This is a genomic window from Paraburkholderia phenazinium (assembly GCF_900100735.1).
GTDB lineage: Bacteria > Pseudomonadota > Gammaproteobacteria > Burkholderiales > Burkholderiaceae > Paraburkholderia > Paraburkholderia phenazinia.
In genome coordinates this window covers 112,928-170,598 of record NZ_FNCJ01000017.1, presented here as the reverse complement: position 1 = coordinate 170,598, position 57,671 = coordinate 112,928, and the positions used below count along the sequence as shown (strand labels likewise).

Here is a 57,671-nt window from a genome sequence, read left to right as displayed (position 1 = left end):
AGGTTTGCCGCATTGTGAATCCACATACTCGGCGCTAAGGGCATCGTTAGTAGATTGGGAAAATCCTTCTGATAGTCGAACTCTTCGCGTTTGCTTCTCGGCGCGCGGCGGACGAACTCATGAATCACGGAGCGCGCGACCCGCGCCAAACCCTCAAACGTCAGATGCGGACTGCCGTCGACGTGCATGACTTCTGCGAGCGAGTGGGGAGATGCGAGCAATCTAGGTATGGCTTTCAGGGTATGAATGTAGCCGGAGCGGATGTCGTACGCGTTCTTCAGCGCGATTGTCAGGTCGCTCTTTCCCGGTGGGAGCATTGATTTCGCTGCGCCATTACGAAAAAACTGGTTGTTCACGTGGTCCAAAGAGAATTCTCGAAACCTTCGTCCGAGCGCCACGTGTTCGCCGCTGAGAATCGCAGCTCGTACAGCGTTCGCCACATCGGATTCCGCGTCTTCCAGCGCTTTGTCGATTGGCTTGCGCTTTCGCTGGTCAAGGTCTCCCCACACGGGTGCGGTACCGTGGAACTTCTGCACAAGCGACTCTATCGCAGCGACGAAGAGCGTGTAGGCGAGGTCCAAATCGTCGGATAGCCGGTGAAGAGCAGTGACGTATCGTCGAATTGCGCTCATTGCTGCGGAGAACGATTTGCGCTCTAGGCTAAGTAGGTCCGTGAAGAGGTTTGCCACACGAGCTTCTGCTTCCCGGTCGTAGGGGGCGTCCATGTCGAACGTCTTCGAAACATAATTTCGAGGAAGCCTAGGGATGCCGAGCGGAGGGCGCTCCGAGGTTAGCAGTCGCACTGCCAAGTCGTGGTCTGGTGTGAACAGCCGTTCGAGGGCGAAGGAGGCGACCGCCGCGAAGTCGTTGATGAAGGTATCTGGGCCTACCGACGTAATCATGCCGCCCATCCAAACATTGGGCTGGCGTTCGATGACCTCGCAAACCAAAGTCTGGACGTCCCTCCACCGCGCTGCGGCGGACAATGTGCCCGCTTGCGTGGCTATGCACCCATCAGGGCGAATCTGGAAGTTCGAATACAACACTCCGCGGTGAATTGTCTCCCGCATGTCTTCGGTGTTGAAAAATTTCCCCGTGCTGACTTGGAGCATTGTGCTGTTCCTTATCTTCGTTGCACTTCCGATAGCGGTCTTTTAACCGCTTCATTCCTGTTCGATATCGGGCGCGCTCTTGCGCCGTGCAGAGACGATGCATAAAGTCTGAGTGCCATCCGATTTTTTCCGGACACGCCTTTGGCCGACTCTCAACTCGCGCTTGCGGTAGTAGTCGGGTGTGCGCCTCGAAGGATATGCTCAGTTCCGCTGTCGGCAAGCCTTCGTAATTTGGAGCTCACGTATTAAGCGAAAGAGTTCAGCCTGATACGCTGCATCGTGCAATGCGTTATGGTCGCCCTTTAAACTAGGGCTGACAACCTTTGTTATTGCGCTTGACCGGGTGTCATCCCAGGAACAACCCGTCACGCCCATGAAGTACGCCTTGATGTCGAGCGCAGTAAAACCGAAGGGATTCTGACCGACGAAACGGTGGAAGTAGTAGTTGATGAATGACCAGTCAAAGGGGGCGTTTAAACCAACAAACACAGGGGTTCCGCCATCCGAGCATGTCTCCTTAATCCACGATGCGAACTCGTGCATCGCCTGCTCGGGCGACCGCCCCGTTGCATCTAGGTCATCCAGAGAAAGGCCGGTCACTTTTAATGCGTCGGGCACGAAATTCCGATTCAGTGGCTTCAGCATGCACTCGAAACTGTAGTCTGGCGAATCAACGTGAGATGCACCGATGGAGAGCATGCTGTATTCCCCGGGTATCGGCCCCGCCGTCTCAACGTCGACAGAAATAAAGACCTCTTTATGCTCTGCCATTTGGAAATCCTCCGTTGCCTGCGCAACACCGCCATGTCATACAGTACGCCCTTATGCTAGGACAGGCGAGGGCTTCATTGTCGACAGCACGCTGCTAATGTGCTCGTACTTCAGTTTGTGGTCGGGAAAGGCCAACGCCAATGCCGCCGGATATAGGCGTGTGCGAATATCAGAGTACGTCCATCCAGGCGCATTTTTCTGCGGCGCCGTAGCCGACACCAGTGTCGCAATTTCCGACGACTTCAGACCAAGCGCGTCAAGGTCACCCTCGAAAAGCGCTTTTCGCTGAGCATCATCCGGTCGCGAGAATTCCTCTACAAGCGCCGCGCGGCGAAGGATGGCCGGGTCGAGCGCATCAATGCGGTTCGTGCAAAAAAAGACTACCACTCGGCCGCCATACTTGCGCAACTCATCGATTGACTGGATTAGCGTATTCACAGCCACTTTGTCTTCATGGTGACTATGCTGCTGCGAGCGAGATGCGCCAAGGGAGTCGGCTTCGTCAACAATCAGAACAGCTCGTCGGGTTTTGCCACAGGACTTCCCAATTTCTGCGAATGCGTCAGAAATGAGGCCCCCCATTTCCCCAACCGCACCGGTTCCGCGCACACGGCTGCTGAGCTTGAAAAGCTCCGAGTCTTCCACTTTGGACTCAGCTACAAGGCGGTTGCTGATTGCTTCCGCCATCGCCGTCTTTCCCGTGCCCACGTCTCCATGAAATATCACGAGCGGATACTGGTCCTTGACCAGGTCCACCAGAGGAATCTTGGTTCCGTAGTGCTTCTTGCTCCATGCTTCAAGTTCGTTAGCGCTCAGAAGCAGCCTTAGTTGATTCCGAACCTTGGTGTATCTTTCCTCGAAGCCTAGCAATGTTTTTGCTCGTGCGGTGATGCTGGAGTCAGGAAGGGCGACCCTGACGTCGAATACGGATGCCTCTGCCATTATTGATAATCCTCTCGCGTCAATCCATACCCGTTGCTGGAATACCCGCGTCCACCTCCTGCGGTCAGCGTCGAATGGTTGATGTCAGCCGAAGAGTCACTCCAGGTCAGTTCTAGTTTCGACTCGAACACCGACCTATCGGCATTGAAATATTCGGATGTCGGCTGAATGAATACGCGCACATGTGCGTTCTCGATTTTCGGCCAGAGGACACCGCCAGGCTTGTCCGCTGCAAGGTCGCCCGAACTCGTCACGACGTTATAACGAACCGCCTTGATTTCGGTTGACCCATCGAACAATGTGACATCAACCCACTTCAAGAATCCTCTTTGTGCCCAAACTTCGATATCGTGACCGTAGGCTTTGGCATGTTCTCGGGTGATTGCTTTTGTGCTATCCGCAATCATCATGATATCCGTCGTGAACCGTCGAATTACAGTCTCGATATCGACAGTTGTATATGTGTGTGTCGTAGTTTTTGTCGATGTGCTGCTCATTGTTCTTTATCCTTCACTCGGAAGCGAGGGCCGAATATTTCTTTCCACTGGTCGACGTCATCTTCCATTGAAGCCGTATAGGCCGTTTCCCAGGAATTTTGAGCGATGTTTGCTATCTCGAGTCGCTCGGTGTCCGTTATCCGGGCGGTAGTATTGTTACCGTTGCTCACGGGGTCAACCACAACGACAGGGTCGTTGAACGCGACCTGAGGGTAGCCTCGATTCTCTTGGAAATCGATTCGAGGCTTGAGCTTGTCTTGGGCAAGAAACAGCAAAAAATCCAAGAAGCGCTGTTCAATACTGCCGACGTTTCCGTTCACCTCGAGCAGGTGCGCGATAACTAACTCGATGTGAAATGACTTCAGGCCAGGTACTTCGGTGTGTCGACGCCAGCGTTTCCCGAGCCGTACCAACGTACGAAAGTTGCCATCTGCGTTCTTTCTGTCCCGCACAAACTTTATCTGTCCGGGGGCAGACGTGAGATTCCTGCTCCCGTCTGCAAGGTCATACTGCCATCCATAGTCCGGATTCGACGGCATCTGGATGACCGGCACGATATCGACGGCCAGACCGGACCCGATGAACTCCACGGTTGCGGCTCGACGTTGAATCTGAAAATCCGATACGCTTTTGTTCGGATACTGTTTAATAAGAAGGTCGTAGATGGTGTCGCCGAGACTCTTAAGAGTCTCCGTGCCGATATCTTTTCCGTCAATGTAGAAGACAACATCGACATCGACGGGGTCGTCGTTCGTTTTTCTTAGAATAGTGTGTTTCGCAAACGAGCCCGCCTTTACCACTCGGGTTACCTTAATTTCCGCCTTGTCTTTCAGAGACTGGCTCAGTTCACCGACGAGTCTGTCAACCTGTTCGTGGTACTCCTTCCGCTTGTCCGCCGGAAGCCGGAGTACCTCATGGTCGTAGTACAGCAGTTCTTTATTGGCTAGCGGCATCTGAAGTTTTTCGCTGTTGGTTGTGACCCGCGCGCGCGCCTGGCGACTCAAGCACCTAGACCGCTCTTGATGAGGTCGATTGCTACGAGCGCAGCTGCGTTTGATGCCAGTGCGTGAAAACGGCCGTCCTTCGTGGAATCTCCGAAGTCGCTGATACCACGAATTACGAGCGCCGGTACGCTGTTATGGTGACACGCGGCATGAACACCGACCGCCTCCATTTCGACAACTTCGATTTTCCCGTGTAGCTCTCTTAGCTGAGCGAACCGCGCAGTGTCTCTGAGCAGCTGTTCACCGCTCGCGATGGTGGATAGTTCGGGCAGACTCGTGTCAGTGACAGGTCCAGCTTCTACGTCTTCTGGCATGGTGAGCTCATGAAGTTTCCATGCGTTGTCAAGTCGCTCTTTCACTTGCATCGGCGCCGAAAGGTAGGCGGTGATGTCTTGGCGGACTCTAGGATTCAACGGATACTGTTCCGGTCGAGCCTCCTCCTTACCGCCTTGTACTACCGCCATTCCTTCATAGCCGACTACGCGTTCTGCGATGACCACCTGGCCGAGTTTGCATTTGTCCCGCATGCCGGCGGCAATTCCAACCATCAGCACCAGCGTAGGTCCGAGTTCGGAAATCAGGGTGGATGTCATTGAAGCAGCATTGACATTACCTGCATTGCCGAAGCTCGCGACGTCACACGTCACTATTGTTCCGTCTGCGCGCCGCTGCTGACTGCGCCAATAGTTGATGCCGCTTTCGGTACGACGCGGAGATGCCTCCGGCGCGATGCTGAAAGCCGTCTTTGCGGCCGTGAGTTCGACTGCCAATGCGGTCAGCACCAAAACATCGGTTCGTGCCGCGTCCTGCTTCGCCACAAGTTCAGCCCCAATCAAAGCCACCGAAGCGGCCGCGATGTCTTTAGCCGATTGCACCGGCTCCTGAAGTGACAGTGCCAGCACCCTTTTTACAGCTGCCGGGCCGGTGAACATCATCAGCGATGTCGGGTCATTCATGAACTGACGGTGCAACCCAATGGCACCCTCGCCATCGTTGCTATAACCGCCTACCTCGATGTCAGACGCCAATGTTGGGATGTTGAGTTTTGCGAGCTTACGCGCCCGGTCCAAAACCCCCTTACCACCGCCGACAGCAAACATGGCATCGGCGACGTCGACTTGCGCGTCGCCAATATTGCCGCCGGTAACCGTCGCGTCGTGAAGAGGGACGATGTCACAAACGTTGCGCATCGTAAGTTGGGCGATTAATTTGCGATGCTCTTCTGTCATCTTTTCGCGCCGATTGCGCTCCGACGTCACGACAATCAGGCGGGGCGCAATTTGCTCACCCGGACATAGCGCGTCCACCTCTCGCGCAATCAGCCAGTCGAACGTAAGTCCATCGCCATTGCTGTCCACTGGCTCGCCTCCGAGATAGACGACCAGCCTGCCGCCATGATGAATCACCTCTGCGGCCAAGGCTTTGACGAAGTCGCGAGCCCGCCTCGCGAGAGCGCCATCGGTTGATTCCAAGATACTGCCAGCAATCAAGATATTTTTACCGACGAGGCTCGGTGCATTTGGTGATGTCATAGAAATGATTACTAGAAACCGGTATATTTGTAAGACATATGCTAGCAGGTTCGGAATATTCGAGCGATATCTGCATACGTCAACTTCGTGTAATGTATAAATTACCGAATAACTGTTTGAATCGCCTACCACCGGGGGGCCACTCCTCCCAGCCGTTCAAATGCGGGTGCGGATGAGGCCGGGGCGATAGTGTGAATATGCGGTATGCATATTTAGTCATTTGTTGGGACTCAGCGTCGTGAACGCACTCGGACCATCGTTTTGTGGAAACTCGTAATGCCTACTGCTTTGGTAGCGGGTGCAAACAAAGGCATCGGATAGAGCACAGCCAGCGGGCTGGCCCAGCTAGGGTTCAGGGTTTGGCTGGGAGCGAGAAACGAAATTCGAGGGGAGGCGGCTGCCTCTCAATTACGTACGTTAGGCCTCGATGTTCGACTTGTCGAACTCGACGTGGCAGACGGAGAACCGGTCGACCGTGCGGTAGACATTGTCGAGCAGACTACGCCGACGCTTGATGCACTGGTCGACTAACAACACCAATGCCAACCGAGCACGAAAAAGGGCCATTCGCTCTTTCAATGGCTGTTCGGAAAAACCCGAACTCTGCATTCACTGCACGATAATTCCTGACCGGCTGCACGAACCCAAGCCGCGGCCCTGCGTCATTGGGATGGGCGGCAGGCCAGCAGAGCGCCGCACGCCTGAAAATCGCTTACGCTTCCTTTCCTTTGAAAACAACACGGGGTTCAGCAATGAGTACAGCCACAGGCAGAAAAAAATCTAGCGCCTCCCTGAGCGACCTGGGGCAAATCGATGCTGCGGCAAGCCATACCGCGTTTCAGTATCCGACTTTTGGAGCAATTATCAGCGGACTCGCATTGACCGGCGCAATCTTCGTCTGGTTACTCCTCAACGCGGGCCATGCCTACAGAATTGGGTACCTAGTTAAGTTCGGCTTCCAGCCGGATGCACTACCCTGGAGCACGGACCAGCTTGTATATCTTGGATACTTCGCGCAGGAAGATTACCTGCTCCCACTCCTCGGGATTTTCGTATGTTTCGCTTCGGTGTTTGCAGCTATTTTCCTATTTGGAAACATCGCCAGACACCGTGCGAAAGGGAAGTCTGGAAATTTGTCATCAAGAAACAAAGCACCGTCGGTCAGCCTCGTGACGTTTGAAGTTTGGGCTTTCTGGGTCGCGGCCATCGTTCTCTTCGCGCTAATGATATTTAGCGTGGTACCGATGGTATTGCTGGAGCCAGTTCGAAGCAGGGGCGCGGCAGACGCCTTAAGGGAGATGAGCGCCATCCGGCACTGGGACATAAAGACGATGCAGGACCATCAGGTGCAATTCGTCGAATTTACCCTTAACAAAGGAGGCACTATCGCCGGCGTGCCTGTTTCGTGCAACGACAAGTTATGCGCCATATATACCCCAAGTGGCCCTATACATGCTCACACCGTACCCCTTGCGAACGTGGAGACTTGGTCAACAATCGACCTAAATGAGGTTCCAGCAGCTCTAAGGGCAATGACGGTACCGTAACTGAGGAGCGCTTGTTATTTAGCGCAGCCGCTCAAAGTCCCTCGCTGTTAGTCGCCAATCCAGGTGTGCGGTTCTTGGTTCGTCGGACGAGAACTTTAAAAATCGAAGAGCTTTGCGATACCGATTGAATACCAGTATTCGAAACGGACGTTCTCAATCTCGAAGACGAGCACTCGCCGCGCGCGTGGGTGCTCCGGTGTAATGCCCGCCGGCAGAGCCGGAACAGGGAGTTCACCGAGAACCGACACGCGGCAAGAACCGAGCGCTGCGTGCTCGGTTATACGGGTGTTTGAGAAGATTCCGCTTCTGGTGCCTCCGCGACACTCGGCTTCGTAACAACCTTTTTTGCGACAATCGATTTTTTGGCCGCAGACTTTTTCGCTACCGCCGTCTTTGTCGCGAGCTTCTTCGCGACAGTTTTCGGCTTAATCGCAACACCAGATTCCGCAACCTCGCTGACGCCAGCAATCAGAAACCGTGTCCGGTCCTTGGCACCAGCCAGCCACTCCGGCGCTCGGCCACGGCCGCTCCAGGTCGCACCGGACTTCGGGTCGCGGTATTTGACCGGGTGTGGTCCCCGCACGTAATTGCCCGCAACCTTCGCCTTCGTCGCGGCAGCAGGCGCGGCAGCAGGCGCGGCGCTCGTAGCGCTGCTGTCGAGTAAAAACTTGCTGCGGTCTTTCACGTTCGCAATCCACCCCGGCGCACGTCCGTGGCCGGACCAGGTTGCACCGCTTTTCGGGTCTCGATATTTCGCCACTGACTTCGCTGTCTTCACTGCGGCCTTGGAACCAGCCTTTGGTCCGCGCTTCTTGCGTCCAACATGCGCGTCGATGTCTGCCGTCGTTAAGCCGTGTTTTTCCATCAAGCCGCGAATTTTTTCGAGCACGACTGACGATTGCTTTGCAACGATAGCCTCGGCTTGTGCTTGCAGCCTCTTGAGTCTTGCCTGGATTTGTTCGAGTGTTGCCACTGCGCTTGCTCCTGCTGTTTTCAATGACGGCACTATGCCATGAGCCGGTCGAACGAGAAAGAGCTGTGTGTCGTCTGTTCCTTCTGTTGATTTCTGAGAAGCAGCCGTCTTCGATGTCATCGGCTAGGTGTTCGACGTCCAGAAAGTCGGCGCGACACGTTTCCATAAATCGCACGACGCAACGGTCGTCAGCCCGCTAGGTTTTCGCCCAATCTCGCAACGCACCGAAGCATCCAGGACCTTTGCAACGGTCGCTTGCTGACGAATAACGCCGCCCCGCAAGGCTGGAGACTATCGGTATGTCGGGTCCTTGCAGTTATTCGCACCGGAGAACTCGCAGGCGGTTCGCTCCAAACCCCATATCGCTTTTCCGGCCCGCTTCGGATGCGTCTCGAAGTGCAGATTACGCTCAAGAAAGTACCGGTCAATTGCGCCCTTCACGGCATCGACCGACTCATAGTCGCTGTTATGTATGATGGCTCTTGCCATGCCACTGAAAACGGATTCGATAACATTCAGAAACTGCGCGCTCGCGGGCAACGGCGCCAACTCCAGCAACGGGCGATGGTTTGCCTCTGCGGTAGCATTGTGTTCATTGATGAAGGCCGTCAACTTTTTCGACAGATGCCATGATGCTGCGTCCCAGGAAAGATAAAGCGTTCTAGCATCGGCATATCGCTCAAGCAGCCTGTTCGCCATGCGAATCATCTCGTCAGTGTTCTTGGCCGTCGAGTAAAAGTGCGTCACCTGATTAGCCGAAAGTTCGAGCGCGGCCGTCAGAATCAGACATCCCTTTGACTTCTGCCATTGAGGCACGCTGGGCTGTACACCAGGCGCCGTCAGCAGCCGCCCCGGCTTCGCCTTTACCGCAAACGGGCCGAACTCATCGATTGAAAAGAAGTGTTCGTCGGGCTGCAGACGTCCCAGAACGTCCCTGATGCGCGCAAGCTTTTCCTCGTAGCGAGAATCCGTGCTGGTCAACACCACCTTCGCAGACTTCCAGGCGTAACCGGCGCTTCTGATGATTGACCGGATAGTGTCAGCACCCGCTTGATGACCTCTGGCCGCGAGAACGTGTTGCAGGTCCGCCATTTTCCACGTGGTCCGGTTGATACCCGACGCCGACGGTGGCTCATGCAGCAGCGTAAACACCGCACCTCGTAGGACCGCATTATCTGTCATCCGTGCAGGCTGCTTTCTGTTGAACAGCGCGTCTACGCCGCCGGCTTCAAAATCACGCAGGTAACTGCGCACTCCGTTCCGACTGGCGCCGAGGTGGCGAGCAATCTCCCGAGCCGAAATTCCGGATGCGTGAGCAAGTATCGACAGCGCCTTGTGACGCTGGTTGGCGGACTCCGGCAACAATCTGCGCATCAACCTCTCGCACTGCTCCGGGTCCAGACCGGCTGCCACAGGGACGCAACCTCGCTCGATGTCGTACATGAAACGCATCCATCGCAATCGGCTCTGTTCGGCATGGTCAACCGGCTTTGCCCCGAATCCCCATGTGCGAAGACGCTGTTCCGCGGCTTCGCAGGAGCCGGCGGAATGTAATGTCCGAAACAGTGATGACAGAAATCCGGCCGCCTCCCGTGAAGGAAGTGAGCGCAAAACGCCCGCCACGTCCTTCCATGGCCCCGAAGACCGTGACCGCGCGCCCGACTTCAGGCTGTTAGCTGCCGTTCGCCGATATCCCGGTGGCTGCTCGAACCTGAGCATCTTGCGTACGGTGTTGCGACTGATGCCTTCAGTTGCCGCGACCGAACGAGTCGACTCACCGCGTTTCATGACACGTGCGCGGACACGGTTCCAGTGTGTCATGTCGGTGTACATTCGTCGCACCTCCCGGTCGACCGCCGAGACCTTGCCTGCGTCGGTAACCTGCGTTGGAACGCGGTCGTCAACGTCAATCAATGATGCGTTTAGTGTAGTACCTCGAGTAGCTTGATGAAGTTGCGTTTGGCGCGGTACATCGCGCGAATCTCATTGAGCTCAGATGCGAACATTACCTGTTCCCCAAGCTTTGCTCGCAATCGGCCGATGGCCTGTACAACGCCGAATGCTTCCTGATACCGCGCGTTTCGTGTCCCGTTCTCCGCCGCAATGGGTAACAGCCGGTGATACAGCGCGATGGCGTCATGCGGATGCGTCTTCGCGCGAGCAACCGCCATTTGTGGCCAGATGTGCGTCGCGACCGGGCCGCTGCTGAAGGCATCCCATGCGGCATCACTGTCGGCCTCAGAGAGGAATATCCTGACCAGTTCGGTGCGGGTGAATGCCTGCCACATGGTCCGCTTCGATTGCGCGGTTGACTCCTCCCGCTTTACGGCTGCCCAGAGATGACTGAGCGCGCGCTCACGGATGGCATCATGTCTGGCCGTAGCGTCTGCGACCTTCATCAATTCTGCAAACCCTTCGGCGACAGGTCGCAAACCGAATCGCTGCCATGCGGCTGCATCGGCCTTCTCAAACTCTTCGCGGCGCAAGTATTCCTGAATGCAGAAATCGAGCAGTCGCTGGTCGATGGTCTTGCCCGATTCGGCAAGACCGCGTTCGGCCCATGCCAGAGCGTCGTCGTGACGTCCGTGTTCTGCACAAAGCTGCGCGACCAGCAAAAAGCGGTAGGGACTCGACAGGTCCTTCGAACGGATGCGAATCAGCGCGTCGATATCGCCGTCGCGTTCGGCCAGGGAGCTCATCGCTCTTTCGAGCCGCATCCGCAGCGGTTCGAAAGACCGGCGAGATTCATTGCTGGGCGCGAGCGACGGCAGGGCATCCCAGCCCTTCTCGACAAGTTCGCGGTATCGGCGCAGCCCGGCATCGCCCAGCGGTTCCGCGTACGCCGGCAGCACATCGTAGAACGTATCCCACGCACCTTCCGTCTGGAATCTGAACAGACGCCCGGCGAGCGCCACCGCATCAGGCCCGGTCCGGCGGCACGCTTCAAGGTGCACGGTCGCCAGTTCCATGATGGCCGGCATCACGTCGCCACCCGAATCGTCAATCTGTTCAAGACTTTTTTCAGCGCCGGCAATCGCCAGTTCCGCGAGTTCGACGACCTGCGCGGCATATGGCCCTTCAAGACGTTGACGCAGCATGTCGGCCAGCGACATGAGTCCGTCCCCATACGCACCGGCTTCGCGCCAGTCCAAAGCCCGGGAAACACGCGTTGCCTCGCGTACAGCTGTCTTCATGCCTGGCAGGTCACTGGCATTCGCCGTGCGCGCGGCGAAAAGCAGTTTGTCGCGCAGGGCTATGTCACGCTCGGCCGTTTCGAGCAGCAGTTCCCGCAGGGCGTCTTCTTTCAGTGTCGCGACGTACTCGCGTATCAATTCCTCGTAGGTCTTGCGTTTTTTTTGAGGCTTTGTTGGTTTGGCCTCGTCGGCATGGAACACTTCTTCCCCCGAATTCTCCATCCACGAGAGTGCGAGGGCGACGGCATGCTTGCAGAAGATGCCATCGCCACCTACCGGACAATCACATTCGTATGTCAGTTCCCCGTCGCCGCCTACGCCCAGTTCAACGGTGTACCGGTGAGTGCCACGCACGTTCGCAGTGAGTGCGCCATCGCGTTCCTCCAGCCGCGAAACGAGGCCGTCGTGGAAATAGGCCTTGCCTCTGGCAAAGGTCTTCGGGTCAGCAAGCGACTGGACCTCGACGAGGGTGATAACGTCATGAAAAGATGACTGGCGGGAGGAGGCGCACATCGGTTCGTTTCTCTGCATGGGGCAATGCGCAATTTTACGTCGCCGGGCTCCCGGAGTCCCCGTGCGACCGGCTTCTCCTCGCGGATGTCGAGCGGCAAACGGGGCGACTCAAGGTGGTAACCAGCCGTCAGCCAAAATATCCGCAATTTCCCAAGGACATTTCGGTGTAAACCAATCTCGTCCGGTTTCTGTTGTCGCCTGAGCGAGCGCGTCTCCCCATATCAACTGGAACGTTCGAAGCTCACCAATCGTCCGCTTCGACGGTCGCATCGGTGAGCATCATCTTGCTTTCCGGGTTCGCCACCTGCGTGAGCGGTCGCGAGCGTGCTTGAATTTACCCGCGTTCACCCGCTGATTAGTCGGTCACCGGAATATACGGCTAGCCCACCTTCACGAACTTCAGGAAAGTGGACGTCGATTCTTGGCTCATGCGTTCTGTCCGAGTTCAATCGACAACGGTCCAAACGGTCGGAGATACCTCTCGCGATGAAATGGCGATAGCATCATGCTTTCCTCACACCAAACTTCTCCTGAGAAGTTGCGCAAATGCCCGCCGCTCAATCTGCCGCTTTCCAGCATGACCAACCACAAGTTTCAAATGACCTCTACAGTCGGAAGCCTTTTGCTGAGCAACTCGCTAGCTTATTGGTATTACCGCCAAAGAGCCCTGGGGTTGTCATAGGTATTGAAGGGCCATGGGGTTCAGGCAAGACAACCGTGGTGCGTTATATCGTCGAGTCGCTCAAGACGGCGGCTGATGGGGCACCAATCGTTGTCGAGTTCAACCCATGGATGCTCGCAGGGGCAGACGCTCTGGTTGAAGCCCTCTTGACCGAACTCGCTTCCGGCATCGGAATGGACGCGGGCAAAAAGCGTGCGAAGAAATCGTTGGAGGCAGCGGGAAAGATACTGGGATACGCTGGATTACTACGCCACCTGAAATATCTCAAGTATGTGCCCGGTGTAAGTCTCGTGGGAGTCGCAGCAGGTACGGTTGGTAACGCGCTTCACGATGCCAGCAAACTGGCTACCAAGGCCGGCGAGGGGGTAGATAACGCCAAGAAGGTGGTCGAAGAAGCAGAAAAACTCGTCTCCATCAAAGCTGGGCTAAGTGAACGAAAAAGAGAGGTTATCAAAGCGCTCGCCAAGCTTGACCGCAGCATTGTCGTCATCGTAGACGACCTTGACCGCTTGACGCCTGATGAAATCAAGGCAGTGTTCCGCACAATCAAGGCAGTCGCGGACTTCCCACGCGTCGCTTATTTACTCGCGTACGACCGAAACGTAGTTAGCGAAAGTCTTGGCGGTGGCCCGGTCGCAGGGGGCAACGCCTACATCGAAAAAATCGTGCAGGTTGCGTACCCCATCTCACCTGCATTTCCGTGGCAGTTGCAGTCTCACATTTCCGGCGAGCTTGCCAGCCTGCTGAAGCGTATCCATCGCGAACTCGAGCCCTTCGAATCCGAGCTGCTGGGGCGGGCGGGCCACCACGCTGACGTGCAGCCTCTGTCGGTATCCGCGGGATATCGTGAGGCTCATGAATCGCCTCACGCTTAGCCTGACCAGCACAACCCACGAAGTCAACGCGTCAGACGTCATCGTGGCCGAAGCGCTCTTCCAACGATTTCCAGGAATCCGCGACGCGGTAGTCCAGAACCCCGAGCAGTTCACGGGGTTCTTCTGGTCAGTGGAGGAAGAGGCCAGCTCCACTGATTGGTCAATGTATTTTTCGAACACGAAAGAAGAGAGGCGAACAGCGTGGCAGGCGCACTTGCCGCCAGACAATGCTGACAAGGCGGTTGCGACGGCTGCGCTCAAGTTCCTCTTCCCAATTACGAACGGCACCGGTTCGAATTCGCCGCTACGTCGCCATCTCCGGATATCTGAACTGTCTCGGCTCATCCGATTCTTCACTTTGACCTCAGTGACCGGCGTCCAGGAAGTCGCAGATATCCACGAAATGCTAGCTGAGCCTAGTCAGCTTGGAGACATGCTAAACGACCTGGATTATGCAAGAGCGACTGAGATGGTCAATCACATGACTGCCTATATCGACACTGCGAAATCCGTCGACTGCACAGGAGTCGTCCGAGAGCTCATTCGGTCGTGCACAGAGGAAGGACTTCACACATCATCTACGCGCGAATTTAGTCGCGCCGTCGCCACCCTGGCCGCGAATTGCATCCAACGGGGCGGGGCTCAGATATTCTCTATCGCCGTCGAATTCGTCAACAGCGTTCCTCTTACGTACGGATTGGATTTTCTCGTGACTGCCGGCACACGCCACGGGGAGATTCGGCTTGTTGAAGGGTACAGGATTGAAAATTCCCCCATGCACATCGATGACGCACAAATCTTGTCAACTTGCGTTGCTTCTTGGCGCAAGCGGGCAGAAGAATCGATTATGTCTGGTAGCGTTATTGAAAGTGACAACCTATTCCCTATTCTCTATGGCCTGTCTCACGTCGGACGCGACTCCCGTGATATCGATGCAATCAATGCATTCCGAGCGTTTTGTCTCCAAGTGGCAAGCGGGCTAGAGCATTTTTTAGATAGGGCACGTCCGTATAGAGAACTTCAGCTTCAAACGTTCTTCCTCTATGTCTGGGACGCGGATGAGATGGCGACACTTGTCGAACAATCGCCCTTCGCCGCTGAATTCGCTTGGTATGCCGACCAACTTCGGACAGACCCAGTGGCGCGCAAATTTGTCCAAGACAGGTGCAACGCTTGATATCGCGGCCCCGTGTTATCCGCGAAATGGTGATGGCCGCCCCCGCGGCTTCGATTCAAACCGCCGCAAACGAGGGCTCCCCCGGCAACCCCAAGGGCTCCCCCGGCAACCCCAAGGGCTCATGCTGCACTTTGGCCTGTCGCCTCGTGCGCCTGTTAATCACCTGATGGCGCCGGTGGTCGGTCATCTTATTCCACCCGCGAATTTCATCCAGCGTTTGAAAACACCCGACGCACAGTTGGGTCTTGCCATTGAAAGCACACACATCAATGCACGGGGACTTGACTGCGATGACGCAGGTCACAGCCCGTGAAGGTTGCACTTCGACGGTGACATGCGACAGCCCCCTCCCGCCTCGAACACGACGGTTGCAGCAGGGGGGATGCTCAGCGTTATGTGCCGTAGCACTTCTGTGGGCGATGCTGGCATGTGGTGCATTTCGATTGTAGGAGAACACAATCCCGCAGCTCGTCGTTCAAAAGGACCGCATCAGGCTACATCGTCGCGATGCAGTCCGCTTTTGAATCCAGGCGCGAGTAATCCCCGTATATGAGCTCAAGACCGCGCAATCACGCGTGGTAACTCAGGGGGAATACATGATGAATTACAAGACCATGTTCGTAGCTGCCACGTTGTCTGCAGCTGTATCCGGCGCCTTCGCCGCCAGCGACACAGTCATGGTCGGTGGCCAGGCCATGTATCCGGGCAAGGACATCGTAGACAACGCGGCCAACTCGGCTGACCACACAACGCTCGTCGCTGCGGTCAAAGCTGCTGGTCTCGTCGATACGTTGAAGAGCCCCGGGCCATTCACCGTGTTCGCACCAACAAACGAAGCGTTTGCTGCATTGCCGGCTGGCACGGTCGACACGCTCGTCAAGCCTGAAAACAAGGCGATGCTGACCAGCATCCTCACGTACCACGTCATCCCGGGCCGCTACGACTTCCGCAAGCTCGACGAGGCTATCAAGGCTGGTGGTGGCAAGGCGGAACTGAAAACGGTCAATGGGGAGCCACTGACGTTCACTGAGAATGGTCCGCACAACATCGTAGTTATGGATGCCGGCGGCCATACCGCAGACATATCAACTTACGACGTGACGCAGAGCAACGGCGTCATCATGGTGGTCGATAAGGTTCTGATGCCGAAGTAAAAGGCAGGCACGCATCGTCACGGGTTTAAACTCAGCGCAGCCCTGTCATTTTAGGTATCGAGCCACGACCTACTCACACACCTCGCATCTTGACGTAGGACATGTTTTCCCTGGTCAGATGGCAGTGGCTGCTTGCGCTTCGCCGCTACGCAAGCAGTCAGTGTTTTCGGTATTTGAGACTTCGGCACGGCTACGCGCGCAGAGGCGTGTTTCACGATTCCATAGCTCTGAGCAAACACATCCGATATCAAGGCAAGGGGCATTGGTCACGGCGCTGGCTCTTTCCGGTCCGAAATGATGATGTATCGCGCAACACTGAGAGCAGAATGATGCCCCTATATCGTCCCGTGCGAGGTCGCATGCATGGCGTCGGATACCTTGTTCTTCAGAATTTCCTTCGGAGAAGCCGCGGCGTCTGACCTCGCTCAAATGGGTGTGACGGACATCGATAGCTGTGAATTGAGTTATGAAGTCGTCGAGGAGGCCGTGCGGCATCTGTGCCACGAGTGGGTGCCCGTCCAGAAAGAGGCCGAGTATCTGGTTGAAGATGCGGCCAGGTAGCCAAGGCTGGGCGTAACAGAGTCGCGCACACGCTTGAATTTGCGCACTTTCATCTGATTGCTTCTCAGCCGGTCACCGGAATACACGGCTCCATAACGCGGTCACGACGGCCACGAAAGCCATTCTGAGCGAGACTTCATGGTAGGTATCTTGCGAATTCATGGGCGGAGACTCCCGGGCGGGTAGGCCCCGAAGGCCCCGCAGTTTGCGGTGCAACCACGCTGAACGTGCTGCGCGAGCGAATGCCCTCTCAGCCTCCTGCGGCAGGTCCGTGACAATGTCAAATTCCCGGCCGTCGATGTATCCCGACAACGAATAGCCTGAGGGCCGCTGCGTCATCCAAGCAACATAACCCCATGCAAAGACTTGGGTCACTTCGCCTCCTTCGTCGACATCGCAAGTTTCGCAATGAGTTGATATCCGATATTGAAGCGGATTGGTCCATCAGCGCTGACTGTCCCGGATACAAAAGATAGTACTTGCTGGACGACGCTTGACCAATCCTCGGGTGTGTTTCGGTGTTCGTGCGCGACGGACCTTCGCTTTGACCAAACGTCCGAGTGGCCCAGATGGCATGGTGAGAATCGTATCCACCACATCCGGCGCGAGCATGCAAATCGTCAGTGCCATACGCGAAACTATCGCCCCCGCTTTAGCTTTACGGCCTTGGGTAGGGCGCCCAAAATTAATTCGTTGGTAGCGGATGCGGGCACCACTTTTGCCGCTAACCCGTATATACGTAGCATCGATGTTGAGCGCCAAGGCCCTCAGGTCCACGTGGCGAAGCTTCGAGGCGTCGGCTGGCAACCAGCCCTCAGAAAGAACATCGTCGATTGCCCAAGGACATTCCGATGGAAACCAATCGTGTCCGCTTTCGGCTGTCGCCTGAGCGAGCGCGTCTGCCCATATCAACTGGAACGTTCGGGGTTCATCAACCTTGGCGCGCAGACTCGGTGAGTCGTCCAGAATATCGGCAACATCCAGCCGTCGCGCCTCAATCATTGCCGAACGACTGTCGGTGCGCTCGGCGGGCAGGTGGTTCCACTTGAGTAAAAGGGCGAACAGGACCGACATCTGTCTGGCTAGCTCAACCAGTTCCGCCTTCGCGATATCTTCAATCTCATCAGCAAGATGCTCGATGTCCAGCAGGTCGAAACGACGTTCCCGCAGAAATCGGGCTTGTTCAAATGCCCACGCGCAGACATCCTCGTCATAGGTTGTCATCTGAACTCCTTCATAAACATCACCCGCACCCTGCCGGAACGAAAGTCATCTCCGGATGATTGCAACGACAAAGATGAAGCCAACTATCAGTCCGAGCACCAGAGCTATCCGGCCGACCCACTCGACCACGAAATCGACATTCTTCTGCGAAGATGCAAACCGAAATAGCCATTTCATAGTTGCCTCGACCAGCTCGGACGTCGGATTCGCAGAGCGAGTTCGGCCTTATAGGCCGAGAGGGTCCTTGTCTTCGGTTTGCGAATCTAAATATTCTTTGGCGGCGCGCTTCCTATCGCTCTTGTATTTCTCGACAGATGCATCGTCAATGGCATAGTCTCCGTTCTCTGTGGGAATGCCGGTTATCTTGCCGCGTTCAAGCAATAGCCGTACGTGTGGGCGACTTACGAAGAGGTACTTGGCTGCTTCTGCGACGTTCATTTCCAGTCTCCGAGGCCACCCTGCCGCAAGCGAGGCCAACGTCAACAAACCGCGGACTCCAAAGCAGGCGGCTGCGGGCCGTCTTGTTTAGAAATCCCGATGTAAAAAGTGACGGTAGCGAACTCATGTCGTACACCTTGGAAGAGTCGCATCGCGACATAGTCCACTGTATGCTCGATGTCGAATGTGAGGCCTCTTCGAGCCGCGCCAACGCGTGTTTGCCGGATGCTGTTGGTCCCCTGGTAAGCTGTTGCGCTTGCGTCAAAGGATTGCCACGTTGGAAGTCTTGGGTACCGCGCCGGAGCAGAATCCCGGGCGCGGCGCCTTCTGGAAATCATAAGAAATCACCACGGTTCCGTTCATCTGAAAATCCTCGGGACCAATATGACGAGCACGAGGACCACGCCGAGCAACACTATCGCCCCGCCGAACCACTTCGCAACACAGTCGATGTTCTTCTGCGATGAAGCGAATCGGGTTAGCCACTTCATGTTGGAGCACTTGGTCAATGTCGCTGGCATTACCTGTCGCCAGCCAGGAAATCGAACCAGTCCCATGAATAAGCACAGTCCATAGGCATCGGGTCTTCTTCGATTAGCGGACGAGTCGAGTAGGCGATGCGTTTCTGAAACAGGCTTCGTGCCGGCTCCGGTATCTCCCGGAGGCGAATATATGGAATATTACCGGCTACATGTACAGGAACATCAAGTTTCCGGGGACGTGGAGGCAGTTCCTCTTTTCCCGTCAACGCCACCGCAATCGCACGAGCCACGAGGTCCCACACGGTCGTGGAGTAGCGTGGATAATCAAGCAAGCCTGCGCTTCCGATACCACCCTGCCCATCCTCGTGCAGTTCGACCCGGTAGTCCGCAAGCGCACCATTTATGACTCGCCCGATATCTGCGGCCGCGAGCGACCTGCGACCATTTTCGTGTCCGCCCGGCCAGATTTCGACAGTTACCTTCAGCATGTTGTGGTGCCTCCGCCCCGCAACTCGCGCTGGAAATTCCGGATGTGCGCGGCGGGTTTTGCAGATTTTCGCGCCGCGTTCAAATGACGGGGAAAGCTACGCAGTGTGGACCCGAGCTTCGCGATTCCACACCTATGCCGGAGGTGGATGGGCCCAAACGCTTGGCAGCGCCGAAGCAGATGCTTCGAGGTCAACGTCCAGCGGGTAGTGCCGCAAAAGGTCTACGGCGACTGTCTGGATAAGGCCGGGAATTGTGATTTGGTCGACGGAAGCGAGCGTTCGAAGAAACTCATTAGTATCCCGAACAGCTTTAGTCCGCTCATCTGGAGTCGTCATTTCCATGCTCCGAAGAAATTGACCGTGTGACATCGGCGCAGACGTCATAGTTTTTCACTCTTCGTACGCTGCCTGCGTCTGGCTGATGGCAGAGCGAGCGTGTCGATGGGTACCCGCGATGGGCCACTCAGTCGCGAACGTTCAAATCGTGGCCGTATCGGCCAGCGTTAAGCAAAGACCAAAGGCCGGCGCGCCACCTAATCGGTAGGCGGGGGCTTTTCGAAGTAAACGGACAGAAAAATCGCCAATTTTTATTCTAGTAAAGCTGGCCAGAATGGCAAGAATTATTGCTAAACGTGCTCATGCCAGCGGTCGCGCTGGCGCCGCTTGGGCTGCGGCGGCGAGGTCCTCGTAGTCCACGTAGTGCTCAAGGCTCGAACTGCCTAGTGCAACAAGGCACTGGAGAAATTCCGGCAGGGTGATGGTTCCTTGTGCAAGATGCGAAGCCAGAGTGTGTTCAGTCAACTCCGCTCCAAGCCGGGTCATCCTATGCGCCAGTTCTTCTAGGGTGAGCCTCGGTTGCCTCGACAGTTCCGAGGCCACAACCGCTTTGGCACGCTGTTCCCACGTGCCCGGCATCGACAGAGGGCCGGCCCACAAAGCTGGCATCTTTGCGCCAGTTACCGAGAAAATCTGCAGTAGCAGGCAGAGTTTAATGCGGCCGCGGGAGACGCGGGAGGCGAGGGAGCGCTCGCTTTCTCGGACGCCAACCGAGCTTAGAGCCTCTGATAATTGTGCATAACTGAAGTCTTTCCGCGCGAGCGCAACACGCACGACGCGGGAAGCGAGGTTGGGCCAAGGTGTTCCCGCTTCGCTCACAAGCCTCCTTGCATCAGCGAAAAAACGACATAGAATAGAAATGACAGTAAAAATCGCCGAATTTGACCGGATGAAAGCGCAAGTACCATCAATGAAAGAGCACGAAATGTCGCGCGCGAACCGAAATAGATTGTACTAGGCACATCGGCGTGGATGTTCTCGTCGGAGGCGACGAGACGGCCCAGTCTTGGCTCGAATGGATGGAGCGCAGTGGATGGAACTGGTGCACTCAACGATTTCCCCGGAACGGGAATGCTTCGAGAGGCTTTCTATGTGAAATGAAGGTCGACGGCGAGAGAGGGCAAGCTGCACTTGCAACGGGACAGTGCATCGAGTAATATCGTCCGCATTTATCGCACGTTGCGAAATATACTATCTGAGTAATGTGCATTTGTCAACAAAATTAACTTTGATTTTGTTGTTCGACTGCGCATTTTTACTTTCGTAAGGAGGCTGTTCCCGGCCCTACCGTCGACCCTAAAATCACCGCTCCGAAACAAAAACGGCGGGCAGGGCTGCAACCCTGTCCGCCGTCTGATGGCGTACCCAAAAATGAGGCATCCACCGCACTTGCGCGCGTAGGTTCTCACAAATGGGTTGCCGCGTCAACCCCTGCCCGCAAGATGTTTAAGGCAGATGGGGGGCGCTTTGCTCTTCCGTCCCTATTCACGCAGTGAGAAACCTATGGCAGTCATTCAATTCGGCATGGTCGCTTTTCGTCCGCGTCCCCTAGTCCGTTCCGCATCACCATCCGCCATTGGCGGATATGAGGATGGTGCCGCTCGCCTCTCCGTTGCCTCGACGCACGTAAGCCTCGACGAGCGCTCCGAACCGCCATTTCTATACGCTCTCGTCAGCAACGTGGGGGTGTTCGCATGATGGAACTTGTCGAGATGCCGACTTGGCCTGTGTTTCGTCGCGGACAGGTATCCAAGCCCGCCGGGAGCCTCGATGCGTACGTCGGTCAAACATCGGAGCTTCCCGAGTTCAGACATGCGCCGAGTAAGACAGCCGTCGTCAAGCGACTGCGCAATCGGCTCGTCCCGGACGACAAGGACTTGTGGAAGGCAGAGCCTGAAGCAAAGGTTCGAGCAATGACGCATTTTGACAGGGGATACCTCGCGACCGAGGACGTCGCGAGATATACGTACACGCTCGTCTCTGCCTATGTCGACTGCATGCGGGACAAGTGCCTTAACAATCCGAGGTACCGCCGGTATTTCTATTCGTTCCAAGAAGCCGTCCAAGGACGGGGCCCTATTCCGAGCCGCGAAAACCTCGATACGCTCACCGGCGTGAATTTCGTCATAACTGGATGCTCCCAGTCGGGCCGAACGGCTTACATACAGCGTCTGCGCAATATATTCGGAGCGCCGTTTCGTGTGGTGTCACCAGCGTTGCCGGATATCAAGCTCGTTTGGTACTTTCCAATTGTTGTTTTGCAGTGGCCCAGTTGTGGAACCCTGAAAGGACTGCTCGAGCAGATTCGGGATAAGTTCGTTTCCGAAATCAAAGACCCTGCGAGCCTCACCGCTGTATTCCGAAAAATGCGCGGAAAGAGTGCCGAGTCTGCAATCATTGCCGCATCGGTTCTATTGAACGTGGGCCTGTTTGTCATTGACGGTGCCAATGCTCAGAGCCTTAAAGGACACGTTCGCGACATCCTGAAGTATTTATGCCGGCTTCAGGGCCACACGAACATCCCGCTTCTGCTTTCATGCACCGACGTGTTCATGGCCGGCGCGAAGCAGTTGGATTCGGACGTCGACGCTGTTCTCCGCGGGCGGATTTTCGCATTTCCGGCGATGGCTGTTCCCCCCGACAACATCGAGGCCATTCTCTGCGGCCGTAGCCTACATGAAGTGACCGCGGATGACCTCGACAAGCTGGATTTCTGGTACCAGTTCAACCTGTGGTTCTGGAAAGCAGGGCTGCTTTCGCCACAACTCGAGATGCCACATCATTTGCCCCGCTGGACCTTCGACGTCTGTCACGGTCGTGTTGGTTGGCTAGCGGCAGGCTTCCGCGCCCTCCACGAACACCTTGCGTGGGAGCCCGAGTTGTTGAGGAACGCTGGCCCCAAGCAGGCATTAGTCGCAGGAATTTTTGAAACTCAATTGCGAACCTGCGAGCCAGCCCGTATTGCCATAAAGGCATACGGCGTCGACCCCTCATCGATATCCCGTTCCGCGGTCAAGCAATACCTCGACCACCTGCCTTTCGGCGCAGGTTCGATTTTGGCGGCACGTTCAACCGGGCCCCTATTGGGGGCAGGCCATGTCTGAGCAGCTTTCTTCACAGGTGCTGATAACGCCTTTCCCGGATGGCGAGACCGTGAACTCGCTGCTTCGTCGAAACGCGCGTCTCGCGGGCGATAGCACGCTTCGCAAAATTAGCCGACAGTTGCTTGCGAGGTGTCCCGCTCTCGATGGTATGCCGAGCCGCCTAGATGAATTCCACGCTCGCGTCGGATATCTGTTTGGAGACCGCGACGAGCTTGAGGCGAAGCACACGCTGCTCGCCTATGAGCTGCTTGGCGTGCCACCGGAACGGCACAACGCGCTCAAAGAACGACTGAGGACGTCTTGCAAGGGGCCGATTCGGTCGTCACGGCTTCCGGTTCTGCTTGCGCCTTCGGAAGCAGCTTTCCTTGTGTGTCCAGAATGCGAAGAGGCCGCTCTCGACCAATATGGATTCTCCTTCACGCATCGTCGCGATGTCGCCCCGTTCGTAGCTGCGTGTCCGGTCCACTTTTGCTGGCTCCGGCCCTCCGCCAAACGGGAACATCTGTTTGATGCTCAGTGCCATTGCACGCGTTCGATGTTGCACCTGCGTAATGCCATCCAGTTCGCAATGTACTCCGACGTCTGCGTCGCGGGTGTGCAGTCGGCGTGTGCGTACAGTAAGGCGGGAGTGATTGACGCCTTGCGAAAGGCGCACTGGCTGCTGGATAGCGGCCGGCTTCGGCTGGCGGAATTGGTCACAACGTTCATGTCGTTCTATAGTGAGCGCTTCGACGACTGTCGCCTTGATGCCCTTGTCTCGACACCCGAGTACATCGAGGCTGCGCTCCGCGCGCTGACGCGTGAAGGCCGTGCAATCCACGCAGTGTGGTGCATTTTGCTCACATGGTTTGCGCAGCATTGCGAATGCCAACGCCCTTGCAGTCCCTTGCGCGGCCGCCGAGAAGTAAGGTCTCTTTCTGCGGCACAGGTGAAGGCAGCACTGTCGCTGTACGGCTCGGTTGTCTCAGCGGCCCACGCGCTAGGCACCAGCGCGCACCGGCTGACCATCGTCTGCCGATGCTCAGGGATACCTGTCGATGCGCGCCCATCTAGGTTGGACGATGCGACGCTTACGACAATCCGACAGCGTCTCGCGTCTGGTATGCGTCCGCAGGAAGTCGCATGCGCCACGGAGATGTCGACGAATACCGTCTATCGCGTGCTTGCTGCGATGCCTTTTGTCGAGTCTCATTATCGGACCCTTGTGACGCATTCGACCAATGACGCGAAGCTTCTTTGGCTGAGGCTGCATCAAGACCACCCAAAAGCGACGCAAACTCAGCTCCGACATATCGCACCAGCGACATTTGCGGTACTACACAGAAATGCGCGTGAATGGCTTCAACACCACACTCGACACTCAGCGCCCATGCATGCGCCGGGACATGCACCGAGGCCCTCAAGTGCACTATCTGCCTTAGCTCGTGCAGTAAATGCCGCCGCGGCCCATCTTGATTTGCTTGACGACCCACCCGTGCGTCGTAGCGTTTATCGGCTTCGCGAACTCCTGGGTATCAACGAGTACGCATTGAAGTCGTCCGCGTCCGATTCCTTGCTTCGGGGATTTTCGCAAACCCGCGACGCTTATATTGCCGCTCGATTGGACTGGGCGATACGCCACGGGGCGTCTGCTCGGCTCTACGACTGGCGAACCGCACGTGCCGCGAATCTACGGCAAACAACACTTAAAAATTGGGGCGCTCGTCGGCAGGACGAAGCAGAAAAAACAATAGATGGGCACAGTAAATTCGTTTCACGAAACGGGAATCAGGGATGAAGAGGATTTCACGGGATTTCTCGTCCGTCAGGCTGAACTGAGTGATGCTAACAACCATAATGGAGTGATGGCGTTGCTGGACAAAGATGGGCATAGGCCCGCTTTCGTACATCCGTCCAATGTGGAAGGGATTGCGGAGTTGTTTCCTGGTAGTTTGCCGGACTGGGAAAACTTGGTTATGAATCACACTCGCTATCGGTTGAACAGCGCCTTCCTTCCGGAATCGAAGAAGAAAGGATTGCTGAAACAGTACAGACTTGGGGGCGAACCTGGGGCAGTCGGCTACGTGGGCAAGCACCAGATTGCTCTTCGCGGCCGCTTGGGAATCTGTCTGAGCTGCATCGCGTCCGACTATAGGGAGCACGGCTTTGCCATCTGGCATCGCGTTCACCTCATGCCATCAATACTTTACTGTCCGACGCACGAGGAGCCGCTCATGAATCTTTGCCGCCGTCGAGACGTAAGCCATCGCAGAGGGCGAAAAGCGTGGCATCCACGAGAACAATGCCCGCGCGGTGGCGCTCTTCAACCTATCGGCGTCGTAACGAATCACGACAGCCTTGAAGCGGCCGTCGTTATTGCAAAGATGGCGCAGGATATCCTTCAAGGCCGTATTGATACGTCGGCGTTTGCAGATAACACGGGGCCGGTTCTTCGGGCGAAAGTTCGGCGCATCGCTCAAGCGCTCGACCGCCGAGACTATCATCACGTGGCTCAAGAACAACTCGAATTTCGGCTGGGGACCGAACTGACTCCACTGCTCGGCTTCGCGGCGCATACATTCGTACGGGCCACAGGACATCCGACATCCGAGGGACCTCTGAGCAATCCGGTCCAGAATATCGCGGCTATTTGGAGTCTATTCGGAGGGTGGCACGACTTTCTCGATGAAGTGAACGCTCGCAAAGTCAACCCAAAACGGTATGACTTGGAAGTTCAAACCCGGCCGAAGCGTGTACGCTTGAACCCGGATAATAAATTCGAGCGATGGCGGCGCCAGTTCGAGCAGTTTGGGGCCATCGAAATGAAGCGCTATCGCCAACATTGTCGCTCTGCAATTCTGGCCGAACAGGCACGGTCACCGACCTTCACGCGCAGCAAAATACGCGACTTGCCGGATGGGCAGAAGCTGACCTTCTTCGCAACGCACTACGACCGACAATGGCTCAACAAAAACTTGCCACGGCAAACAGGAAAGCCTGCGTTGCCGAGCGTCGTCGCGCGAGAGCAGAGGCGAGAAGCGAGAAAGAGAGAGTTGGTACTACGGCGCTATGAGGACACCATTCGTCACGACCCAGGGCGCCGCATCACGCGTGCATTTCTCCTGAGCGAGACAGGCGGCGAGTCGGCATACAAGCGCGGTATGGGAACCGCTGAACTTGAGTCGTTGCTGGACCAATGTGCCGATGACTTCGAGACTTGGAGTAAACGGCAAATCGAGTTGGTCACGTCGCTGGCAAGAAAGGTCGACGAAAAGTCGAAATGGGCAGCCCGCGAAACGTACGAAGGATTTTCGGGAAATGCGTTTTCAGACCGCTTACGTCGAGGCAAAGCATGGATAGAAAAAAACAGAGATTGAATGGTGACTGCTCGCACCTATCATTCTCGCGGGCCAGGGGCAAAAAGCTGCGGGGCATCGTCATTGCGAGCGGGCTGCGGGAGACGGAATGGCATCCGTGGTCGATGGGCATCGTTCTTCCGAAGAACATTGAACTTGACCACGGCGACATCGAGGTCAAATCGCATGTCGGCCAGGAATTCCACCTCCGCCATCTCGCAGGATGGCCCGTGCTTCAATGGCCACTCACGTTGCCCGAGACTGACCCGCGCGGTGTGTTGAGCGCCCCTAAGTTCGAGTGCTGGAAAAAAGCCAGCGATAGCCGTGTCGGCATCGCTGGCTATCACTTTAGTTTTAAGGCTGGCGGCCAGGTTGCGTGTCACTCAAGTCTCGAGGCACGCCTTCTGGCGTTCTTTGAAATGTGTCCCTTTGTCGTTGAGATACGAACGCAATACCCCCAGTGGAATCGAGAAGCATTCCTCGCCTACTGCCGGGAAGGACGTCTTTTCCCGCGAAATGAACTCGCGACAATCGACTTCATGCTCACCCTGAGGATACCCGGCATCCCCTATCTCATTTATCACGGTGTCTCGGCGAAGCCGGAGGCCCACCGTCGGCGTCGCAGCGTTCGAGCAAGACATGAACGTGAGGAAAAGGGGTTGTCGGAATGGTGTGCGACGCACGAAGTCATGACCGAATTGAGCATCGCAGACGTTGAGTACAACAGCTATCGGCGCATGTTCGAACATATGAAGTATGTGGAGCTCACCGAGTTAGAGAACCTCGTTGATGACGCTGAACTGTTCGCCCATGACCTTTTGGCAACGAAGGCAACGGGCAACGCTCGTCGCGTCGTTGAAATGGTTGGAAAGCGGCGGAAGTGGGATGCGGAAAAATCCTTCCGGATGCTGGCAGTTGCCTTATTCCTAGGGCATCTCAAGTGGGATGTGCGCTGCCCTTACGCGCCCTCGGAGCCTCTAAATTTTATTCGTCCGTAGTTTTTAATCGAACGCCCCTAAATTTAATTGAGAGCTATGATGAATAATATGGAATCCGAAGTAAAGACCATAGCATTGTTCCCAAGATTTTCCAATCTTAATGTGGCGGTTCCAAAGCAGCCACACATGCTCCTCAGATATCTGGGGGAGGATAGTACGCGCGTTTACTTGGTACGGTTGGGCTCGGTCGAGAGCGGTGTCGTTAGACTTAATCGTGACCCCGATACCAAAAAGTACAGGATGACGCTTCCCGTCGCGACTATGCGTGACCTCAGAACGCGAGAGCTTGCCTGGCGCGTCGACGAATGCGGCATACCGCAAGGTATGTCGGAATTCTCGCCCAGAGACGAAGACGACCAGCTGGAGCTAAAAGAAAAGCGGGAAGTAGTAGACCACATCATCCGAGTCTTTGGGGATGGTCCGTTTAAGGACAAGGGCGTGTATTCAACGGCCGTCCTCAATGCGGCGACTAAGTTCGGCTGTACAGCAAAAACGGTGCGCAAATATTACGAGCACTACCTTTTTTACGGTGGGCACGAGTTCGCGCTAGTACCTCGCAACTGGGACAAAGGTGCTCCGGATGCGCCTCGCCTGGGAGCGAGGCGTGAAGACGGCACCCTCATTGAGTCGGGCCGTAAGACCTTCTCGGAAATTGTCGACCCGTCGACACGTCTCTCGCGCATGCAATTTCCAACGTACCTATACGAAAGGTTGAAGAAATACGTCAAGCGCGAAGCACACGTTCCCGGAGCTACCATTACGGGCATTGCCCGAAGCTTTCTGCGGAGCCAGGTGGGACACAACCGTGGTTCCGACGGCGAGAAGCAAGTGTTTGCCGTGGACCCTCGCAGGTTGCCTAGTGAGCGGAACACTGTAAGAAAAGTTACACCACTCTTCCACGAAGAGAAGGCGAAGTTGGCTCGGCTTCGAGCTTCGCCGCAAGGGCGCGGCTATTCGGCACAGATTGCGGAGGGCGAGCTCAATGTAGTGGACATTGACGGCACTGTGGCAGACTGCTTCCTGCGTTTCGGCGATTCCATTGTTGGAATCAACAATGTATTGAAGCCCACGGTGCTGCTCGCAGTTGACCGTTCGAGCCGTGCGATTCTGGGCTGGTACGCGACCTACCGACCCGAGGACGCTGATTCCTATTTGGCATGTGTTTTCAGTGCATGCACGGACAAAGAAGACGAACTGTCGCGATGGGGCGTGTCTTACTTAGACGGGATGGTCTACGGTTGTCCGAGTTCGGTTTTCGTAGACCGCGGCGCAGGCATTTCCGAAAAAGTGCAGCGTGCACTTGTCGGCGGGATGCGACAGCGACTCCTGATGGCGGTGCCCGGAGAGGGAAAGGCGAAGGGCGACGTCGAACAGATGATGGACTATTTCCAGGAAGAAGTCTCTGGCCTTATCGGCGCGACCCATGGCGAACCGGTAAAGGGAAGGGGTCCGGATAAAGATGCTGCGCGCAAGCGCAATCGCGAGAAGCTGAAAACGGCAGTTGCCGGAGCGTCATTGACGCTGGAGCAATTTATGCGGGCGCTTCTCACTGCAATAAGTAGGCACAACTTGAATGCGGACATGCGTCGAGCACGGAATCGCTTAATGGCGGAGGCTGATGTGCCGCCAGTGCCAAAGCACTTGTTTCTGTTCAACTTCGCGATGCGTGCGGGTGATGCAGAGTGGGACCTTACGGAGGAGGCCATAATTCGCCGACTCGCTAAGCCTTTCTCTCCCAACGCGACGGCGCCGGGCGGAGTCGTCAGCTTTGATAAGAGAGAGTTCAGCTGCGAAGAGCTTCGGAGAAGAGCTGCTGAGTACGAAGCCACGCACAATGGGAAGTCCATGCCGATTTCGGGTTATGAACTGTTCACATCGAAGCTTCATGCGTTGTGGGACGATGATGGTTATCTTGTTGAACTGGAGGCCACCAAGCCGACTATCGAGAAATTTGGTATAGCCATTCCGGACATCCGTGATTACATCCAGATGCGAGACCTCGCGGACCTTGACAAGCAAAGAGACAAAAGCCGGCTGCACCTCACCGTCGACCAGGCAGTCAAACGAGGAGGCGTCTCCCAGTCGACGCAGAGGCGGATGGCGGCGGTGGAAGGCTTGCCACCGACAGTCAACAACAGAAGAGCTCGCAAGACGGCAGAGGCGCACGCCGGCGCGGCCCACACCCGCGCGGTGCTGGGCTCAGCACAAAAGACGTCTGCCACTGACATCGAGGCCCGTCAGCCAGTGATGCAGGAGACGGAATACCAACGCAGTAGCCGCCGAGTGATAGACATAGACTTCTAGCCGGCGCGCTGTGTCGGCAACAAACGCTCGTGCTTCCGCGTCGGATGGCGACCATCTCGCCAACGTCACGAGCACGAGCACGAGCGCGAGGCTATTCCTCAAACGGCCACCTAATGCGAAGCCGGTCCGATAATGAGCGAATACCAGTAGACTATAGGCTGTATATAAAAAACCACCCTAAAATGATATCGAGCATTCACCTGGATTCATGCACTCTAGAATTGCTGACGCCATCCAACCGGCGCAAGGGCAAGTTTCGGGGTTTTTTCGGCGTTGACAGCTTCTCACTCTTGATTGGATGTAACGGCGCAGGTAAGACGAGGGTCTTACGACAAATCGCATGGGCGTTTCACGATACTGAACAGATAGTGAAGGTCGGCGTACGGTACTCCGATTCCGAAGCCTATCGAAAAAAGAACCACCGCCAGGAATATGGCGTTGTCTATTACACACCAATTCCCTACCGAGTCAACCTCCCCAAAAGCACGCGAAACTTCTACGACGCAACACCTTCCTACGGAAAATTAGAAGGCGGCTTGGATGTCGATTTCCAATATTATGAACTGGTCAGGCGGGAGCTAGGTTTCAAACTTCGGCCGATGGTGGTACTCGGCTTCGACCGGGCAATGATACTGACCGCAATCGCTCGAGTTATTCTGAGCAACCTTTCCACATCAGAGAAAACTAAGGGCGTCCTTTACGCTTCGGCTGGTCAGCAGCGGCTACGCTCAATGTTTCCAGAATTTTTAAAGTCTGCTCCGACGGTACTGCGTCATTTCACGAACGCATTCGCTTCTCACTTGGTAGCCGAACGCAACAATGCCGAACCTTTCGAGGATGTCCCGGGACAAATTCAAGAAATCGGGACGGCCTTCATGTTGGAAATTCAGAGGCTGATAGATTTAAATCTTGCGGGCCATGTGATTCCCGTTCTGTCCGCACTAGAACAAGTAATAAACACCAGTAGAAAAAAGACGGTACCTGTTGAAGCGTTTCTACAAAGATACTTTCTCGACGGAGAGCCGCTCTCTAATGTCCGAGACGGAGGGCTTGCGAAGAAACTTGAGACCCTTGCTATGCAAAAGGTCAATCTGTTACTGAACGAAGACAGATGGAGAAATTATAGGGTTGGAGACCGAGTTGGAAAATCAGTCTATGTCGACGATGACGCAACGCTCAAGCGGTATCGCTTGAACGTGACCCATTCTAGGCTCGCTGAACTGGTCTGGGAGAATTTCAGTTCCGGGCAACTGGCTCTCCTATACCAGTTCTCTGCTATTCGCCGCGGAATCGATGAACTGAAAGATAGAGGCTTGAGCAAGTTCCTTGTTCTTCTCGACGAAGGCGACATCTATCTTCATGCGGCTTGGCAACGAGAGTACGTAAGGCTGCTGGACCTCACGATGTCAAGCATGAAAAGGGCTGCCGAGGTCAAAAGCCTTCAGCTCATTCTAAGCTCTCATTCAACTTCGCTTCTTACTGACGTTCCGCGCGACTGCGTCACGAGACTGAGTACGAAAGACGAGCCGGCCGAGTCGCATAACGTAGAGGTTCGAAGCTTCGCTGCTTCGCTTGAAGACATAGTCAACTCGAGCTTTGAAACGGGGTCGCTTGGAGCCTTCGCTCACGGGAAAATCAAAGAAAGCATCGGTCGATTAGAGGAAGGAGAGGCGAACGAGATAGACGACCACCTCCTGAGCATCATCGACGACCCAATCTTGCTGCGAGAAATGAAAAAGCTGCGCGAGCGGCGCAGAGTATACAAACGGGGTGTCGAAGAATGATTTCAATTCACGATGTTTGGGATGATGCGAAGACCGACCACAACGCGTATGTTACTAAGCGCCTTGAAGGCCTTTTGACGAAGCTGCCGAACCAGGCAGGCTATATCAGGTCGCCACAGTTTCGAGCATTTGTTCAAAAGAATCTGCCAAATTTCGCGACTGGCGATGTGCAGAAATTGCGAGACATCATTGCCGACGCCGAGTCCACATGCAAGCCGCTGTCGAAAGGACAAGTAAAAAATTTCAACAGCTCCGCGAAGAAGGCATTCGATTATTCTTTGTTCTGCCAGAAGAACGTCCAACGTTGGTCTGCATATAAACTCTGCGCGAAAGCGAGAAACACCATATGCCCATATTGCAATCAGGCATTCTCTTTCACGGTCGTAGGAACGACGGGTAGCTACCGGCCAACGTTGGACCACTTTTTTCCTAAAGCTGAGTATCCATACCTCGCACTTTCGCTCTATAACCTTGTTCCAAGCTGCTACATTTGCAATTCAAGTTTGAAGGGCACTAAGAATTTTTTCAAAACTCGACATCTCCATCCTTTGGAAGATATTGATGAAGACGTGTTACGCTTCGAAATCGTTTCTTCAAACGGAAACTATACGTTTGACCAACTATTGCATGACGATAAGCTGCTGAGCGAGTTTGGTACTGTGCAGCCACGTACCCAATCGCCCATAGCGAAGCGCTCCATCGAAACATTTCTACTAAAGGAGCGATTCGCAGCAAACCTACCCACAATCAAACGCTTCATCCGGGACAGAAGAGACCTAAATAAAAATAGTATTAATATGTATAGCGAATTGTTTGGTAGAAAAATGGAAGTCACGGACCTTCTTCGGTTTGACCCCGAAGAATACAAGAACCAAATGCTAGGGAAAATTTTGCGCGATATGTATTACGCCTTTGACCCAAGCGCAAGTGGAGACGAAAGCTAGCAGTCTCATTACACTGAGGGACTCGCCGGCCCTGTGGTCGCTCAGTGAAAAGGGCGTCAAGTGGCCGGATTGCCACCCCTCGCACTCATCGGGGAAACGAAGAAGTCGCTGTCGTCACTGAAGATGCTCGACATCAGAAACTTGACTGCGGACTTCAATATCTTAACTTGCTGGCCCAGCGGCACTTGGAGTCCGCCGCGTGCGCTGAATGGGAGGGGGTGACAAGCCTCAGGCGGAAGTAGTTTTGGCTGTCGCAAATCTCTCGGTCGATGCTAAAAAATAAGCGACTTTCGACGCGACCGCTCCAGCGCAAGAGAGGGTCAATTTTCGGCGTAGCCCAATACGCACGGCGCGCGGGACGCTTTCATTTGGTGGCGGGGGCAGCGCGCGAATATTGGCGTAGCGCAGGGTCGCTCGATGTTTTTGAGAATGGGCTGCCAAGCGCTAAGCACCATGGGACAAGGGGCTCACTCGCGCCAAAACTTTCCGCGGAACGCTTTCATTTGGTGAGAACAACTCGTCAACAGCGAGTGATTCGGTAGACGCCTGACAGGTGAAAAATGCACTTGCTGGCCGAAGCGAAGCACCCGCTCTTCGGCCAGCAACAGGCATCACGCTCAATCAGCGCGAAGCATGAACCCGCGCTACTGAAGGCACACTCTGAAGAACCTGCGCCGTAGCGGGCTGGTATTCGGGCACCCAGCGCCGCAAGTCCCGGCGCACTTCGTCGTCAGCCAATACCCGGTGCTGCATCAGCCATGGCAGCAGTTCGTCCAGCAGATGCTCCGACGCCTCTCTCGCGCGTGCAATACGCAGCTTCGGATGCGGCGTGCGCGTTGTCGTCTCGTCACACGCAAGCAGCTCTTCGTAGAGTTTCTCACCCGGACGCAGCCCGCTGAACTCGATGCGAATCTGTTCCTCGGTGAAGCCATAAAGGCGGATCAGGTCACGCGCCAGATCGACGATCCGCACGGGTTCACCCATGTCCAGAATGAAAATTTCGCCACCGTGTCCCATGCTCGATGCCTGGAGCACGAGCTGCGATGCCTCGGGGATCGTCATGAAAAAACGTGTGATCTCAGGGTGAGTCACCGTCACCGGGCCACCCTTGGCGATCTGTTGCTGGAACTTTGGAATCACGCTACCTGCACTACCGAGCACGTTGCCGAAACGAACGGTCTCGAACTGCGTGCGCTCGGTGGTCTGCTGCAACGCCTGGCACGCCATTTCAGCTAGCCGCTTGCTTGCACCCATCACATTGGTTGGGTTGACGGCCTTGTCGGTCGAGATCAGCACGAAATGCTTCACGTTGTGACGGATCGCGGAGCGGGCCACACGGTACGTGCCAAGCACGTTGTTACGCACCGCCTGCCATGCGTTCAACTCTTCCATCAATGGCACGTGCTTGTACGCGGCCGCATGGAACACGATGTGCGGCAGATAACGCGACATGACCTGGTCAAGCAGCAGCGAATCTTTCGCATCGCCAACGATCGGGATGACCGACACCTCCGGGTAGCGCTCGCGGAGCTCTTCGATCAATTTGTACATCGCGAACTCTGAGAGGTCAAACACGACCAACTGTGCCGGCTTGAAACGCAGAATCTGCCGGCACAACTCGGAGCCGATCGAGCCACCCGCCCCGGTGACCATCACGATGCGCTCACGCAGCAACGCCTCGACATGCGACATGTCGATTTTCACCTCGTCCCGGCCCAGCAAATCCTCGAGATCGATCTGGCGAACGCGCGACATGAACGCTTGCCCTTCGGTAAGGGTGGTAAGCGCAGGCAAAACCATGGCCTTGACGCCGGCGCGCACGCAAAGCGTGGCAACGCGACGCTGGTTCTCGATGGATGCCGAGGGGATCGCGATAATCGCGTAATCCGCTTTGAGCTCTGCGGACCAACGAGGCAAATCGCTGATAGGACCAAGAACTTTGTAACCGTAGATTTCGCGACCATGTCGGGAAGCATCGTCGTCAAGCAGACCCACGAGGCGCCACTCGCTGGAACGCGACAGCTCCCGGGCAAGGCTTGCGCCCGCGCCGCCTGCTCCCAGCACGATCACTGGCTTGCCTTGGGAAATGAGGCCACCGTAAAGGCGAAACTCTTTCGACGCGCGGTAAAGCGCTCGAGAACCGCCCATGACGAGGAACAGCAGCAGGGGCGAAACGATCAGGACCGAGCGCGGAATGATCGGCGTGGGCTGAACCATCACTGACACGATCATAACGACGAGCGCCGCCGAAACGACCGACTTCGAAATTCGCATCAGGTCGGGCAAGCTCGCGAACACCCACATGCCTCGATACAGGCCAAATACGCGAAACGCGATCCCGTAGATAGGAAGAACCCACATGACCGCTCTTAGCGAGCCGGTCCAAAACTCGGGCGGAAGAGCCCCGTTGAAGCGAATTACATAGGACGCAAGCCAGGTACCTGCGACTGCGCATAAGTCGAACAGGAAGGCACTGAAAGACAGCCATGCGGCTTTTTGTCGGAACATCGGCTTTACACTCCAGATTGCCCGGATTCCGTTGCATGAAAACAACGCGAATCAAGGCCTATAGCCGCGCGGAAACGCCAAACACCCCGGTTCGTGCGACCACGCACCCTCGAATTGACAATTGCAAATTGGTCTGATGTCACGTAGCAGATATTATTCCTGCTGAGCGCCCGGCATGCCACTTGCGGATATCCCGCAGCCGCTGATGGCAGCCGAAGGCTGTCTCATAGCGATTGTAGCGCTCGCGTCTGCGTCGTGGCCTGGGTCTCCCGGCCCACGCGCTGGCGGGCAGTGTCCGCTTGTTTGCCACAAACTGACGTAGTAGGCTTCTTTGCCACAAACGGACATCGTATTAGATAGATTACGCGGTCGCCGAGAGGGCCACCGCCGGCAGCATGCTACGCGTGCGAAACGACCCGAGTCAAGGAGCGCAGGCATGTCGGCCAAAGAGAGAATTCGCATTACCGCTATCGAGCCATTGTCTGCAAACTGGAACAAGCTTGAGAAGGTGGACTTCCAATACGTGCGCGCCAACGGCGAGACTCAACCGCTGACACGCGAGATTTATCACGTCGACGACGGCGCCACCGTCCTCCTGTACGACGCCGCGCGCCGCACCGTGATTCTGGTGCGGCAATTCCGCTTGCCGGCCTACCTGCGCGGCACGTCCGGCGATCTACTGGAAACGCCGGCGGGATTTCTTGACGGCACAGAGCCCGAAGCGCGCATGAGGCAGGAAGTCGAGGAAGAGACCGGTTACCGGATCGCTTCAATGCAGAAAGTTTTCGAAGCGCTCATGGTGCCTGGATGCGTCACCCACGCAGTGCACTGTTTCGTCGCCGCGTACACGCCTCAAGACAAGGTGAGCGACGGCGGCGGACTCGTGGCGGAAGGCGAAGACATTGAGGTAGTCGAACTGTTGGTCGACGATGCGCTCGCTATGATAGGCAGAGGGGAAATCACCGATGGCAAGACCATCATGTTGTTGCAATATGCAGCACTGAGCCTGCTCCGGAACTAGCGTTCTGCCGGGTCTCTCCAGCGAGGTAAAATATTCCACCCGCATATGATCGCTGCGAGAGAATGAGTAGGTTCGCCACGAGCAGGCAGCTACCGATGTGGAGCTGACGACGTGGCGATCGGAGCTCAAGGATAAGTTCAGACGAAACCGCCGAAGCCACCGAATCTTTCAAATCTTTCTGCCTGCGCCCTGCGCTACAACGCGCTCCAGGCGGGCCGGAGGCCTTGGCTTCCCTGGTTGATCACGGTATTTCAACGGATGGGCTGCTCCGCCTTGCCACGCAGACTCCAATTGCGCTACCGCCAGCCATCGATTGCCGAGGCCCTCGTCGTTGAGCGCCTTTACGCAGGTTATACTTTGACATTACGTCCATGCCGCGCTTCGCACCGCAACGCCGGCTACCAGCGCTACATTTCGCGCCGACCGAGCCTGTCGGGCAACGACATATTCCAGCCAATTGAAAACCTCTCAGCGCATCGTTGCGATTGTCCAATCGTGTTATATCCCGTGGAAGGGCTACTTCGACATGATCGGTTCGGTTGACGAATTCATCCTCTACGATGACATGCAATATACGCGTCGGGATTGGCGCAACCGGAACCAGATCAAGACGCCGCAGGGCCTGTTGTGGTTGACGGTTCCCGTGAAGGTCAAGGGCAAGTATCTGCAGACGATCCGCGAGACGGAGATTGACGGCCAGCGCTGGCGCAGCGATCACTGGAAAGCACTGCAACAGAACTACCGCCGCGCGCCGTATTTCGAGCAGATCGCCGCCGTGCTGGAGCCGTATTACCTCGATCGCGAGTTTACCCACCTGTCCGAGCTCAACCGCGCTCTGACCGAAGAGATCTGCAAGCTGCTGGGCATCACGACAACGCTAAAGTGGAGCAGCGACTACACGCTCGCCGACGGCAAGACCGAACGGCTCGTGGATCTGTGCAAGCAAGCCGGCGCAACCACTTACATTTCGGGCCCCGCTGCACGCGACTACATCGCGCCGGACCTGTTCGAGGCGGCGGGCATCGAACTGCGTTATTACGACTACAGCGGATATCCGGAATACCCTCAGCTCTGGGGCGAGTTCCAACATGGTGTCAGCGTGCTCGATCTGCTTTTCAATTGCGGCGCGGATGCACGTCAGTACATGAAGTCTCCCGCCTTGCCATCGAACCAGCCAGAACGATCATGAACGATTTGCTTTCGTCCGTTGCACGCTATTACACCGACAAGATTCAACGCTTCGGCAGCGAACCGCGTGGCGTCGACTGGAATGGCCGCGAGGGCCAGGTGCTGCGCTTTGCCCAGCTTTGCAAAGTACTGGATCCGGACGCACCCTTTTCGGTAACGGACGTGGGCTGTGGTTACGGCTCGCTTCTCGAATTCCTCGCAACGCATTTCAAAAGCTTCGACTACTTAGGCGTCGACATCTCCGACGCGATGATCGACGCGGCCACCCAGCTCCATGCGGATAAAGCGCACGCACGCTTCGAGCTCGGCACGCGGCCATCGCAGCCCACAGACTTCGCCGTTGCAAGCGGAATTTTCAATGTCAAGCTGGAGAGAAGCGATAGCGAGTGGCGTTCGTACATCGAAACGACGCTTGAGAACATGCATGAGTTCGCCACCAGGGGATTTGCGTTCAATTGCCTGACCTCGTATTCCGATCAGGACCGGATGCGGCCCGATCTCCATTACGCCGATCCTTGCGAGTTGTTCGATCTATGCAAACGCAAATACTCCCGCAATGTGGCTTTGCTACATGACTACGGCTTGTACGAGTTCACCATTCTCGTGAGGAAATGATCGATGACCGAGCCGAAAACTCCGCTTGTCATATTCGGTACGGGCCAGATTGCCGAGCTTGCCTGGTTTTATTTCACTCACGATTCGGCTTGCCAGCCGGTTGCCTTCACAGTGGACCGCGCATTTGCCGATCGCGATGCGTTTCATGATCTTCCCGTGGTGCCCTTCGACGAATTGCCGCAGCGATACCGGCCGCAGGACGTACAGATGTTCGTTGCGTTGAGCTATGCGAAGGTCAACGCTGTGCGTACCCAGAAGGTTGAGGAAGTACGTCAGGCCGGCTACCGTTGCGCAAGCTACGTCAGTAGCCGCGCCACCGTCTTTCCTGACTTTGCCGTCGGCGAGAATTGCTTCATTCTCGAGGACAACACCATTCAGCCATTCGCGCAGATTGGCCACAACGTCACGCTGTGGAGCGGAAATCACATCGGCCACCATTCGGTGATCGAAGACAACTGCTTCATCAGCTCGCATGTTGTGATTTCCGGGGGCGTACGGGTTGGTGCGGGAAGCTTCATCGGTGTAAATTCGACTATTCGCGATCACGTGACGATCGGCGAGCGTTGTGTCATCGGAGCAGGTTCGTTGCTGGTCGCCGACGCGGAACCCGAAGGCGTGTACTCCGCGCCGGCCGCCGAGCGCTCGCGCGTACCCAGTTCAAGATTGCGCAACATCTAGGAGCCACGAAGATGCGCTGGCGAAAGCTTGGCAACGTGTTTTGTGCCGCTGGAGAACATCCGTGGATGTTGACGCACGCCGCGAATCCTGTCGCGGAACGGCGGCACGGTGACGTCTTTCGCGTCTATTTCAGTGCACGCGATGCGCAGCGTCGCGCGCACATCGGTTACGTCGACATTGACCTGAGCGCCCCCCAAAAGATCCTGTCCCTGTCGGACGCGCCTGTGATCGCTCCCGGCGAGACCGGACTGTTCGACGACAGCGGGACCTCGATGGGGTGCCTCGTGCATCACGACGGCAAACGCTACCTGTACTACCTTGGCTGGAACCTTGGAGTAACGGTGCCGTGGCGTAACTCGATCGGCCTGGCAGTCAGCGAGGGGCCGGATTCGCCTTTCGTCAAAGTCTCCCGGGCGCCGGTCATGGACAGGAGCGACACCGATCCGTTCTCGATCTCCTATCCATGGGTGCTGGTTGACGGCAACCGCTGGCGCATGTGGTACGGATCGAACCTGTCGTGGGGTACGGGCACCCGGCAAGAAGAGATGAGCCATCTGTTCAAGTACGCCGAATCCGACGATGGCCGCAACTGGCGGCGCGACGGCACAATCGCCCTGCCCTTCAAGGACGAGACGGAGTACGCGATGTCCAAGCCGACCGTCGTGCGCGATGCGGACCTCTATCGCATGTGGTACTCGTATCGCGGGGACGCCTACCGCATTGGATACGCGGACTCTCCCGACGGCGTCTCCTGGACCCGGCGCGATGAACTGGCCGGAATCGGCCCGTCCGAATCCGGCTGGGACGTCGACACTGTGTGCTATCCGTGCGTGTTCGATCACGCCGGCGAGCGATTCATGCTGTATAACGGCAGCCGCTATGGCGACACCGGGTTCGGCCTGGCTGTACTGGAAAAGTAACATAATGAGCGGAGCAAATTGCTGCGGCGGTGCGGGGTCCGCGCTGTCGCCAACATCGAATCAGCAGGTGGCCGGCAACGCGATAGCGCCTGAACGAGAGCATGGCGCCGCAGCCAATGTATCGCCGACCCCGGAAATCAGCGTAGTCGTGCCGTCCTATGGATGCCTCGGGTGCCTGGAGGCATTGTGTGAGCGGCTTGATAATGTGCTTCGTGCGCTCGTACCGTCGTTCGAAATTGTCATCGTCGATGATCGCAGCCCTGATAATTCGTGGCCGCTGATCGAAGCGCTTTCGACACGCTATCCCGCCGTGCGCGGGATCCGCTTAAGTCGCAACTTCGGACAGCAGATTGCTATCACCGCCGGACTCGAGGCAGCGCGTGGCAACTACGTCGTGGTGATGGACTGCGATCTGCAAGACCCGCCCGAGCGGATCCCCGACCTCTACAACGAGATCAGAAAGGGACATGATCTCGTGATGGCGAAGCGCGTGGAGCGGACTCACGCCGCGTCGCGGTTGCTTGCGACCAAGGTGTACTTTGCGCTGATGCGCCGCCTCACCGGTCAGGAGGTGGACGGCGGATATGGGTCGTTCAGCATCCTGTCCCGTAAGGTTGTGAACGCCTTTCTCCTGTTCGGCGAACGCGAGCGGCACTTCATCCTGATCCTGCGCTGGCTTGGATTCGACTGCGGCACGATAAGGTACGCCCATGGCGAACGGCACTCCGGGCGCAGCTCGTATGACCTGTTCAAGCTCACAAGGCATGCGCTTGGTGGGATGTTTTTCCACACCAGCGTGTTTCTGAACTGGATCATGTACACCGGGCTCTTCTTCACCGTTGCGAGTTTCTGCACCGGGGCCTATTTCATCTATCGGCACTTCGTCGCATCGTCCTTGCCTGGCTGGACAAGCCTTGTGGTTGCCGTGCTTTTTTCGACGGGTTTGATACTCGCCAGCCTTGGCGCAGTGGGACTTTATATCTCGCGCATCTTTGAAATGGCGAAGGGGCGGCCGCTTTATGTGGTGGATCGCGAGTGTGGATCGAGCGCCCCGATTCCCGCTGAGCCACAAGGTTGATACCAAAACGTGCTGGGAAGCAACATGGACACAAACAAAGACAGACATATCCCGTTCAACTGGCCGAATATGACCGGGAAGGAATTGCACTATATTGCCGAGGCGCATTTCAATGGACGTCTTGCTGGCGACGGCCCCTTCACCAAGCGCTGCCACACGTGGCTTGAGACGCGCACGCAATGCGCCAAGGCATTGCTTACGCACTCCTGCACAGCCGCACTGGAAATGGCTGCGCTGTTGCTGGACATCGAGCCCGGCGACGAGGTGATCATGCCGTCGTACACCTTCGTGTCCACAGCAAACGCCTTCGTGCTGCGTGGTGCCGTACCCGTATTCGTAGATGTGCGAGACGACACACTCAATATCGATGAGCAGTTGATCGAGTCCGCCATCACGCCTCGCACGCGAGCGATCGTACCCGTGCATTACGCTGGCGTCGCATGCGAAATGGACACAATCATGGCAATTGCGGCACGCCACGGATTGAAGGTCGTGGAAGACGCCGCGCAAGGTGTCATGGCGACGTACAAGGGACGCGCGCTCGGCAGCATCGGCGATCTCGGCGCCTACAGCTTTCATGAAACCAAGAACGTGATTTCCGGCGAGGGCGGCAGCTTGCTCGTCAACGATCCACAACTGACTCCGCGCGCCGAAATCATTCGCGAAAAGGGTACAGACCGGAGTCGCTTTTTTCGCGGAGAAGTAGACAAATACACCTGGCAGGAAGTTGGCTCCTCATTTCTGCCCGGGGAACTCATGGCGGCCTTTCTGTGGGCGCAGTTTGAAGAGGCTGACAAAATCACGCAGCAACGCATAGTCAGTTGGAATCGCTATCACGCCCTGCTCGAATCGTTCGAAGCCAAAGGCGTGCTGCGACGCCCCATTGTGCCCTCGGAATGTCAGCACAACGCACATATGTACTATGTGCTCCTGTCGCCCGAGGTTAACCGGCAAGCGGTTCTCGACGACTTCAGACGCAACGATATAGCGTCGGTGTTCCACTATGTCCCGTTGCACTCCTCCCCGGCCGGACAGAAATATGGTCGCGCACAGGGTGATCTGTCGGTCACGGATTCGGTCTCGGAGCGCCTGGTGCGCTTGCCGCTCTGGGTCGGTCTAACGGAAGCCCAACAGGACAAGGTGGCGAATACCTTGAGCAGGTCGCTCAAGCTCAATGAGTGAATAGCAAACGGATTTGATGTCCTTTATGCGGAATTCCCCCACCACCTTGATCTCAAACTCAAAACAAGGGACAGCCAGGAGCAATCTGACACGGTGGGCAGACAGGCTGTCATTGATCGTGTTGTTTGTATGGGTCGCGGTCATTGCCACGACCATTCTCGTCCCTTTATACAGTGATGAAATCGCGACCAAGATGATGCAGGCCGCGGCAATCGCGAACGGCTGGAAATTCAATACGCTGTATCCGGAGTGCCACTCCGATTTCTTGCTGAACATCCCCGTTTCGATGCGCCCGGCGGCATTTGCTTACGGGGTGCTATACGCCAAGGCAACGCCGCTTGGCATCCGGATAAGCTCCGTCGTGACGGCATTGTGCTGGGGCGCTTTGCTGGCCCTCGCCGTTCGCTGGGTGTATCCGCATCGTCGCCTGTACCTGCCGGCTCTAGCGATTGTCGCAGCCGTGACCGGACTGGGCGTTCTACCGCTGACCCTCGGACTGGCGCGCGCCGAACAATGGCTGGCCCTGTTGCTAACGCTATTCGTCCTGTTCCCAGCCCTCGTCGAACGCATATCCCGCCCTGGACAGCGAGTGCGCCAATTGGCTTGCCTCGTGGTGTTTTGCTTCGCGACGAGCTTCTTCTTCTACATCCATCCGAAAGCGATTTTTTTCTTCCCCGTCGTCATCGTATCAGCCTATTTCAGTTTCAGATCCCGCAGTATCGCGTTGTGTACGGTCGCGGTAGTTTTCGTACTCGCATGTACGGTCCAAAGCATTTCATTTTCATCAGCCGCAATAAAATGCGTGGATGCTCCCATCCTGTCGAGCCTGCTCGCCTCGCAAACGACAGCACCAGGCATGGTGGTCAAATCCCCCACGACGTTTGTCCACGAGTTGCTCACCAACCTGACGTCGGCTCCATATGCAATCAACTCACTCCTGACGTTTCAGGAAAGTTACCAGTCCGATTGGTTGCCGTCGATGAATGGCATTACCGGCGCGCCATGGATTGCAGGGATCAACGTAGCCATTGAAGCGGCTCTGACACTCACGATCTGGCTAGCGGTACTGGTTCCACCGATCAGCCTCGTCGTCGCGCTTCTGCGAAGGATGAGCGGATATCGCATTACCCTGATTGCCACCCTCTGGATCGGACTGCTAGGCCACCTGATGCTGTACAAGGTGTGGGCGTTCTACGGCGGCAGTTTCGTGGTCCCGGTGGCTGCATGGCTGGTGCTCCTGTGCGCCGGCGAATCCCGCTGGGTCGGCCGCAATCCGGCGCTGACAGTCGGTATATTGGCACCGCTATCTGTGATTCTCCTCGCTAGTGCCGCAGTGACCTTCACTATTGTTGCGCCTCGCCTTCTCACCACCGTGCATCCGGTGGGAGTCGGTCTGCCAAACCAGGCGCTCTCCATTCCGACGTTCAAGTTTGCCGAACAGCGTGAACAGGTCCGCGCGTTCGCCCGCAAATGCGGCCTCGAGGGCGACGGCGCGAAACGTCTTGTGGTCGACAATACGACCTATTTCGCGTTCGACGGCCTACGTGAACCGTTGCATCTGGCGTATCTGAACGAGGGCAACTATGGTGCCGATTTCCAAGGGGAGCGGATGCGCAACCTGCTATTGAAGCTCGGCGTCAAGGGCATCATCGGTCAATGTACGTTTTTGGCACCACACTTCGAAACAGAGGCGCTCAGGGACAGGAACCTATGCTGCCTAAAGTTCGACGAGATGAAATGATCCGGTGCCGAAACGGTCGCACACAAGATTGGCGGCGACGATGCGAAGCCGGGGGTTCGTGCAGTGCGGACATCCATGATCGCCGCAATGTTGCCGACCTCGCACCTGATCAAGGGGTCAAAAGCGAATATGGTGCCTGTCGCATCATGAACAATCACTTACGTTCGCCTTGGAAGATGCGGGTAAAAATCGCGCTACAATCGTGACGGCAACCTCAAAAAACTCTCCCGACATACTCCTCGGCATGCACCAAACACCCACTGTCGCATCGCGCTCGCATACGCATCTTCTGCGCCATTTTGCCAAGTCGATCAAGCTCATCATTCTGACTACCGTGGTCGGAGCCTTGATTGGCACACTGATTTCACAATTCCAGCATCCCCGATGGCTTGCCAAAATGACGGTCCAGATCGGACAAGTCACTATGCCTGAACAGGCGAGTCAGCCCATCGAAAGTCAGTTATCCGCCACAGATCGCTACAATCTGCCGGCCTCCCGGCTACTTGTGCTCAGCGCAATGGGTCTGCCGACTGAAGTCGAGACTAACAGGGACGCCAAGCTAATCTTCAACTCGCTGCGTGCAACACCCGCAAAAGGCCTCGACCTCATCGAACTGGAGGCCTCGGGCTACTCCCAAGACGAAGCTCGCGCTGCACTGGTGGCCTCCTTCAATGTATTTTCAGCCGAGCACCAGAAAAAGTTCGAACCCGCGCTTGAGGAAATGAAACGCGAACTGGACAGCACGTCCGCCAAGCTCGCTGCGGTTCAAGCCGACTCCGACCGCACCTATGAATCGATCCGATCCGGCAACACGCAGGGAAGCGCCACGGGCAACAATTCGCACGACATCCTGTTGACGAATACGGCAACGCTGATCAACGAACAGATCGCCATGCTGAACTCGAAGGCAACCCAGCTACGAGAGGCAATCAGCCCCTTGCGCACGTATCCCACCCGGATCCTTGTAGCGCCGTACGTTCCCCAACGACCAAGCACGCCGAGCGGGAAGCTCCTGATCGCAGTCGGCGCCGCACTGGGCCTGTTGGTGGGCGCTGCCTTCGCTGCTCTCCGAAATCCTCGGCGCGTTTAAAGTCGCGCATGCAGGAGTCGCTGTAACAGATGCGGTCAGCAAGAGGCGGCTCGGTTAGCTGTTCCGGGCCGCCCCGAACTCGCGATCAAATACGTGCTAGACGCCAACCAATAGCGCTTTCGGCTGGCGCCCAACGGTATCCCAGATACTTCCTGATCGATGCATCTTGTGGTTCAGGCATACCGGTACTGGCAAGCGCAGACGGAATGTCCACCTGTTGTGCCATGAAGGGCAAACCGATCACGTGATTGACCGCACGTCGAGCGTTTGCGGAGCTATTGGTGCCACCGCGGTGATACAGCATTGCGTCCAGGACAAGGTATGAGCCCGCTGGTGCCGCGATTTGCTTTTCGAACCTGGATACGAACATGTCCGTCGGAAACTCTGGCACATGGTGCGTTCCAGGCAGAACGAAAGTAGCTCCGTTTTCCAACGTGAAATCATCGAGACATAGCAGCGCGTTGATCGCAAGCGGCTTTGAGCTTGTCCAATGTTGGTGCGGGAGGTCGCGGTGCCATTTCGCCTGGTAGTTCTCGCGGTCAGGTTTATTGATGATGCCGTTTTGCTGCATTAATACGAACTCTGACCCAAGAACGCGGGCGGCAAGTTTCATCAGTGGTTCCGTCGTGGCAACCGCCAGGAAATTGGATTCATAGGACAGCATGCAGCGGGCGATATCTGTGTCGTGTATGCGACGCAGAACGTCTTCACCGCCCATCTCCTGAACCTGCCTTGAGTAGACCCGATCAAGGTCGCCTTTCAATGTATCAAGGAAATCCCGGGATAGTCCGCTTTCCAGGACGGCATAGCCATTGATGCGGAGTTCCGCAACAGCCTCGTCGATATTGTCGTTGGCTTCGAGGCGCTCAGAGACCCCATATGCTGCGTGCAGGTTCTGTGTTGACATGAAACATCCAGGCAGTCGGAGAGAGTGCTAAATGTTAGCACCATACCGGATGATTTGACCGGCGGGGATGTTCCTCCCCTCTCGCATACGGCGTAGCGCCGGCGGCCCGTTCTACGGCGCGGGGTTAGGCGTCTTGTACAATGTGCGCCTACATTTTGCCGGTGCGCATCCAATGAATCGAGCCCTGGATCATCTCTACATCTTCGCGATGGTCTTTCTGACAGCATACAGTCAGGTCGTCATGCGCTGGCAGGTCGGCCACGCTGGCAATCTTCCGGTAGGCTTGCCCGGCAAGATCCAGTTCGTCATAGGTCTTTTGCTAAACCCGTGGGTGATCTCAGGCATCATCGCGACATTCTTCGCGGGTGTGTCGTGGATGCTCGCGCTCACGAAATTCCAGATCAGCTACGCGTATCCATTCACGAGCCTTGTGTATATGCTGGTGCTGGCTTCGGGCGTGGTCTTCTTTCGCGATGGCGTGAATGCGGGTCGACTTGTTGGCACTGCCGTTGTAATGGCTGGCGTCCTGATCATCGCCAGATTCGGCTAAGAAAGGAAATGCCGCGGCGGACTCCTCCGCCAGCAAGCCATCCAGGTCATAACGAGTGTCGGGTCAGGAGTCTCAAAGCACCGAAAAATGATACTTCCCTGACCCAGCCTGGTAGACCGCCCAATCATCCTTTCGATAGAGAAGATTCGCACCGTCTCCTTCAACTTTCTGTCCCTTTGACGCCGGCACCCAAATCTCAGCGCTGGCGTTGACAGGGATCTCGACATCGAGGCTGAACTGGCCTTTCTGCTCCTGCCAGCTCACCGCTATCGGCCCATATGGCGAATCGTATCGGCTGGTAGCGCTATGCACCTTATCGCCCGGCGTAGGCTTGATAACGATCTTCTGGAAGCCTGGACTGCCAGGACGTATCCCCGCGATATCCTGGTACATCCACTCGCCTACCGAACCATACGCATAGTGATTGAACGAGTTCATTCGCGCGTCCTGGAACGCGCCATTCGGACGGATTGCGTCCCATCGCTCCCACATCGTTGTTGCTCCCTTACCAATCTGGTAACCCCAGGAAGGAAAGCTAGTCTGGAGAAGCAGACGGTAGGCAACATCCATATGACCAGTCTCCGAAAGCGCAGGCAACAGTCGGGGCGTACCGAGGAACCCTGTGGACAGGTGCCAGCCTCTGGCTTTGATCAATTCAACCAGATGGTCGGCTGCCGGCTTCCGCAAGGAAGTAGGCAGCAAATCCATCGTCAGAGCCAGCACATAGGCGGTTTGCGTATTCCCCTTGATTCTTCCGTCAGGCAGTACGAAAGAGGTGTTAAACGCGCCGCGGATGTTTGCAAATAGCGCCTCGTAAGGAGCGGGATCCTTGCCCAGAACAACTGCGGCTTTCGCGACGATGGCAGCGCTATTTGCGAAAAAGGCCGTAGCAATCAGGTCCTTCGGCGTCTCATCCTTGATATTGAGCCAGTCTCCATATCCGGCATTCGGCCGCAGGTAGCCGGTACTGTTCGCCTTTAGATAAGAAAGCCATTTGACCATGGCGTCAAAATTCTGCTCGAGTACCCGCCGGTCTCCATAGCGCTCATATAGCACCCACGGAACAATCACACCCGCATCGCCCCACCCCGCCCCGGCTTCACCTATGCCAAGCCCGTCCGGGGCCGGAGCCACGTCTGAAAAGGCGCCGTCCGGCGACTGCGTATCCCGAAGGTCAGTCAGCCATTTGCTAAGGAATTGTGCCGACTCCATGTTGTAAGTACCCGTGCCCGCAAAAGCGGCAATATCACCGGTCCAACCCAGTCGCTCATCTCGTGCCGGAGTATCCGTCGGGATCGACAGAAAATTGCCGCGCTGCCCCCATGCGATATTGCTTTGCAACTGGTTCAGCATCGGCACGTCCGTCTCGAAGGACAGCGTGAACGGAGCGGCAGTGTGCAGCACTCGTCCAACAAGCTGAGGCTGAGTATTGGAGCCCGTCACTTCAACATAGCGAAAGCCATGAACAGTGAAATTTGGTTCAAATACTTCCTCGCCCTGGCCTTTCAAAACATAGGTATCGGTCGCCGTCGCTGTGCGCAAATTCGTCGTATAGATTGTTCCGTCGCCATTTAATACTTCAGCGTGGCGGATTGTTATCACCTGCCCGGCCTTTCCGGTGACGCGCAATCTCACGGTCCCGACCATGTTCTGACCAAGATCAAAAATATAACTACTCGGCTTGCGATGTGTGACCTTCACCGGCTCCAGCTCGCGCTCCATACGGACCGGCGGGTCCACTTGCGCGACCAGTTGTGCTTGCGTCGCCGGTTTGACCTGCACAGTCTTCCAACCCGTGTCGTCGAAGCCCGGCGAGCTCCATCCCGGTGTTTCTTTTCGGGCATCGTACTTCTCGCCCATGATCAGATCGGCGCTAACGATTGGTCCGACTTTGCTCTTCCAGCTGTTATCGGTAACGATCCGCTCGATGCTGCCGTCCGAATATTTCAATTCCAGTTGGGCTAGCGCGTAGGGTATTGGACCGTATTGATCCGGCCCAAATGAGCCGATGTCTCCGGCATACCAGCCGGGGGCGAGCGTGACGCCAATGGCGTTTTTCCCCGACCGTACCAGGTCCGTCACGTCATAGGTCTGATATTGGACGCGCCGGTTATAGTCAGTCCATCCCGGAGCAAAAAAGTCTTCCCCAACCTGATGTCCGTTGATCTCAGCCTGATACAAGCCGAGCGCAGTCGTATACAGCCTGGCTGACTGAATCTGTTTTTTGGCCACGAATTCTTTACGAAGCTCGGGAGCGGGACTTTCCGGCTGTTCCCGGGTGCCCGTGTCCCAGCGAATTTTTCGATCTCCGCTAGTGGGCTTGCCATTGGCATAAGCCTCGCCGTATTCATATCCGCCCTTGTCGTAACTCCACCAACCAATTTTTCCGGTGACGTTAGACTGCTCAAGATAATATTTCCCGGGCGCTGCGGGTTTGCGGAGTTTTAAGGTTCCCCATGCGTTATCGGGTTGGTTATTAAATCGATGACGCGCCACCAGCTTGCCACCAGGCCCACCCTCATACAACGAAAGCGTCATACCTGAATGAGTCGTGACGAATGTTGGGACTGACGCAGAGACCGAAGAAAATGGCTTACTCGACGTAAAGCTTTGACCCTGCGTCTGGCTCGGATTGAGCTGAGCAGGTTGATTCGACTTGTTGAAACCGGCGGGTAAAGATAGCACCTGGTCATGGCCGATCCATTGAGCCTGCCAGTCGGATTTCGCAAGCAATCCCATTTCCCACCATGACGGCTTGCTCCACGCGGAAGGCTGTCCGTGAGCATCCCAGACTCGAACCGCCCAGTAATATCGCGTCCGTGACAGCAATGGAGCGCCGCCATACGAGACCAATGCCGACTGATCCGTCGCAACCTTGCCGCTATCCCAGACATCCGGTCGCGCGAGCAAGGACAGGCTCGTCGCCACTTTCACCTGATAGGCGCTCTGCTTCTGGTTACGTTCGCTCGATCCAAGAATCCAGCTCAGTCTTGGTTTGGGCGTATCGATGCCGAGGGGATTTGAAGCGTATTCGACCGATGTGCTCTGTATCGAGACACCCGTTCCGGCGACCGTGGACTCCGCGAAACAAAACGCATGTAGGGCCAACATCACAACGGCCGCGATCAATTTTCTGAATTTCATCGACATAGATTTTGAAGCGGAGTCGTGACTGAAATGACAGCAGCCGCCTGCCGGCTCGCCAGAACGTCTAAATTTAACGGTGTCGGCGCAGCGGCGCTCGGCGCATAGTCGCCATCCTGGGAGCCGCGATCAATTCAATGCCATGGGAGACGGAACCTCAACTGGTTGCGGCCCGTAACCATGCACCAGCAGACTCAAGATCTCCAGCATGCGCTGCTGATCTTGCTGTTCCGCCGCCAGTCTGATTTCGGCCAGCAAAGGCTCAAGCTCGGACCAGCTCACGTGGTCTTCGCGCGCCTTCATGATCCGCTCGTGCGCCGTCCCCTCCGGATTGTCGCCGATTAACAGTTCCTCGTAGAGCTTCTCTCCCGGACGTAATCCGGTGACCTTGATTTCAATGTCGCCACCCAGATTACGCTCGTCCCGAACCGACAGGCCGGACAACTGGATCATGCGCCTGGCGAGATCCATGATCTTGACCGGCTGCCCCATGTCGAGTACGAAAACCTCGCCGCCACGCGCCATCGCCCCAGCCTGCAAGACGAGTTGAGCCGCCTCTGGAATGGTCATGAAATAGCGGGTGACTTCTTGATGGGTGACCGTGAGCGGGCCACCCTCCAGCAACTGGCGCCGAAAGAGCGGGACGACGCTGCCGCTGCTGCCCAGAACGTTGCCGAAACGGACCATGGCAAATATGGTGCGATTCCCCACCATCTCGCCTGCCTCGCGGTCAAGCAAATCGAAGGTCACTGCCTGGCTGGCCGCCAATGCCTGTAGCACCAGTTCGGCCATCCGCTTGGTGGCGCCCATGACGTTGGTTGGACGAACCGCCTTGTCCGTCGACACGAGCACGAAGTACTCGACGCCGCTCTCCATTGCCGCACGGGCCATGTTGAGCGTGCCGAACACATTGTTCAGGACACCTTCCGACGGATTGCATTCGACGAGGGGCACGTGTTTGTAGGCCGCCGCGTGATAGACCGTGGATGGCCGATGGTTCCGGCAGATCTCGCGCAGGCGTCCCAGGTTGGACACGCTTGCCAGCAACGGAACCACCTCGATCGGCAAGCCGTGCTCGGTGCAGAGGTCTTCCAGTTCACGGTGGATCGTGTAGAGCCCGAACTCATTGTGCTCGACCAGCACCAGCCGGCTCGGCTTCTCCAACATGATCCGGCGGCAAAGTTCGCTGCCAATGCTACCGCCCGCTCCTGTCACCAGGACCGTCTTGCCGGCATGGTTGCGCGCCAATAGCGCCTCGTTGGGCGCAACAGGTGTACGACCGAGCAGGTCCTCGACATCCAGTTCCCGGAAGTCGCGTACCGTTACCCGACCCGATGCAAGATCAAGCATGCCCGGCAGCGTGCGCACGTGGACAGGCAATTCTCGAAGCGCAGCAATGATGGCGTTACGTTGCACCCGTCCCAACGAAGGAATGGCGAGCAGGATATCGGTTACACCCATGCGTTCGACAACATCCCGCACCTCGTCCAGGCCGAAGATGTCTACGCCATTGATACGGCCGCCGATCTTGCTCGCGTCGTCATCGATAAAGCCCAGGAGCGCAAACTGGCGCGAGGTCTGGAGAGCGGAGGCAGTCTGCACCCCCGCCTCCCCTGCGCCATAGATCAGCAAGCGGCCCTCGCCATCGTAATACTTGGCCGCCCAGCCACCGAGCCAGAAGCGCGCCATGGCGCGGCTCGCCCCTACCAGCAGCAAGAAGATCATCGGCTGGATCAGTCCGACGCTAAGCGGTACGCCATTCCACTTGAAAAGCAGCAGCGCACCGAAAAACAGCGCTGCGTAGATGCCCACCGCTTTCACCGTGCTGGTCAGCGCAGCCATGCCCGTGTAGCGGAAAATGGCCCGGTAGAGGCCAAGGCGCACGAATATCGGAACGACCAGAACGGGAGCCAGCAGGTAAGCATAAATCTGCTGGTATTGCGGCAAACCTGTCTGACCGATGCGCAGGTAAAACGCGCTCCAGACGGAGAATATCGACAATACAAGGTCAAGCGCCAAAACTGCCAAACGTTTGGCAGGGCGAGGCAGCGCCAACAATGGTGCCACAGAGATTCCGGAAACTGGCATTAATGCTCTCGACTCACCTGAAGGGCCGTACCTGGCGCCAGCACAACACCGTCTTGCACTCTCACTCCATAACCCAGAGCGGAACCGGCCTGCATCCATGCCGCACGGCCCAAAATGGATCCGCCTGCCATGGAAGTATTCACACCCAGATGGCCAAAATCCTCAACCGTGCAGTGATGATCGACCACCGCGCCGCTATTGACGATCGAGCCCGCGCCTAGCTTGGCCTCGGTGCCGATGATCGAACCCGCCATGATCGCGCTCCCCGGTCCGATGATCGTCCTGGGTGACACAATCGCTGTGGGATGAACGACCGCAGGAAGCTCGAAACCGAGCGCGCCCAACCTGTCGAACAAGGCTTCCCGCAGACCGTTATTGCCGATGGCAACGATAGCCGCGTCCGCCCGCGAACGGTATTCGGCCAGGCTTGCGGTTGTGCCGAGGACCGGCCAATCCCAAACCGACGTCAATTCGGGAGCGGCATCATCCACGAATCCAACCAGCTCGAAGGATCCACACGCCAAGGCTGCTTCGGCCACTGACTTACCATGGCCTCCAGCACCCACAATCAATAGTTTCTTCATTTTGCAACCGTCAATGCGTGATGCCATCGCGCCGAATGACCTTTTCAAACGTCATCCACAGAATCCTGATATCGAACCATAACGATTGGCGCTCCAGGTATTCCCGGTCGAGCTTGACCTTTTCGGGAATCGGCAATTCATCCCGGCCGTTAACCTGCGCCCATCCCGTCAGTCCGGGCACCAATACATCGACGCCTAAGCGGGTACGCTGATCGATCAGATCATCCTGATTGAAGAGCGCGGGTCGTGGTCCTACAAAACTCATGTCGCCGGTGAGAATGCTCCAGATCTGCGGCAACTCGTCCAGGCTGCTTTTGCGCAAGAAGCTGCCGATTGGCGTCAGGTGTGCAGTGGGGTCCTTCAACAAATGCGTGGCCACCGCAGGCGTGCCCACTCTCATGCTGCGAAACTTCGGCATCTTAAAGATCTTGTTGTTCTTCCCCACGCGATCCGACCAATACAAGGCAGGGCCGCGCGACGTCAAACGCACGGCCAAAGCCACGATTACGATAGGAATTAGCAGGATCAGGCTCGCGCTGATAGCCAGGACCAAATCAAATAGACGTTTCACGCCTGAAGCCCTCCGCGGCTTTTCTCAAACCTTCATCAACAGAAACCGGCGGGGTCCACGCCAGCAATGCTTTCGTTTTCGCAATATCCACCTGGAGAGAGCCGCACAAGCGCTGCGCAATCGCAGGCTTACCCACCACCGTTGCCCCGATGCGCAGCAGGGATGGCGGGACAGGAATCAGTCTGGCCGGCCGCCCAAGGGCACGCCCCATGCGCTGCAACAGTTGCGTCGTCGACAAATCCTCACCGTCTGAAACCAGCAGCGTTTGATTCGCTGCGGCAGGATGGGTGATGCACGTGGCAATCAGGGCAACCAGATTGTCAACGGCCACGAGGCTGCGGGCATTGTGAATCGCCCCTAGCGGCAGCGGGATACCCCGGTTGAGCCAGCTCATCATCGCCTGGAAATTGGCTTTCACGCCCGGGCCATAAACCAGCGGCGGCCGGATAATGACGACCTCCATGCCAGTCAGGCTCGATAGCTCACGCAGTCCCTGCTCTGCCTCCATTTTGGATATTCCATAGGCGTCAAGCGGCGCGGGAATATCGTCGGCAGAGAAAGTCCGCCCTGACTCCGTTGCCTCACCGTTCACCTTGATCGAGCTGACAAAGACGAAGCGCGATACGCCCGCAGCCGCGGCCTGACTCGCCAGATGTAGCGTGCCGGCTACGTTGACACGCCGGAATTCGGCCAGCGGATCGGCAGCCTTATCGTCCATCACGTGCACACGCGCCGCCGCATGCACGACGGTAGAGACACCCTCCAACGCTGTCGTCCAATCCATCTCCGTCGACAGACCTTCGATATGCGCAGTCTCAACGCCTGCGGGCATCGTTACGGCCGAACGACGAACACACGCGCGGACCGGGAGGCGGTCAAGGGCCAGTTTTTCGACCAGAGCCCTGCCGACGAATCCTGTTGCGCCAGTTACTAAAATCATCACACTCCCCGAGATATTGAAGGGGGATATCGGTCACGAGTCATGGTCTCGAGCCAATCTTCCAACCGGCGGATCAGGTTATCCCGATCAAACTCCCGGACGCTGAGCGCCCGCGCGTTCTGCCCCATCGACGCACGCTCCTCCGGGGTCATGCGCGAGAGTTCCAGCACGCTGCTTGCGAGAGCCGCATGATCCCCCGCGGCGCAAGTCAAACCTGCGGCGGCATTCTTGACGACCTCCGCTCCCTCGCCGTTCAGCATGGCAACGACCGGTACACCCGCCGCCAGGTACGACTGGAGCTTGCCCGGAATGGTCATCGAGAAAATCGGCTCATCCTTCAAGCTGACCAACAACGCATTCGCATGCTTGAAAAAGGACGCCATTCTCTCCACGGGATGTCTGCCCAGCATCAACACGCAATGCTGCAGGCCGCGCCGTTCGATTTCCTCCGCAACCCAGCCGCCCATCCGCCCATCGCCGACAATCAGCCAGCGAATATGCGAATGCTCCTTCAAGCTTTCGGCGGCGGCCAGAATGGCCGGAAAATCCTGAGCGTCGCCGATATTCCCGGCGAACATCACATTGAAGCTATCCGGCTGCGCCGGCACTTCCTCGGCCGGCACGGCACGCTCCAGATCGAACAGCGATTCCGCCCAGCTTGGGAAGTACTCCACCCGGCTGTCCGCGCCCGCATATTTCTGGATCTGCGGAATGAAGCTTCGGGATTGTGCCAGGATCAAATCGCAGCGCTTGTAAATAAACGCGACCAGCTTGCCCACGGCCCCCAGCACCATGCTGGAACGGACCACGCCGATCGCCTGCAGCGTCTCCGGCCACAAGTCCAGCACCCAGAAAGCCATCGGTGCACGTTTGACCGCACGCATCAGCGCTGCCGGCAAGCCGACGGTAATCGGCGAGGGCTCATAGGCAAAAACCGCATCGAATTTCCGCCCCCGCAATTTCCACATCCCTAGCAACGATGCGCTCGCGGCAAACGAAAAGTAATTCAGCATCAAACTGAGCCCACCGCGCCCCCTGGGCCGCATGGGCACGCGAACCACCTCCGCCCCCTCGTAGCGAGAGTAGGCTTGCGGATCGTCGCGAAATTGTGGGAACACGGATCCTTCCGGATAGTTTGGAAGCCCCGTCAACACGGTGACCTCGTGACCATGCCGCGTCAGTTCGGCAACGAGATCATTGATCCGAAAATTCTCGGGCCAGAAGTACTGTGTCACCACGAGTAGCCGCATGCATCGCCCCCTTTAATACTTCTTCCATACCACGCGGTTCACATAGTCTGTATAGCTATGGATGATTCGCAGTACTTTGTCGGAGACATTGGGCATGCTGTAATCCGCCACTTGCCGCAGAAGCCGGGTGGCGCCACGCGGCTGGCTCTCCAGAATCTCGAGCCCCTGCATCACGCGCTCCACTTCCAGGCCGACCATCATGACCGCGGCCTCTTCCATGCCTTCGGGCCGCTCGTGCGCCTCACGCAGGTTCAGCGCAGGGAAGTTCATGATGGAGGATTCCTCATTGATCGTCCCACTGTCCGACAACACCGCTCTCGCCGAGAGCTGGAGCTTGTTGTAGTCCGTGAAGCCGAGCGGTTTGAGGAGTTGCACATTGGCGTGGAATTGCGCGCCCATGGCGTCGACCCGCTTCTGCGTGCGCGGATGCGTGGAAACGATGACGGGCAGATCGTATTGCTGCGCCACGGTATTCAGCACTTGTACGAGCTTGCCGAAGTTGGCATCGGAATCGATGTTTTCCTCGCGGTGCGCACTGACCACGAAGAACTGTCCTTCGCTCAGGCCAAGACGCTCGAGCACATCCGAGTTCTCGATCGCGCTGCGATAATGGCCCAGCACTTCCGCCATCGGGCTGCCGGTCTTGATCACCATGTCCGGCGGCAGACCCTCGCGCAGCAAATACTCGCGCGCGATGGAGCTGTACGTGAGATTGATGTCGGCCGTATGGTCCACGATACGGCGATTGGTTTCCTCCGGCACGCGCAGATCGAAGCAGCGGTTGCCCGCCTCCATATGGAAGATGGGAATCTTGCGCCGTTTGGCCGGAATCACCGAAAGACAGCTATTGGTGTCGCCGAGCACCAGCAGGGCCTCCGGCTTCTCGGCAGCCAGTACCGTATCCATCGCGATGATGATCTTGCCGATGGTCTCCGCCGCGCCGCCGCCTGCCGCATTCAGAAAGTGGTCCGGCTTGCGGATACCCAGGTCGTCAAAAAATATCTGGTTCAGTTCGTAGTCGTAATTCTGCCCCGTATGCACCAGCACATGGTCGCAATGCTCGTCGAGGCGCGCGAGCACACGCGACAAGCGAATAATCTCCGGCCGTGTGCCGACAACGGTCATGACTTTGAGTTTTTTCATAGACATCGAAAAAGGTTGGCCGCTACGACAAGTGGGGCGACTAGATTAAAGAGGACAGGCGAAGGTGTCGGGGCGGGCCCGATCGAACACCTCGTTCGCCCAGAGCATGACGACCATTTCATCCTGCCCGATGTTGGTGATGTCGTGCGTCCATCCCGGAACCGTCTCAACGATCTCCGGCTTGTCACCCGACGTCACCAGCTCATGGGTCTGCCCAGTCTGCATGTGGCGGAATTTGAAGCGCGCCTGACCTTTGATGACCAGGAACTTCTCCGTCTTCGTGTGATGGTAGTGGCCGCCGCGAGTAATGCCGGCATGCGCCGTGAAGAACGAGAACTGGCCGCAATCCGGCGTCTTCAACATTTCCACGAAGATGCCGCGCGGATCGCCGTACTGCGGCACGGCGTAGGCGAAGGCTTCCTCAGGCAAATAGCTGACGTAGGTCGCATACAAGGCCCGCACCAGGCCCGTTCCCACGCGGTCGATGATCAGCGTGTCCCGGCTGGCCCGGAAGCCCTGGATCCGCTCTGCCAGTTCGCCCACGGTGGTGCTGTACTGGGGCGTCACCGTCTCGAAGCCTCCGGCGTCCACCTGCGCAACCGCGCCGTCCATCAATTGCATGAATCGCTCAATCACGTCGTCCACATAAACGAGCGTGACCGGTGCCGCAGGGTCGTTCACCTTGATGGGAAGGCCGCGGGCGATGTTATGGCAAAACGTGGCGACGGCTGAGTTGTAGTTGGGCTTGCACCACTTGCCGAACACGTTGGGCAGACGGAATACGTGCACCGGGATCTGGTGGCTGCGAGCGGCCGCGAATAAGGCGTCTTCCGCCCCGTGCTTGCTCTGGCCATAAGGATTGTCAGAGGCCGCCTGAGTAGACGAGGTGTAGATGACCGGCACCTTTCTGCCCGTGGCGTCAGCCTCGGCGCAAAGTGCCTCGCACAACGCCCGGGTCAGGTCCAGATTGCCTGTGACGAACTCGCTGGGATCCTGTGGCCGGTTAACGCCGGCCAGATGGAAGACGATGTCCGCCTCGCGCAACAGGGCTGGCAGGCGAGCAAGATCGTCAGCGCGCGTAAAGCACACCACCTCCACATCCTTGCGTTCCGCCAGGTGCAGTTGCAGGTTTTTGCCGACGAAGCCATTGGCCCCGGTGATTAGCGCCTTCATGGCCTCACTCCTCCGCGACCGCGCGCTCTCCGCGAGCGATGCGATGTATGAAGTCGAGTTTCAGCAGCAACGCTTTCATGCCCTCCACATCCAGGCGAGCGGTATTGTGTGAGTTGTAGTCCTCACCATGCTGGCTCTGGGTAATGCGTTGCTCGCCTTGCTCGAAGAACTTGGCATAGTTCAGGTCGCGGGCGTCCGGCGGCACCCGGAAATAATCGCCCATGTCCTCGGCACATGCCATTTCCTCGCGACTCAGCAGCGCTTCATAAAGCTTCTCGCCGTGACGGGTGCCAATCACGTTCACCGGATGCTCCGGCTTGCCCATCAACTCCAGGATAGCTTTGGCGAGCACCTCGACGGTAGCGGCCGGGGCCTTCTGCACAAAAATATCGCCGTTATTGCCATGTTCGAAGCCGTACAACACCAGGTCCACCGCATCGGCCAGCGTCATCATGAATCGAGTCATGCTCGGATCCGTGATGGTGATCGGCTTGCCCGCCAGCACCTGGTCGACAAACAGCGGAATGACGGAGCCGCGTGAAGCCATCACGTTGCCATAACGTGTGCCGCAGATAACAGTGCGCGTGCCTTCCAGGTTCCGGCTGGCAGCGACCATGACCTTTTCCATCATGGCCTTGCTGATACCCATTGCATTGATGGGATACACCGCCTTGTCGGTGCTCAGGCAAACCACGCGCTGCACCCCTTGCTCGATCGCGGCTTCCAGCACATTCTCTGTGCCGAGCACATTGGTGCGCACCGCCTGCATGGGATAGAACTCGCACGAAGGCACTTGCTTGAGCGCCGCCGCGTGAAAAACATAATTCACCCCGCGCATGGCGGAGGTCACGCTTTGTTTGTCGCGCACGTCGCCAATATAGAACTTGAGCTTGGCGTTGGCGTAGCGCTTACGCATGTCGTCCTGCTTCTTTTCGTCCCGGCTGAACACACGGATTTCTGCAATGTCGGAGTCAAGGAACCGATTCAGCACGGCATTACCGAAAGAGCCGGTGCCGCCCGTAATAAGCAAGACCTTGCCGTCGAAGAAGTTTAGTTGGCTCATAATTCCCTTCACTCTCAGTGAATCTTAAATTTGAAGCAAAACACGCGTGCCGCGAGCGAGCGGATAAAATAATATCTCGATTTAAGTACAACACTCAGCGCCCGGCGACTTTTGGTCGTCATGTTGCGATCATGAATCCTGTGCTTCAATGTCGCGCCCGAGATATTCACTACACGTCCGAATACGCTTGCCATTAACGCAATCCAGATATCGTGCGACTCAATATCCTTGGGGATCGGCAGGCAATAGCTCAGGATATTCCGTTT

The 57,671-nt window shown here is 56.7% G+C and carries 51 protein-coding genes (2 of these 51 running past the window's edge); 23 read left to right on the top strand and 28 right to left on the bottom strand.

The genetic code is table 11. The features are described from left to right. The 6 genes from BLQ92_RS30005 to BLQ92_RS29980 all read right to left on the bottom strand — a co-directional run. Positions 1–1,112, bottom strand: partial view of a hypothetical protein gene (locus tag BLQ92_RS30005; RefSeq protein ID WP_090690611.1) — the 5' portion only. Its footprint begins 715 nt before the window's first position; the window shows 1,112 of its 1,827 coding nt (coding positions 1–1,112); it begins with the start codon at positions 1,110–1,112; the stop codon falls past the left edge of the window. Between the two features lie 201 nt (positions 1,113–1,313). Next, positions 1,314–1,883, bottom strand: coding sequence for a 3'-5' exonuclease (locus BLQ92_RS30000; protein ID WP_090690609.1), 570 nt, complete (start codon positions 1,881–1,883; stop codon positions 1,314–1,316). A 51-nt stretch (positions 1,884–1,934) separates the two neighbouring features. Continuing rightward, the gene (locus tag BLQ92_RS29995; RefSeq protein WP_090690605.1) at positions 1,935–2,825 is read right to left on the bottom strand and encodes an AAA family ATPase; all 891 of its coding nucleotides are present in this window, start codon (positions 2,823–2,825) and stop codon (positions 1,935–1,937) included. Continuing rightward, entirely contained in the window at positions 2,825–3,322 is a 498-nt protein-coding gene (locus BLQ92_RS29990; protein WP_090690602.1) for an HORMA-1 domain-containing protein, read from the bottom strand. The genes BLQ92_RS29995 and BLQ92_RS29990 overlap by 1 nt, the downstream gene beginning before the upstream one ends. Beyond that, positions 3,319–4,326: a CBASS oligonucleotide cyclase gene (locus BLQ92_RS29985; protein WP_244896685.1), complete on the bottom strand. Its 1,008-nt coding sequence runs from the start codon at positions 4,324–4,326 to the stop codon at positions 3,319–3,321. Before BLQ92_RS29985 ends, BLQ92_RS29990 begins: the two co-directional genes overlap by 4 nt. Next, positions 4,323–5,858, bottom strand: a complete 1,536-nt coding sequence (locus BLQ92_RS29980; protein ID WP_090690596.1) for a 5'-methylthioadenosine/S-adenosylhomocysteine nucleosidase family protein — start codon at positions 5,856–5,858, stop codon at positions 4,323–4,325. Before BLQ92_RS29980 ends, BLQ92_RS29985 begins: the two co-directional genes overlap by 4 nt. Positions 5,859–6,194: 336 nt before the next feature. On the opposite strand from BLQ92_RS29980, the gene BLQ92_RS41480 reads away from it, so the two are divergent. Together BLQ92_RS41480 and BLQ92_RS29970 are read left to right on the top strand one after the other, a co-directional pair. Next, a complete protein-coding gene (locus tag BLQ92_RS41480) occupies positions 6,195–6,389 on the top strand; it encodes an SDR family NAD(P)-dependent oxidoreductase (protein WP_218133056.1) in 195 nt (64 codons plus the stop codon). A 221-nt stretch (positions 6,390–6,610) separates the two neighbouring features. Beyond that, positions 6,611–7,405, top strand: coding sequence for a hypothetical protein (locus BLQ92_RS29970; protein ID WP_090690593.1), 795 nt, complete (start codon positions 6,611–6,613; stop codon positions 7,403–7,405). Between the two features lie 277 nt (positions 7,406–7,682). On the opposite strand, the gene BLQ92_RS29965 is transcribed toward BLQ92_RS29970, so the two are convergent. The 3 genes from BLQ92_RS29965 to BLQ92_RS29955 all read right to left on the bottom strand — a co-directional run bounded on the left by BLQ92_RS29965 (position 7,683) and on the right by BLQ92_RS29955 (position 12,103). Beyond that, positions 7,683–8,378, bottom strand: a complete 696-nt coding sequence (locus BLQ92_RS29965; protein ID WP_090690590.1) for an H-NS family nucleoid-associated regulatory protein — start codon at positions 8,376–8,378, stop codon at positions 7,683–7,685. A 291-nt stretch (positions 8,379–8,669) separates the two neighbouring features. Continuing rightward, on the bottom strand, positions 8,670–10,211 hold the full coding sequence (locus BLQ92_RS39630) for an IS630 family transposase (RefSeq protein ID WP_218133053.1): 1,542 nt from the start codon (positions 10,209–10,211) through the stop codon (positions 8,670–8,672). 89 nt (positions 10,212–10,300) lie between these two features. Next, on the bottom strand, positions 10,301–12,103 hold the full coding sequence (locus tag BLQ92_RS29955; protein ID WP_244896683.1) for an SWIM zinc finger family protein: 1,803 nt from the start codon (positions 12,101–12,103) through the stop codon (positions 10,301–10,303). A gap of 528 nt (positions 12,104–12,631) precedes the next feature. Here BLQ92_RS29955 and BLQ92_RS29950 point away from each other — a divergent pair. Continuing rightward, complete coding sequence (locus BLQ92_RS29950; protein WP_090690584.1) at positions 12,632–13,642, top strand: KAP family P-loop NTPase fold protein; 1,011 nt, start codon at positions 12,632–12,634, stop codon at positions 13,640–13,642. Then, positions 13,623–14,819, top strand: coding sequence for a hypothetical protein (locus tag BLQ92_RS29945; RefSeq protein ID WP_090690580.1), 1,197 nt, complete (start codon positions 13,623–13,625; stop codon positions 14,817–14,819). Before BLQ92_RS29950 ends, BLQ92_RS29945 begins: the two co-directional genes overlap by 20 nt. 55 nt (positions 14,820–14,874) lie before the next feature. On the opposite strand, the gene BLQ92_RS29940 is transcribed toward BLQ92_RS29945, so the two are convergent. Further along, positions 14,875–15,111 carry a DUF1289 domain-containing protein gene (locus BLQ92_RS29940; protein WP_090690645.1) on the bottom strand — a complete coding sequence of 79 codons (237 nt, stop codon included), beginning with the start codon at positions 15,109–15,111 and terminating at the stop codon, positions 14,875–14,877. A 307-nt stretch (positions 15,112–15,418) separates the two neighbouring features. On the opposite strand from BLQ92_RS29940, the gene BLQ92_RS29935 reads away from it, so the two are divergent. Together BLQ92_RS29935 and BLQ92_RS29930 are read left to right on the top strand one after the other, a co-directional pair. After that, positions 15,419–15,973 carry a fasciclin domain-containing protein gene (locus tag BLQ92_RS29935; RefSeq protein ID WP_090690575.1) on the top strand — a complete coding sequence of 185 codons (555 nt, stop codon included), beginning with the start codon at positions 15,419–15,421 and terminating at the stop codon, positions 15,971–15,973. A gap of 378 nt (positions 15,974–16,351) precedes the next feature. Next, positions 16,352–16,534, top strand: a complete 183-nt coding sequence (locus BLQ92_RS29930; protein WP_143016692.1) for a hypothetical protein — start codon at positions 16,352–16,354, stop codon at positions 16,532–16,534. 444 nt (positions 16,535–16,978) lie between these two features. Here BLQ92_RS29930 and BLQ92_RS29920 read toward each other — a convergent pair whose 3' ends face one another. The 5 genes from BLQ92_RS29920 to BLQ92_RS41475 all read right to left on the bottom strand — a co-directional run bounded on the left by BLQ92_RS29920 (position 16,979) and on the right by BLQ92_RS41475 (position 20,321). Next, positions 16,979–17,758, bottom strand: coding sequence for a DUF29 domain-containing protein (locus BLQ92_RS29920; RefSeq protein ID WP_090690567.1), 780 nt, complete (start codon positions 17,756–17,758; stop codon positions 16,979–16,981). A 225-nt stretch (positions 17,759–17,983) separates the two neighbouring features. Further along, positions 17,984–18,196, bottom strand: a complete 213-nt coding sequence (locus tag BLQ92_RS29915; RefSeq protein ID WP_090690564.1) for a MerR family transcriptional regulator — start codon at positions 18,194–18,196, stop codon at positions 17,984–17,986. Positions 18,197–18,716: 520 nt separating this feature from the next. Then, complete coding sequence (locus tag BLQ92_RS29910) at positions 18,717–19,166, bottom strand: hypothetical protein (RefSeq protein WP_090690562.1); 450 nt, start codon at positions 19,164–19,166, stop codon at positions 18,717–18,719. Positions 19,167–19,298: 132 nt separating this feature from the next. Continuing rightward, entirely contained in the window at positions 19,299–19,502 is a 204-nt protein-coding gene (locus tag BLQ92_RS41265) for a BPSL0761 family protein (RefSeq protein WP_090690560.1), read from the bottom strand. A gap of 300 nt (positions 19,503–19,802) precedes the next feature. Then, entirely contained in the window at positions 19,803–20,321 is a 519-nt protein-coding gene (locus BLQ92_RS41475) for a DUF6471 domain-containing protein (protein WP_090690557.1), read from the bottom strand. Between the two features lie 875 nt (positions 20,322–21,196). Here BLQ92_RS41475 and BLQ92_RS29895 point away from each other — a divergent pair. Further along, complete coding sequence (locus BLQ92_RS29895; protein WP_143016691.1) at positions 21,197–22,606, top strand: ATP-binding protein; 1,410 nt, start codon at positions 21,197–21,199, stop codon at positions 22,604–22,606. A 322-nt stretch (positions 22,607–22,928) separates the two neighbouring features. On the opposite strand, the gene BLQ92_RS40825 is transcribed toward BLQ92_RS29895, so the two are convergent. After that, positions 22,929–23,465: a hypothetical protein gene (locus tag BLQ92_RS40825; RefSeq protein WP_244896682.1), complete on the bottom strand. Its 537-nt coding sequence runs from the start codon at positions 23,463–23,465 to the stop codon at positions 22,929–22,931. Between BLQ92_RS40825 and BLQ92_RS41470 the strand changes: the two genes are divergently transcribed. The 6 genes from BLQ92_RS41470 to BLQ92_RS29865 all read left to right on the top strand — a co-directional run bounded on the left by BLQ92_RS41470 (position 23,430) and on the right by BLQ92_RS29865 (position 31,971). Next, complete coding sequence (locus BLQ92_RS41470) at positions 23,430–24,383, top strand: TnsD family Tn7-like transposition protein (protein WP_425312525.1); 954 nt, start codon at positions 23,430–23,432, stop codon at positions 24,381–24,383. The two genes, BLQ92_RS40825 and BLQ92_RS41470, sit on opposite strands and share 36 nt — an antisense overlap. Next, a complete protein-coding gene (locus tag BLQ92_RS29885; protein WP_143016690.1) occupies positions 24,340–25,962 on the top strand; it encodes a TniQ family protein in 1,623 nt (540 codons plus the stop codon). Before BLQ92_RS41470 ends, BLQ92_RS29885 begins: the two co-directional genes overlap by 44 nt. Continuing rightward, positions 25,938–26,939 carry a PDDEXK family nuclease gene (locus tag BLQ92_RS29880; protein WP_143016689.1) on the top strand — a complete coding sequence of 334 codons (1,002 nt, stop codon included), beginning with the start codon at positions 25,938–25,940 and terminating at the stop codon, positions 26,937–26,939. The genes BLQ92_RS29885 and BLQ92_RS29880 overlap by 25 nt, the downstream gene beginning before the upstream one ends. 48 nt (positions 26,940–26,987) lie before the next feature. Continuing rightward, on the top strand, positions 26,988–29,243 hold the full coding sequence (locus BLQ92_RS29875; protein ID WP_218133052.1) for a hypothetical protein: 2,256 nt from the start codon (positions 26,988–26,990) through the stop codon (positions 29,241–29,243). A gap of 221 nt (positions 29,244–29,464) precedes the next feature. After that, entirely contained in the window at positions 29,465–31,027 is a 1,563-nt protein-coding gene (locus BLQ92_RS29870; RefSeq protein ID WP_176860787.1) for an AAA family ATPase, read from the top strand. Next, on the top strand, positions 31,024–31,971 hold the full coding sequence (locus BLQ92_RS29865; RefSeq protein WP_090690539.1) for an HNH endonuclease: 948 nt from the start codon (positions 31,024–31,026) through the stop codon (positions 31,969–31,971). Before BLQ92_RS29870 ends, BLQ92_RS29865 begins: the two co-directional genes overlap by 4 nt. A 621-nt stretch (positions 31,972–32,592) precedes the next feature. Here BLQ92_RS29865 and BLQ92_RS29860 read toward each other — a convergent pair. After that, a complete protein-coding gene (locus tag BLQ92_RS29860; protein ID WP_090690536.1) occupies positions 32,593–34,479 on the bottom strand; it encodes a polysaccharide biosynthesis protein in 1,887 nt (628 codons plus the stop codon). Between the two features lie 436 nt (positions 34,480–34,915). Here BLQ92_RS29860 and BLQ92_RS29855 point away from each other — a divergent pair, with 436 nt between their 5' ends. From BLQ92_RS29855 to BLQ92_RS29815, 9 genes are all read left to right on the top strand, one after another. Next, positions 34,916–35,500 (top strand): NUDIX domain-containing protein, encoded by a 585-nt coding sequence (locus BLQ92_RS29855; protein WP_090690533.1) that lies wholly within the window; start codon positions 34,916–34,918, stop codon positions 35,498–35,500. Between the two features lie 457 nt (positions 35,501–35,957). Continuing rightward, positions 35,958–36,689 carry a WbqC family protein gene (locus tag BLQ92_RS29850; RefSeq protein ID WP_279607943.1) on the top strand — a complete coding sequence of 244 codons (732 nt, stop codon included), beginning with the start codon at positions 35,958–35,960 and terminating at the stop codon, positions 36,687–36,689. Next, positions 36,686–37,303 (top strand): class I SAM-dependent methyltransferase, encoded by a 618-nt coding sequence (locus tag BLQ92_RS29845; RefSeq protein WP_090690529.1) that lies wholly within the window; start codon positions 36,686–36,688, stop codon positions 37,301–37,303. The genes BLQ92_RS29850 and BLQ92_RS29845 overlap by 4 nt, the downstream gene beginning before the upstream one ends. A gap of 3 nt (positions 37,304–37,306) precedes the next feature. Then, positions 37,307–37,981 (top strand): acetyltransferase, encoded by a 675-nt coding sequence (locus BLQ92_RS29840; protein WP_090690526.1) that lies wholly within the window; start codon positions 37,307–37,309, stop codon positions 37,979–37,981. Between the two features lie 65 nt (positions 37,982–38,046). Continuing rightward, positions 38,047–38,901, top strand: a complete 855-nt coding sequence (locus tag BLQ92_RS29835) for a glycoside hydrolase family protein (protein ID WP_244896681.1) — start codon at positions 38,047–38,049, stop codon at positions 38,899–38,901. After that, entirely contained in the window at positions 38,861–39,979 is a 1,119-nt protein-coding gene (locus tag BLQ92_RS29830) for a glycosyltransferase family 2 protein (RefSeq protein WP_208449387.1), read from the top strand. Before BLQ92_RS29835 ends, BLQ92_RS29830 begins: the two co-directional genes overlap by 41 nt. A 24-nt stretch (positions 39,980–40,003) precedes the next feature. After that, positions 40,004–41,161: a dTDP-4-amino-4,6-dideoxygalactose transaminase gene (gene rffA / locus BLQ92_RS29825; protein WP_090690516.1), complete on the top strand. Its 1,158-nt coding sequence runs from the start codon at positions 40,004–40,006 to the stop codon at positions 41,159–41,161. Positions 41,162–41,273: 112 nt separating this feature from the next. Then, positions 41,274–42,902, top strand: coding sequence for a hypothetical protein (locus BLQ92_RS29820; RefSeq protein ID WP_090690513.1), 1,629 nt, complete (start codon positions 41,274–41,276; stop codon positions 42,900–42,902). Between the two features lie 202 nt (positions 42,903–43,104). After that, the gene (locus BLQ92_RS29815; protein ID WP_143016687.1) at positions 43,105–43,992 is read left to right on the top strand and encodes a Wzz/FepE/Etk N-terminal domain-containing protein; all 888 of its coding nucleotides are present in this window, start codon (positions 43,105–43,107) and stop codon (positions 43,990–43,992) included. An 85-nt stretch (positions 43,993–44,077) separates the two neighbouring features. Here the strand turns inward: BLQ92_RS29815 and BLQ92_RS29810 are convergent, their stop codons facing one another. Then, positions 44,078–44,899, bottom strand: a complete 822-nt coding sequence (locus BLQ92_RS29810; protein ID WP_090690507.1) for a phytanoyl-CoA dioxygenase family protein — start codon at positions 44,897–44,899, stop codon at positions 44,078–44,080. Positions 44,900–45,071: 172 nt separating this feature from the next. Here BLQ92_RS29810 and BLQ92_RS29805 point away from each other — a divergent pair, with 172 nt between their 5' ends. Then, complete coding sequence (locus BLQ92_RS29805) at positions 45,072–45,449, top strand: DMT family transporter (RefSeq protein ID WP_143016686.1); 378 nt, start codon at positions 45,072–45,074, stop codon at positions 45,447–45,449. Positions 45,450–45,521: 72 nt separating this feature from the next. On the opposite strand, the gene BLQ92_RS29800 is transcribed toward BLQ92_RS29805, so the two are convergent. From BLQ92_RS29800 to BLQ92_RS29755, 10 genes are all read right to left on the bottom strand, one after another. After that, positions 45,522–48,599, bottom strand: a complete 3,078-nt coding sequence (locus BLQ92_RS29800) for a glycoside hydrolase family 78 protein (protein WP_090690501.1) — start codon at positions 48,597–48,599, stop codon at positions 45,522–45,524. Positions 48,600–48,722: 123 nt separating this feature from the next. Continuing rightward, positions 48,723–50,681, bottom strand: coding sequence for a polysaccharide biosynthesis protein (locus BLQ92_RS29795; protein WP_090690498.1), 1,959 nt, complete (start codon positions 50,679–50,681; stop codon positions 48,723–48,725). Further along, positions 50,681–51,265, bottom strand: a complete 585-nt coding sequence (locus tag BLQ92_RS29790) for a NeuD/PglB/VioB family sugar acetyltransferase (RefSeq protein ID WP_090690494.1) — start codon at positions 51,263–51,265, stop codon at positions 50,681–50,683. Before BLQ92_RS29790 ends, BLQ92_RS29795 begins: the two co-directional genes overlap by 1 nt. 10 nt (positions 51,266–51,275) lie before the next feature. Beyond that, a complete protein-coding gene (locus tag BLQ92_RS29785; RefSeq protein ID WP_090690491.1) occupies positions 51,276–51,836 on the bottom strand; it encodes a sugar transferase in 561 nt (186 codons plus the stop codon). Further along, a complete protein-coding gene (locus BLQ92_RS29780) occupies positions 51,820–52,776 on the bottom strand; it encodes a UDP-glucose 4-epimerase family protein (protein WP_090690488.1) in 957 nt (318 codons plus the stop codon). Before BLQ92_RS29780 ends, BLQ92_RS29785 begins: the two co-directional genes overlap by 17 nt. Continuing rightward, the gene (locus BLQ92_RS29775) at positions 52,776–54,026 is read right to left on the bottom strand and encodes a glycosyltransferase family 4 protein (RefSeq protein WP_090690485.1); all 1,251 of its coding nucleotides are present in this window, start codon (positions 54,024–54,026) and stop codon (positions 52,776–52,778) included. The genes BLQ92_RS29780 and BLQ92_RS29775 overlap by 1 nt, the downstream gene beginning before the upstream one ends. Before the next feature lie 12 nt (positions 54,027–54,038). Continuing rightward, positions 54,039–55,169 carry a non-hydrolyzing UDP-N-acetylglucosamine 2-epimerase gene (gene wecB / locus BLQ92_RS29770; RefSeq protein ID WP_090690481.1) on the bottom strand — a complete coding sequence of 377 codons (1,131 nt, stop codon included), beginning with the start codon at positions 55,167–55,169 and terminating at the stop codon, positions 54,039–54,041. Between the two features lie 45 nt (positions 55,170–55,214). Continuing rightward, complete coding sequence (gene wbjC, locus BLQ92_RS29765) at positions 55,215–56,342, bottom strand: UDP-2-acetamido-2,6-beta-L-arabino-hexul-4-ose reductase (protein ID WP_090690478.1); 1,128 nt, start codon at positions 56,340–56,342, stop codon at positions 55,215–55,217. 4 nt (positions 56,343–56,346) lie between these two features. Beyond that, positions 56,347–57,405, bottom strand: coding sequence for a nucleoside-diphosphate sugar epimerase/dehydratase (locus tag BLQ92_RS29760; protein WP_090690475.1), 1,059 nt, complete (start codon positions 57,403–57,405; stop codon positions 56,347–56,349). Positions 57,406–57,419: 14 nt separating this feature from the next. Continuing rightward, positions 57,420–57,671, bottom strand: the 3' end of a protein-coding gene (locus BLQ92_RS29755; RefSeq protein ID WP_090690471.1) for a glycosyltransferase family 2 protein. Its footprint extends 480 nt past the window's final position; only the last 252 of its 732 coding nucleotides appear in the window; its start codon lies off the right edge, out of view; its stop codon occupies positions 57,420–57,422.

Coding starts and splice junctions, on each gene's coding strand:
- BLQ92_RS30000 (WP_090690609.1), bottom strand. CDS start 1,883: ATGGCAGAGCATAAAGAGGTCTTTATTTCTGTCGACGTTGAGACGGCG.
- BLQ92_RS29995 (WP_090690605.1), bottom strand. CDS start 2,825: ATGGCAGAGGCATCCGTATTCGACGTCAGGGTCGCCCTTCCTGACTCC.
- BLQ92_RS29990 (WP_090690602.1), bottom strand. CDS start 3,322: ATGAGCAGCACATCGACAAAAACTACGACACACACATATACAACTGTC.
- BLQ92_RS29980 (WP_090690596.1), bottom strand. CDS start 5,858: ATGACATCACCAAATGCACCGAGCCTCGTCGGTAAAAATATCTTGATT.
- BLQ92_RS29970 (WP_090690593.1), top strand. CDS start 6,611: ATGAGTACAGCCACAGGCAGAAAAAAATCTAGCGCCTCCCTGAGCGAC.
- BLQ92_RS39630 (WP_218133053.1), bottom strand. CDS start 10,211: ATGTACACCGACATGACACACTGGAACCGTGTCCGCGCACGTGTCATG.
- BLQ92_RS29955 (WP_244896683.1), bottom strand. CDS start 12,103: ATGCAGAGAAACGAACCGATGTGCGCCTCCTCCCGCCAGTCATCTTTT.
- BLQ92_RS29950 (WP_090690584.1), top strand. CDS start 12,632: ATGCCCGCCGCTCAATCTGCCGCTTTCCAGCATGACCAACCACAAGTT.
- BLQ92_RS29945 (WP_090690580.1), top strand. CDS start 13,623: ATGAATCGCCTCACGCTTAGCCTGACCAGCACAACCCACGAAGTCAAC.
- BLQ92_RS29935 (WP_090690575.1), top strand. CDS start 15,419: ATGAATTACAAGACCATGTTCGTAGCTGCCACGTTGTCTGCAGCTGTA.
- BLQ92_RS29920 (WP_090690567.1), bottom strand. CDS start 17,758: ATGACAACCTATGACGAGGATGTCTGCGCGTGGGCATTTGAACAAGCC.
- BLQ92_RS29915 (WP_090690564.1), bottom strand. CDS start 18,196: ATGAACGTCGCAGAAGCAGCCAAGTACCTCTTCGTAAGTCGCCCACAC.
- BLQ92_RS29910 (WP_090690562.1), bottom strand. CDS start 19,166: ATGCTGAAGGTAACTGTCGAAATCTGGCCGGGCGGACACGAAAATGGT.
- BLQ92_RS41265 (WP_090690560.1), bottom strand. CDS start 19,502: ATGACGACTCCAGATGAGCGGACTAAAGCTGTTCGGGATACTAATGAG.
- BLQ92_RS29895 (WP_143016691.1), top strand. CDS start 21,197: ATGATGGAACTTGTCGAGATGCCGACTTGGCCTGTGTTTCGTCGCGGA.
- BLQ92_RS40825 (WP_244896682.1), bottom strand. CDS start 23,465: ATGCTGCGCAAACCATGTGAGCAAAATGCACCACACTGCGTGGATTGC.
- BLQ92_RS29885 (WP_143016690.1), top strand. CDS start 24,340: ATGGGCACAGTAAATTCGTTTCACGAAACGGGAATCAGGGATGAAGAG.
- BLQ92_RS29880 (WP_143016689.1), top strand. CDS start 25,938: ATGGATAGAAAAAAACAGAGATTGAATGGTGACTGCTCGCACCTATCA.
- BLQ92_RS29875 (WP_218133052.1), top strand. CDS start 26,988: ATGGAATCCGAAGTAAAGACCATAGCATTGTTCCCAAGATTTTCCAAT.
- BLQ92_RS29865 (WP_090690539.1), top strand. CDS start 31,024: ATGATTTCAATTCACGATGTTTGGGATGATGCGAAGACCGACCACAAC.
- BLQ92_RS29860 (WP_090690536.1), bottom strand. CDS start 34,479: ATGTTCCGACAAAAAGCCGCATGGCTGTCTTTCAGTGCCTTCCTGTTC.
- BLQ92_RS29855 (WP_090690533.1), top strand. CDS start 34,916: ATGTCGGCCAAAGAGAGAATTCGCATTACCGCTATCGAGCCATTGTCT.
- BLQ92_RS29845 (WP_090690529.1), top strand. CDS start 36,686: ATGAACGATTTGCTTTCGTCCGTTGCACGCTATTACACCGACAAGATT.
- BLQ92_RS29840 (WP_090690526.1), top strand. CDS start 37,307: ATGACCGAGCCGAAAACTCCGCTTGTCATATTCGGTACGGGCCAGATT.
- BLQ92_RS29835 (WP_244896681.1), top strand. CDS start 38,047: ATGTTGACGCACGCCGCGAATCCTGTCGCGGAACGGCGGCACGGTGAC.
- BLQ92_RS29830 (WP_208449387.1), top strand. CDS start 38,861: ATGGCGACACCGGGTTCGGCCTGGCTGTACTGGAAAAGTAACATAATG.
- rffA (WP_090690516.1), top strand. CDS start 40,004: ATGGACACAAACAAAGACAGACATATCCCGTTCAACTGGCCGAATATG.
- BLQ92_RS29810 (WP_090690507.1), bottom strand. CDS start 44,899: ATGTCAACACAGAACCTGCACGCAGCATATGGGGTCTCTGAGCGCCTC.
- BLQ92_RS29805 (WP_143016686.1), top strand. CDS start 45,072: ATGAATCGAGCCCTGGATCATCTCTACATCTTCGCGATGGTCTTTCTG.
- BLQ92_RS29800 (WP_090690501.1), bottom strand. CDS start 48,599: ATGTCGATGAAATTCAGAAAATTGATCGCGGCCGTTGTGATGTTGGCC.
- BLQ92_RS29795 (WP_090690498.1), bottom strand. CDS start 50,681: ATGCCAGTTTCCGGAATCTCTGTGGCACCATTGTTGGCGCTGCCTCGC.
- BLQ92_RS29790 (WP_090690494.1), bottom strand. CDS start 51,265: ATGAAGAAACTATTGATTGTGGGTGCTGGAGGCCATGGTAAGTCAGTG.
- BLQ92_RS29780 (WP_090690488.1), bottom strand. CDS start 52,776: ATGATTTTAGTAACTGGCGCAACAGGATTCGTCGGCAGGGCTCTGGTC.
- BLQ92_RS29775 (WP_090690485.1), bottom strand. CDS start 54,026: ATGCGGCTACTCGTGGTGACACAGTACTTCTGGCCCGAGAATTTTCGG.
- wecB (WP_090690481.1), bottom strand. CDS start 55,169: ATGAAAAAACTCAAAGTCATGACCGTTGTCGGCACACGGCCGGAGATT.
- wbjC (WP_090690478.1), bottom strand. CDS start 56,342: ATGAAGGCGCTAATCACCGGGGCCAATGGCTTCGTCGGCAAAAACCTG.
- BLQ92_RS29760 (WP_090690475.1), bottom strand. CDS start 57,405: ATGAGCCAACTAAACTTCTTCGACGGCAAGGTCTTGCTTATTACGGGC.